The sequence below is a fragment of the Methanonatronarchaeum thermophilum genome (assembly GCF_002153915.1).
Lineage (GTDB): Archaea > Halobacteriota > Methanonatronarchaeia > Methanonatronarchaeales > Methanonatronarchaeaceae > Methanonatronarchaeum > Methanonatronarchaeum thermophilum.
The window spans coordinates 1-57126 of the sequence record NZ_MRZU01000002.1 but is presented as its reverse complement, the minus strand read 5'-3'; the positions used below and the strand labels follow the sequence as shown (position 1 = coordinate 57126).

General features: G+C 37.1%; 65 protein-coding genes (1 of these 65 only partly in view). 35 read left to right on the top strand and 30 right to left on the bottom strand.

The window, feature by feature from the left end:
* On the top strand, positions 1-12 hold the 3' end of the coding sequence (locus AMET1_RS00330) for an AIR synthase family protein (protein ID WP_086636499.1). The gene continues 966 nt to the left of window position 1, outside the view; the window shows 12 of its 978 coding nt (coding positions 967-978); its start codon lies off the left edge, out of view; the stop codon is at positions 10-12.
* 49 nt (positions 13-61) lie between these two features.
* On the opposite strand, the gene larA is transcribed toward AMET1_RS00330, so the two are convergent.
* Positions 62-1294 (bottom strand): nickel-dependent lactate racemase, encoded by a 1233-nt coding sequence (gene larA / locus AMET1_RS00325; RefSeq protein ID WP_161490684.1) that lies wholly within the window; start codon positions 1292-1294, stop codon positions 62-64.
* A gap of 77 nt (positions 1295-1371) precedes the next feature.
* Here larA and AMET1_RS00320 point away from each other — a divergent pair, with 77 nt between their 5' ends.
* Positions 1372-2136 (top strand): S49 family peptidase, encoded by a 765-nt coding sequence (locus AMET1_RS00320; protein WP_086636497.1) that lies wholly within the window; start codon positions 1372-1374, stop codon positions 2134-2136.
* Positions 2137-2332: 196 nt separating this feature from the next.
* Here the strand turns inward: AMET1_RS00320 and AMET1_RS00315 are convergent, their stop codons facing one another.
* Genes AMET1_RS00315 through AMET1_RS00305 form a run of 3 tightly spaced genes read right to left on the bottom strand, consistent with a single transcriptional unit; the run spans position 2333 to position 3559 of the window.
* The gene (locus tag AMET1_RS00315) at positions 2333-2836 is read right to left on the bottom strand and encodes a DUF2240 family protein (RefSeq protein WP_086636496.1); all 504 of its coding nucleotides are present in this window, start codon (positions 2834-2836) and stop codon (positions 2333-2335) included.
* Positions 2833-3162: a hypothetical protein gene (locus tag AMET1_RS00310; protein WP_086636495.1), complete on the bottom strand. Its 330-nt coding sequence runs from the start codon at positions 3160-3162 to the stop codon at positions 2833-2835. The genes AMET1_RS00315 and AMET1_RS00310 overlap by 4 nt, the downstream gene beginning before the upstream one ends.
* Positions 3163-3181: 19 nt before the next feature.
* Positions 3182-3559 (bottom strand): cell division protein SepF, encoded by a 378-nt coding sequence (locus AMET1_RS00305; protein ID WP_086636494.1) that lies wholly within the window; start codon positions 3557-3559, stop codon positions 3182-3184.
* Positions 3560-3990: 431 nt separating this feature from the next.
* Between AMET1_RS00305 and AMET1_RS00300 the strand changes: the two genes are divergently transcribed.
* The 4 genes from AMET1_RS00300 (at position 3991) to AMET1_RS00285 (ending at position 8158) form a co-directional block, all read left to right on the top strand.
* Positions 3991-5034 (top strand): phosphoribosylaminoimidazolesuccinocarboxamide synthase, encoded by a 1044-nt coding sequence (locus tag AMET1_RS00300; RefSeq protein WP_086636644.1) that lies wholly within the window; start codon positions 3991-3993, stop codon positions 5032-5034.
* Between the two features lie 16 nt (positions 5035-5050).
* Complete coding sequence (locus AMET1_RS00295; RefSeq protein ID WP_086636493.1) at positions 5051-6145, top strand: formate--phosphoribosylaminoimidazolecarboxamide ligase family protein; 1095 nt, start codon at positions 5051-5053, stop codon at positions 6143-6145.
* A gap of 7 nt (positions 6146-6152) precedes the next feature.
* Positions 6153-7229 (top strand): formate--phosphoribosylaminoimidazolecarboxamide ligase, encoded by a 1077-nt coding sequence (locus AMET1_RS00290; protein ID WP_086636492.1) that lies wholly within the window; start codon positions 6153-6155, stop codon positions 7227-7229.
* A gap of 227 nt (positions 7230-7456) precedes the next feature.
* Positions 7457-8158: a protein-L-isoaspartate O-methyltransferase gene (locus AMET1_RS00285; protein WP_201721214.1), complete on the top strand. Its 702-nt coding sequence runs from the start codon at positions 7457-7459 to the stop codon at positions 8156-8158.
* Between the two features lie 240 nt (positions 8159-8398).
* On the opposite strand, the gene AMET1_RS00280 is transcribed toward AMET1_RS00285, so the two are convergent.
* Positions 8399-9592, bottom strand: a complete 1194-nt coding sequence (locus AMET1_RS00280) for a hypothetical protein (protein ID WP_143406775.1) — start codon at positions 9590-9592, stop codon at positions 8399-8401.
* 332 nt (positions 9593-9924) lie between these two features.
* Between AMET1_RS00280 and AMET1_RS00275 the strand changes: the two genes are divergently transcribed.
* The 3 genes from AMET1_RS00275 to dnaJ are packed head-to-tail and all read left to right on the top strand — an operon-like array spanning position 9925 to position 13504.
* The gene (locus AMET1_RS00275) at positions 9925-10479 is read left to right on the top strand and encodes a nucleotide exchange factor GrpE (protein WP_086636489.1); all 555 of its coding nucleotides are present in this window, start codon (positions 9925-9927) and stop codon (positions 10477-10479) included.
* Entirely contained in the window at positions 10469-12343 is a 1875-nt protein-coding gene (gene dnaK, locus AMET1_RS00270) for a molecular chaperone DnaK (RefSeq protein WP_201721213.1), read from the top strand. The genes AMET1_RS00275 and dnaK overlap by 11 nt, the downstream gene beginning before the upstream one ends.
* A gap of 60 nt (positions 12344-12403) precedes the next feature.
* Entirely contained in the window at positions 12404-13504 is a 1101-nt protein-coding gene (gene dnaJ / locus AMET1_RS00265) for a molecular chaperone DnaJ (RefSeq protein ID WP_143406774.1), read from the top strand.
* A gap of 130 nt (positions 13505-13634) precedes the next feature.
* Here the strand turns inward: dnaJ and AMET1_RS00260 are convergent, their stop codons facing one another.
* The 15 genes from AMET1_RS00260 to AMET1_RS00190 form a co-directional block, all read right to left on the bottom strand.
* Positions 13635-14219 (bottom strand): HemK2/MTQ2 family protein methyltransferase, encoded by a 585-nt coding sequence (locus AMET1_RS00260; protein ID WP_086636486.1) that lies wholly within the window; start codon positions 14217-14219, stop codon positions 13635-13637.
* Positions 14220-14228: 9 nt separating this feature from the next.
* Entirely contained in the window at positions 14229-15059 is an 831-nt protein-coding gene (gene rsmA / locus AMET1_RS00255) for a 16S rRNA (adenine(1518)-N(6)/adenine(1519)-N(6))-dimethyltransferase RsmA (RefSeq protein ID WP_086636485.1), read from the bottom strand.
* A 19-nt stretch (positions 15060-15078) separates the two neighbouring features.
* The gene (locus tag AMET1_RS00250; RefSeq protein WP_086636484.1) at positions 15079-15651 is read right to left on the bottom strand and encodes a DUF655 domain-containing protein; all 573 of its coding nucleotides are present in this window, start codon (positions 15649-15651) and stop codon (positions 15079-15081) included.
* Between the two features lie 76 nt (positions 15652-15727).
* A complete protein-coding gene (locus AMET1_RS00245; RefSeq protein WP_086636483.1) occupies positions 15728-16075 on the bottom strand; it encodes an RNA polymerase Rpb4 family protein in 348 nt (115 codons plus the stop codon).
* Positions 16076-16080: 5 nt separating this feature from the next.
* Entirely contained in the window at positions 16081-16377 is a 297-nt protein-coding gene (locus AMET1_RS00240; RefSeq protein ID WP_086636482.1) for a 50S ribosomal protein L21e, read from the bottom strand.
* Between the two features lie 102 nt (positions 16378-16479).
* The gene (locus tag AMET1_RS00235; protein ID WP_086636481.1) at positions 16480-17829 is read right to left on the bottom strand and encodes a tRNA pseudouridine(54/55) synthase Pus10; all 1350 of its coding nucleotides are present in this window, start codon (positions 17827-17829) and stop codon (positions 16480-16482) included.
* A gap of 1 nt (position 17830) precedes the next feature.
* A complete protein-coding gene (locus tag AMET1_RS00230) occupies positions 17831-19144 on the bottom strand; it encodes a signal recognition particle protein Srp54 (protein WP_086636643.1) in 1314 nt (437 codons plus the stop codon).
* Positions 19145-19149: 5 nt separating this feature from the next.
* Positions 19150-20181, bottom strand: a complete 1032-nt coding sequence (gene ftsY, locus AMET1_RS00225) for a signal recognition particle-docking protein FtsY (RefSeq protein ID WP_086636480.1) — start codon at positions 20179-20181, stop codon at positions 19150-19152.
* A gap of 97 nt (positions 20182-20278) precedes the next feature.
* Positions 20279-20458 (bottom strand): 50S ribosomal protein L18Ae, encoded by a 180-nt coding sequence (gene rpl18a / locus AMET1_RS00220; protein ID WP_201721212.1) that lies wholly within the window; start codon positions 20456-20458, stop codon positions 20279-20281.
* A 21-nt stretch (positions 20459-20479) separates the two neighbouring features.
* On the bottom strand, positions 20480-21142 hold the full coding sequence (locus AMET1_RS00215; protein WP_086636479.1) for a translation initiation factor IF-6: 663 nt from the start codon (positions 21140-21142) through the stop codon (positions 20480-20482).
* A 27-nt stretch (positions 21143-21169) separates the two neighbouring features.
* A complete protein-coding gene (locus tag AMET1_RS00210) occupies positions 21170-21427 on the bottom strand; it encodes a 50S ribosomal protein L31e (protein ID WP_086636478.1) in 258 nt (85 codons plus the stop codon).
* A 13-nt stretch (positions 21428-21440) separates the two neighbouring features.
* Positions 21441-21593, bottom strand: a complete 153-nt coding sequence (locus tag AMET1_RS00205; RefSeq protein WP_086636477.1) for a 50S ribosomal protein L39e — start codon at positions 21591-21593, stop codon at positions 21441-21443.
* Between the two features lie 11 nt (positions 21594-21604).
* On the bottom strand, positions 21605-21937 hold the full coding sequence (locus tag AMET1_RS00200) for a DNA-binding protein (protein WP_086636476.1): 333 nt from the start codon (positions 21935-21937) through the stop codon (positions 21605-21607).
* Positions 21938-21979: 42 nt separating this feature from the next.
* Positions 21980-22429, bottom strand: coding sequence for a 30S ribosomal protein S19e (locus AMET1_RS00195; RefSeq protein WP_086636475.1), 450 nt, complete (start codon positions 22427-22429; stop codon positions 21980-21982).
* Positions 22430-22715: 286 nt separating this feature from the next.
* Complete coding sequence (locus AMET1_RS00190) at positions 22716-23360, bottom strand: histidinol phosphate phosphatase domain-containing protein (protein ID WP_086636474.1); 645 nt, start codon at positions 23358-23360, stop codon at positions 22716-22718.
* Positions 23361-23519: 159 nt separating this feature from the next.
* On the opposite strand from AMET1_RS00190, the gene AMET1_RS00185 reads away from it, so the two are divergent.
* The 9 genes from AMET1_RS00185 to AMET1_RS00145 all read left to right on the top strand — a co-directional run bounded on the left by AMET1_RS00185 (position 23520) and on the right by AMET1_RS00145 (position 31327).
* Positions 23520-24500 (top strand): methyltransferase domain-containing protein, encoded by a 981-nt coding sequence (locus tag AMET1_RS00185; RefSeq protein WP_086636473.1) that lies wholly within the window; start codon positions 23520-23522, stop codon positions 24498-24500.
* Between the two features lie 2 nt (positions 24501-24502).
* A complete protein-coding gene (locus AMET1_RS00180; RefSeq protein WP_086636472.1) occupies positions 24503-24784 on the top strand; it encodes an ACT domain-containing protein in 282 nt (93 codons plus the stop codon).
* A gap of 6 nt (positions 24785-24790) precedes the next feature.
* Positions 24791-26155: a PFL family protein gene (locus tag AMET1_RS00175; protein ID WP_086636471.1), complete on the top strand. Its 1365-nt coding sequence runs from the start codon at positions 24791-24793 to the stop codon at positions 26153-26155.
* A 26-nt stretch (positions 26156-26181) separates the two neighbouring features.
* A complete protein-coding gene (rnz, locus tag AMET1_RS00170) occupies positions 26182-27132 on the top strand; it encodes a ribonuclease Z (protein ID WP_086636470.1) in 951 nt (316 codons plus the stop codon).
* Positions 27133-27325: 193 nt separating this feature from the next.
* Positions 27326-27703, top strand: a complete 378-nt coding sequence (locus AMET1_RS00165) for a DUF555 domain-containing protein (protein ID WP_086636469.1) — start codon at positions 27326-27328, stop codon at positions 27701-27703.
* Between the two features lie 6 nt (positions 27704-27709).
* Positions 27710-28606, top strand: a complete 897-nt coding sequence (locus AMET1_RS00160) for a carbohydrate kinase family protein (protein ID WP_086636468.1) — start codon at positions 27710-27712, stop codon at positions 28604-28606.
* Positions 28603-29289 carry a diphthine--ammonia ligase gene (locus tag AMET1_RS00155; protein WP_161490682.1) on the top strand — a complete coding sequence of 229 codons (687 nt, stop codon included), beginning with the start codon at positions 28603-28605 and terminating at the stop codon, positions 29287-29289. Before AMET1_RS00160 ends, AMET1_RS00155 begins: the two co-directional genes overlap by 4 nt.
* 350 nt (positions 29290-29639) lie before the next feature.
* The gene (locus AMET1_RS00150; protein ID WP_086636466.1) at positions 29640-30008 is read left to right on the top strand and encodes a desulfoferrodoxin family protein; all 369 of its coding nucleotides are present in this window, start codon (positions 29640-29642) and stop codon (positions 30006-30008) included.
* A 116-nt stretch (positions 30009-30124) separates the two neighbouring features.
* Entirely contained in the window at positions 30125-31327 is a 1203-nt protein-coding gene (locus AMET1_RS00145; RefSeq protein WP_086636465.1) for an Nre family DNA repair protein, read from the top strand.
* Between the two features lie 199 nt (positions 31328-31526).
* Here AMET1_RS00145 and AMET1_RS00140 read toward each other — a convergent pair whose 3' ends face one another.
* Both AMET1_RS00140 and AMET1_RS00135 read right to left on the bottom strand, forming a co-directional pair.
* Positions 31527-31772, bottom strand: coding sequence for a DUF357 domain-containing protein (locus tag AMET1_RS00140; protein WP_086636464.1), 246 nt, complete (start codon positions 31770-31772; stop codon positions 31527-31529).
* Positions 31769-32605: a ribose-phosphate diphosphokinase gene (locus AMET1_RS00135; protein ID WP_086636463.1), complete on the bottom strand. Its 837-nt coding sequence runs from the start codon at positions 32603-32605 to the stop codon at positions 31769-31771. Before AMET1_RS00135 ends, AMET1_RS00140 begins: the two co-directional genes overlap by 4 nt.
* A gap of 436 nt (positions 32606-33041) precedes the next feature.
* Between AMET1_RS00135 and AMET1_RS00130 the strand changes: the two genes are divergently transcribed.
* The 5 genes from AMET1_RS00130 to AMET1_RS00110 all read left to right on the top strand — a co-directional run bounded on the left by AMET1_RS00130 (position 33042) and on the right by AMET1_RS00110 (position 37020).
* Positions 33042-33938 carry a hypothetical protein gene (locus AMET1_RS00130; RefSeq protein ID WP_086636462.1) on the top strand — a complete coding sequence of 299 codons (897 nt, stop codon included), beginning with the start codon at positions 33042-33044 and terminating at the stop codon, positions 33936-33938.
* Positions 33935-34570 carry a GltB/FmdC/FwdC-like GXGXG domain-containing protein gene (locus tag AMET1_RS00125; protein ID WP_086636461.1) on the top strand — a complete coding sequence of 212 codons (636 nt, stop codon included), beginning with the start codon at positions 33935-33937 and terminating at the stop codon, positions 34568-34570. The genes AMET1_RS00130 and AMET1_RS00125 overlap by 4 nt, the downstream gene beginning before the upstream one ends.
* Positions 34571-35971: a glutamate synthase-related protein gene (locus tag AMET1_RS00120; RefSeq protein ID WP_086636460.1), complete on the top strand. Its 1401-nt coding sequence runs from the start codon at positions 34571-34573 to the stop codon at positions 35969-35971.
* Between the two features lie 194 nt (positions 35972-36165).
* Complete coding sequence (locus AMET1_RS00115; RefSeq protein WP_086636459.1) at positions 36166-36561, top strand: FxsA family protein; 396 nt, start codon at positions 36166-36168, stop codon at positions 36559-36561.
* A gap of 75 nt (positions 36562-36636) precedes the next feature.
* The gene (locus AMET1_RS00110; RefSeq protein WP_086636458.1) at positions 36637-37020 is read left to right on the top strand and encodes a PLDc N-terminal domain-containing protein; all 384 of its coding nucleotides are present in this window, start codon (positions 36637-36639) and stop codon (positions 37018-37020) included.
* Positions 37021-37149: 129 nt separating this feature from the next.
* On the opposite strand, the gene AMET1_RS00105 is transcribed toward AMET1_RS00110, so the two are convergent.
* Complete coding sequence (locus tag AMET1_RS00105; protein WP_086636457.1) at positions 37150-37980, bottom strand: deoxyribonuclease IV; 831 nt, start codon at positions 37978-37980, stop codon at positions 37150-37152.
* A gap of 204 nt (positions 37981-38184) precedes the next feature.
* On the opposite strand from AMET1_RS00105, the gene AMET1_RS00100 reads away from it, so the two are divergent.
* Positions 38185-40101, top strand: a complete 1917-nt coding sequence (locus tag AMET1_RS00100; RefSeq protein ID WP_086636456.1) for a methyl-accepting chemotaxis protein — start codon at positions 38185-38187, stop codon at positions 40099-40101.
* A gap of 14 nt (positions 40102-40115) precedes the next feature.
* Positions 40116-40544 carry a chemotaxis protein CheW gene (locus AMET1_RS00095; RefSeq protein WP_086636455.1) on the top strand — a complete coding sequence of 143 codons (429 nt, stop codon included), beginning with the start codon at positions 40116-40118 and terminating at the stop codon, positions 40542-40544.
* A 110-nt stretch (positions 40545-40654) separates the two neighbouring features.
* On the opposite strand, the gene AMET1_RS00090 is transcribed toward AMET1_RS00095, so the two are convergent.
* Entirely contained in the window at positions 40655-41563 is a 909-nt protein-coding gene (locus AMET1_RS00090) for an NAD(P)/FAD-dependent oxidoreductase (protein WP_086636454.1), read from the bottom strand.
* A 137-nt stretch (positions 41564-41700) separates the two neighbouring features.
* Complete coding sequence (gene hisH / locus AMET1_RS00085) at positions 41701-42312, bottom strand: imidazole glycerol phosphate synthase subunit HisH (RefSeq protein ID WP_086636642.1); 612 nt, start codon at positions 42310-42312, stop codon at positions 41701-41703.
* A gap of 204 nt (positions 42313-42516) precedes the next feature.
* Here hisH and AMET1_RS00080 point away from each other — a divergent pair, with 204 nt between their 5' ends.
* Entirely contained in the window at positions 42517-43710 is a 1194-nt protein-coding gene (locus AMET1_RS00080) for an ORC1-type DNA replication protein (RefSeq protein ID WP_086636453.1), read from the top strand.
* Between the two features lie 67 nt (positions 43711-43777).
* Here AMET1_RS00080 and AMET1_RS00075 read toward each other — a convergent pair whose 3' ends face one another.
* The 3 genes from AMET1_RS00075 to AMET1_RS00065 all read right to left on the bottom strand — a co-directional run bounded on the left by AMET1_RS00075 (position 43778) and on the right by AMET1_RS00065 (position 45615).
* On the bottom strand, positions 43778-44392 hold the full coding sequence (locus tag AMET1_RS00075) for an ABC transporter permease (protein WP_236629418.1): 615 nt from the start codon (positions 44390-44392) through the stop codon (positions 43778-43780).
* 392 nt (positions 44393-44784) lie between these two features.
* On the bottom strand, positions 44785-44976 hold the full coding sequence (locus tag AMET1_RS00070; protein WP_086636451.1) for a hypothetical protein: 192 nt from the start codon (positions 44974-44976) through the stop codon (positions 44785-44787).
* A 183-nt stretch (positions 44977-45159) separates the two neighbouring features.
* The gene (locus AMET1_RS00065; protein WP_143406773.1) at positions 45160-45615 is read right to left on the bottom strand and encodes a hypothetical protein; all 456 of its coding nucleotides are present in this window, start codon (positions 45613-45615) and stop codon (positions 45160-45162) included.
* 283 nt (positions 45616-45898) lie between these two features.
* Between AMET1_RS00065 and AMET1_RS00060 the strand changes: the two genes are divergently transcribed.
* The 6 genes from AMET1_RS00060 (at position 45899) to AMET1_RS00035 (ending at position 50512) form a co-directional block, all read left to right on the top strand.
* Positions 45899-46501, top strand: a complete 603-nt coding sequence (locus AMET1_RS00060; RefSeq protein WP_086636449.1) for a DUF4013 domain-containing protein — start codon at positions 45899-45901, stop codon at positions 46499-46501.
* A 393-nt stretch (positions 46502-46894) separates the two neighbouring features.
* Positions 46895-47806: a tyrosine-type recombinase/integrase gene (locus AMET1_RS00055; RefSeq protein ID WP_143406772.1), complete on the top strand. Its 912-nt coding sequence runs from the start codon at positions 46895-46897 to the stop codon at positions 47804-47806.
* Positions 47807-48221: 415 nt separating this feature from the next.
* Entirely contained in the window at positions 48222-48707 is a 486-nt protein-coding gene (locus tag AMET1_RS00050) for a hypothetical protein (protein WP_086636447.1), read from the top strand.
* Positions 48708-48719: 12 nt separating this feature from the next.
* Positions 48720-49658 carry a hypothetical protein gene (locus tag AMET1_RS00045; protein WP_086636446.1) on the top strand — a complete coding sequence of 313 codons (939 nt, stop codon included), beginning with the start codon at positions 48720-48722 and terminating at the stop codon, positions 49656-49658.
* A gap of 163 nt (positions 49659-49821) precedes the next feature.
* Entirely contained in the window at positions 49822-50082 is a 261-nt protein-coding gene (locus tag AMET1_RS00040; RefSeq protein WP_086636445.1) for a hypothetical protein, read from the top strand.
* A 247-nt stretch (positions 50083-50329) separates the two neighbouring features.
* Positions 50330-50512 carry a hypothetical protein gene (locus AMET1_RS00035; protein WP_086636444.1) on the top strand — a complete coding sequence of 61 codons (183 nt, stop codon included), beginning with the start codon at positions 50330-50332 and terminating at the stop codon, positions 50510-50512.
* Positions 50513-51123: 611 nt separating this feature from the next.
* On the opposite strand, the gene AMET1_RS00030 is transcribed toward AMET1_RS00035, so the two are convergent.
* Positions 51124-51483: a DUF4870 domain-containing protein gene (locus tag AMET1_RS00030; protein ID WP_086636443.1), complete on the bottom strand. Its 360-nt coding sequence runs from the start codon at positions 51481-51483 to the stop codon at positions 51124-51126.
* A gap of 26 nt (positions 51484-51509) precedes the next feature.
* A complete protein-coding gene (locus tag AMET1_RS00025) occupies positions 51510-52271 on the bottom strand; it encodes a hypothetical protein (protein WP_086636442.1) in 762 nt (253 codons plus the stop codon).
* A 99-nt stretch (positions 52272-52370) separates the two neighbouring features.
* On the opposite strand from AMET1_RS00025, the gene AMET1_RS07840 reads away from it, so the two are divergent.
* From AMET1_RS07840 to AMET1_RS00015, 3 genes are all read left to right on the top strand, one after another.
* On the top strand, positions 52371-52532 hold the full coding sequence (locus tag AMET1_RS07840; protein ID WP_161490681.1) for a hypothetical protein: 162 nt from the start codon (positions 52371-52373) through the stop codon (positions 52530-52532).
* 291 nt (positions 52533-52823) lie between these two features.
* Positions 52824-55748 carry an N-6 DNA methylase gene (locus tag AMET1_RS00020; RefSeq protein WP_086636441.1) on the top strand — a complete coding sequence of 975 codons (2925 nt, stop codon included), beginning with the start codon at positions 52824-52826 and terminating at the stop codon, positions 55746-55748.
* A gap of 100 nt (positions 55749-55848) precedes the next feature.
* A complete protein-coding gene (locus AMET1_RS00015; RefSeq protein WP_086636440.1) occupies positions 55849-56313 on the top strand; it encodes a hypothetical protein in 465 nt (154 codons plus the stop codon).
* Positions 56314-57126: the final 813 nt, after the last annotated feature.

Genomic DNA, 57126 nt, shown 5'->3' with positions numbered 1-57126 from the left:
AAACTGATATAAACACAACCAAACCAATAGAGATATCTCAGTTTTGGTTATAAAAATAAAATTACTCATAGTTTTTTAGTTTAGGCACAAATTTCCCACTATTATTTATAACCAGTATATCAGGATCTTTTTCATATCTCTTTTTTATTTTCTTTATCGTTTCTTCTATTCCTGAAGCTGGTTTACAGAAACAGTTTTGTATTACGTTATCTGGCAGTGATGAAACAATATACATCTCGTGTTTTTTTAGAAACTCTAGTAGGCTGTATGTTTTATGGCTACCCAGTGTATAATTTTCTTCTATCTCTTTCATTATTTTTTCGGGATTACCAGATTTTTTCAACCTCTTATAGAATTCAGATGGACCAACTCCCTCACTACATTTACTCACCAAAATTAGAACCCCATTCTCTTTCAACAAACTACGTCCATGTTCAAATCCTTTGAGAGATTGGTATAGGTTTTTATTCAATGGTTCACCAACCTTGGATATAACAACATCGAATTTATCTCTACGATCCATCTCCAATGAATAAAGAGCCTCAGCAGTATCTAAGACACCGTGAAACGAACCCATTACAGTACCAGACTTTAAATCAAAAATACGTTCCCCATCACTAACAACATTTATACCTAAAAAAACCGGCTTCAACTGATCGATAACCATCTGACATCCCTCCACCATATCTAGATGTACAGGATTATCGTCTAAATGCAATACTTTAGCCTTACTTGACAATGCATGTTCATGATTTCTCTCAATTGTTTTATAGTGAGCAACGCCAGGAATAATCGATTTTCTACCACCAGTATATCCAGCAAAATAATGAGGCTCAACAGAGTTTATACATATAACGCCATCGAAATCCGATAAAAAACTATCGATTTTAATAGGTGTACCGCGAGAGGTAACACCAACATCAACATAACTATCATCCTGCGCCCTATGAACAAAAGTCCTATCTTCTAAACCTGAAATACCCCCGACAATTGAATCTAGCTCCCTATCGGTAGGTGGAGAATGACTTCCTGTAGCAACCAAACCACTAAAACAAACAGAACCACCTAACCCAGACAAATCAACATAACTATCAAGACACTCTAAAACTTTTTTGGTAGGAGTATCCCGCTTCAAATCATTCAATATAACCAAAACACTATCTAAATCACTTAAAAAACCATTAACAGACCGATAACCATCAACACAACAATCTAAACGAGAAATCAAACAAGATTCACTAAGAACATCCAACCCAAAATCTGGAGAAACCACCACATCAGAATCAAATTTCATAAACAATATAAATAACATACACAGATAGAATACATTTACCATTGTCTTGATGTAGCTCGAAGAACATCTAAATTTAGGTGTCTACTATTTTCAAAGGAATCAAAAATAAGTTATCTAGAAACCGACTAGCTATAATACCTATCGAAGGCCCAATCGTAGGAGATAGTTCAAGCGGCGGTTTCTCATCACTATTCAAATCACCAATTGCTGAAGCAGAAGAATATATCGACAAAGTAATGGAAAATGACCGTTACAAAGCAGTAATATTCCAAATAAACTCACCCGGAGGATCACCATACAAAAGCAAAGAAATAAGCGACAAAATCCAAAAGATGGATAAACCCACAATAGCATGCATCGGAGAACTAGGGGCATCTGGAGCATACTGGATAGCATCTGCATGCGACCGCGTATACGCCGACAAACTATCAACAGTAGGAGGTATAGGAACACTCTCAATAAGACCCGACTTCTCAGAACTACTCAAAAAAATAGGAATAGAAATCGACGTAGAATCAAAAGGAAAATACAAACAATTCGGAATGCCATTCGCCGAACCAACAGAAGAGGAAAAAGAAGTCCGAGAAAAAGTCCTAAACAACATAAACAACATGTTCACCGAACACGTCAAACAAAACAGAAAAATAAACGACGACGGAGACGTATTCGAAGGCAAAGTATACCTCGGAGAAGAAGCACTAGAAGTAGGCCTAATCGACCAAATCGCAGGAATAGAAAAAGCAATAGAAACAACCAAAAAAGAAACAAACAAAGACCTAACCATAATAGACTACAACAAAAAAATAGGAAAAGGCCCATCAATAAAAAACCTATTCAAATAACAAAACAAAACAAAACAAAACTGTATAGAAACTATGGGTGTGGTTTGAATTACTAGGTAGGTTTTTAAAGTATTGTATTTAAAAATGGATATACTAAGGTTTCTATGGATATCGAGGTTGAATAAATAGGTCAGAGTTGTAAGGCTTTCCTGATTTATTTTTTTTGTTTTTCGGTTAGGCTTGTTTTTCGGGTTTTTTAAGTTTTTAGTGTTTTTCTTAGTGTTTTTTCTGTTTGTTCGTCTATGTTTATTCCTTTTTTTCTGGCGAGAATGAGTGTGGCTGTTTCTTTGTCTATTAATCCTTTCATTTCTTTTTGGATTTTTTGTATTTCTTTTTGGGTTTGTTTTTTGGGTAGGTTTAGTTTTTTGTGGAAGTCGTTGTTTTTTTGTTTTTGGTTTTTTGGTTTTTGTTGTGTGTGTTGTATTTGCTTGATTTTTTGTATTGTTTTTTGGTTTGGTGTGTAGTCTAGTGTTAGTTCGATTTGGTTTAGGTCGTAGTTTGCTTTGACTGTTTCTTCGTTTTCTATTAGTAGGTTGTTTTTTATTGCGGTTTCCATTATTTGTTTGGCTTCGTCTGTTTTGAACCAGTTTAGGTCTATTGATAGTGTGAAGATGAATCGGTTTTTTTCTAGTTCTTTTTTTCCTTTGCGTTTGAATGGGTTGGCTGTTATGTATTTTAGTTCTTTTATAGTGTTTTTCATTCTTTTTCTCCGACTGTGGTTTTACCGGTTGGGTCGTCGATGATTACTTTGATTTCTTTGTTTCCGTTTTTGATTTTTTCTATTTCTTTAAGTAGTTTGGTTTTTTTGTTGTTTTCTTCGACGTATGTGTTTAGGACGTTTTCTATTTGTGTGATTATGTCTATTACTTGGTTTATTGGTTCGCTTTTTGCTGGTCCGGGGGTTATCTCCACTCCTAGTTCGGGTATTTTTAGTGTTGCGTTTGGGGAGCGGTCAACCTCTATATAGAGGTCTTTTTTGGAAGAGACCTCTATTTCTATGAGGTCGTTGTTTTTGTTTTGTGACATTATTTATCGTTTTGTGGTGTTACCGGAAGTCTCCACCACCTATTATTCTTCTGTCTATTTTAACTCCTGCGGGAGTTGCTATTACCATTTTTTCTCCGATTCCAGCGATGTCTCCTCCGACATCTTTTGTTGAGTACTGTATTTCTGTTACTATTCTTTCACGCATTTTTTCGTCGTTCATTATTGCGGATATATCGATTACTACTATATTGCCTGAGTATATCTGTTCTTTAACCAGTGTGGCGTCTTCCATCTCTCTTACTTCTGCGACTTTTATTGATGGACCTTCGTCTTCGACGTCTTGTTCATAATCGATGTTCTCGAGGTCTACATAGTTCTCGAAACCTTTGTAGCGGGTTTTAGTTCCAAATATACTGTCTAAGAAACCATTGGACATTAGGTTGCCTCCAAATATAATTTTACAGCCGTTTTACCTTCAAACTATTTAAATTGTATAGGTTTTTATGTTTAGTGCTGGATGGTATCCATGCTCTAAATATTTTCAAACCACCGTTGTATCGATTTCTGCCTTAAAATGGTGGGTAGGTTTACTACTTTCCTTTTTTTGGCTTACGAATATTATTTTTTCGCTATCGATTTTGGTTGGATATATTCAGTTTTTGAACGGCATTACCATATCTCTCTATAGGTATTTATTTATTTTTTTGTTATTCGGTATTTTTTTTGGTTTTAGGTGGTTTGGGAGAAACTCTATTCATTTGTTGTTTTATTTAGTTGTGTTGGGTGTTTGTGGAGATATTTAGCTAAAGTATTTTGAGGCCTCAAAATTAAAGATTATTCTGAAATAATTTAATGGAGATAATTGGTATGGGTAGTGTAAAAGATCTTGAGGTTTTAGAGAAGCCAACTAAAAACGAGATGGGGATTGGTAGATTTCATTTTTCAGATAGGTATTCTGTTTTTGATTGGGGTGAGATGCCTGATTTGATTGAGTCTAAAGGCGCAGCTCTTTGCATTATGGGTGCTTTTTGTTTTGAAAGGCTTGAGGAGGTTGGTGTTGAAACACATTACCGTGGTTTGGTTCGTGATGGCGAAACTTTTGGGCTTGAAGAGATTGATGAACCAACCGATGTTATGGAGGTTGATTTGACTCGAGTTGTTGAGCCTGGATATGTGGATGGTTATGACTACTCTGTGTATCAAGAGTTTGCTGAAAATGGTGAGGGCAACTTCTTGATCCCTCTTGAGGTTATATATAGGAATGGACTTCCAGAAGGATCCAGTGTTTTCAGGCGTTTTGACCGTGGTGATATAACTCCAGGTGATTTTGGTTTGGAAGAGATTCCTGAACCAGGAAGTGACTTGGATAGTCCGTTGTTCGATGTTTCAACTAAACTTGAAGAAAGAGATCGATATATAAGTTGGGATATAGCTCGTGAGATAGCTGGTTTGAGTAAAGAAGAACTAACTGAGATAAGAGATATTTTAGGTACGGTTAATGAAGTTATAACTAAGGCTGCTGAAGATGCTGGGTTCAAGAACGAGGATGGTAAGATAGAGCTTGCTTTTGACCCTGAAAGGGAACCGATGGTTGTTGATGTTGTTGGAACGCTTGATGAATGTAGGTTCACTTATGATGGGGTTCAAGTGAGTAAGCAAGTGGTTAGAGATTATTATAGGGATACCGAGTGGCATCAGGTTGTTAAGGAAGCTAAAAAAACAGCTAAAGAACAAGGGATCCGTGATTGGAGGGAACATGCAGAGGAACCACCTTCTATTGACCCTGAACTAAAGGATATAACCATAAACCTATATAAATCCGCTGCAAACGAGTTCATAGGTAGGGAGTTATTTGATTCCCCATCCCTTGAAACTGTGATAGGGCGCTATAAAACATATGTGGATAATTGATTAGGAGAATTAGAAAATGGATAGAAACAGGATTAATGATATAGTTTCCAGTTATAGTGATGACATAACGATAGGGGTTCTTGGATCCCATTCAGCTTTAGAGATTGGGCATGGAGCCAAGCAAGAAGGATACAAAACGCTTGTAGTTTGTGAGAAAGGACGTGAGAAAACATATACCGATCATTACTCCAACCTCTTTGATGAGGTTTTAGTGCTTGATAACTTTCAAGATATGGTCAATGAAGAGAACCAGGAGTTCATGAGGGAAAACAACACGATATTCGTTCCAAACAGGTCTTTCAGCGTTTACGTGGGATATGATAATATAGAAGAAGAACTTGAGATCCCTTTACTTGGAAGCAGAAACCTGCTTAGAACAGAAGAAAGAGATATTGAAGGAAACCAATACGATTTATTGGACGCTGCAGGAATAACAAAACCCAAAATGTTCGATTCACCAAGCGATATAGACAGAACGGTCATAGTTAAAGTTCCAGAGAAAACAAGATCTATCGAAAGGGCTTTTTTCTACGCAAACACACCAGAAGAATACCACGAAAAAGCAAATGACCGAATAGAAAAAGGAATAATAGACGCAGACGCCCTAGAAGACGCAACAATAGAAGAATATGTAAAAGGCGCTAAATTCAATGCAAACTACTTTTGGTCACCAATTAAAGAAGAACTAGACCTCTTAGGTTTCGACAGAAGAATCCAAACAGATTTAGATGGAGTACTAGACCTACCTGCCGATGAACAACTTGAATTAGGAGCATCACCACAAAACGTAGAGATCGGCCATATGGGCGCAACAATGAGAGAATCACAAATCGAGATGATATTCGAAGAAGGAATAAAATTCGTAGAAGCATGTGAAAAAGAATACCCACCAGGAATAATAGGTCTGTTCGCCCTACAAGGCGCAGTAACAAAAGAACTAGAGTTCTACGTATTCGACGTAAGCCCAAGAATACCAGGATGTCCATGTGTCGAACCAACATCCCCATACATGAAATACAAATACATGAAAGACGTTGGACCCGGCCGTAGAGTAGCGATGGAAATCGAAACAGCCATCGAAAAAGACGAAATCGAAAAAATAACAACGTGATCCTAAAATGACCAACAAAGACATCCTACAAACAATCGAACAATACGACCAAGAAAACCTAACAATAGGAACCATAGGCTCCCACTCAGCCCTAAACATACTGAAAGGAGCCAAGGAACAAGGATTCAACACACTATGCATCTGCCAAAAAGACAGAAAAATAACATACGAAAGATTCGACGTCGCCGACGAAATAATGGTTGTAGACGAATACGCCGACATGCTATCAAAAACAAACCAAACAAAACTCCGACAAAAAAACACAATACTGATACCACACGGCTCATTCAATGCATACCTCGGAAACAAAGTATTCGACATAAACGTACCCATATTCGGAAACAGAGAACTCCTATCATGGGAAACAGACCGTGAAAAACAACACAAATGGCTAAAAGACTCAGAAATAAAACTCCCAAAAGTAATCGACAAACCCAGCCAAATCGATAACACGGTGATAGCTAAATTCCCTGGAGCAAAAGGAGGAAAAGGCTATTTCATAGCCAACACAGAAGAATCATTCAACCAAAAACTACAGGAAATGAAAGAAAAAGGCCATATAACAGAAAAAGACATAAAAAACGTCCACATCCAAGAATACATAATCGGAGTAAACGCCTACCCACAATACTTCAGATCAATTGTAAACCAAGAAGTAGAAATGATAGGGATGGACCGAAGATACGAATCAACAGTTGACAGCATCGGCAAAATACCCGCAAAAGAACAACTAGAAATCGAATTAGACCCCACATACACAGTAGTTGGAAACATCCCAGTAACAGCTCGAGAATCACTGATACCCGAAATACTACGGATGGGAGACCGCGTCGTAGAAACCTCAAACGAAATAGCAAAACCAGGAATAATAGGGCCCTTCTGCCTAGAAACCGTTTTCACCGAAAACCTCGACATATACACATTCGAAATTTCAGCAAGAATCGTAGCCGGAAGCAACGTCGGAATCGGAACCTCCCCATACGCATACCTAAAATACAACGAAAACATGTACATGGGTAAAAGAATCGCCAAAGAAATAAAAGAAGCAAACCAACAAAACCTACTAAACAAAATCACATCCTAACCTAAAAACCACCCAAAAACCGGGGCACCCCCCAACCAACCCCACTTTATCTCAACAAAACACAAAACAAAGAAATAAACCCACAAAAACCAGTTCTACAGATAAGCAGGGAGAGCTCGTTAGGGCTTAACCATGGGGTGCTGCATAAAATATTCTGCCTTTTTTTCCTCAAAACCCATTTATATCTATAAAAAAAGATTGGTTATGTGGTGTTAAGAGGTTTGGATTTGAATCGTTTTCTAGATAAAATATTCAAGTTACGTTCTGGAGGAAGTGAGATGAGCATGGAGGAGAGGCGGGAGAAACTGGTTGAAAGGCTTGTTGAAAAAGGCCATATCACGGATGAAAAGGTTATACGGGCATTAAAAACTGTGCCTAGACATGAGTTTGTTCCAAAAGATAGAAAGAGAAGTTCTTACAATGACCGGCCGCTACCTATCGGTGAAGGCCAGACCATTAGCGCTCCTCACATGGTTGGTATTTTGGTTGAAAAGTTAGATTTAAATGGTGACGAACTTGTTCTTGAAATAGGTGGTGGTAGTGGTTATAATGCCGCCGTAGTCGCTGAATTACTTGAAGATGGTAGGGTTATATCGATTGAGCGGATAGATGAACTTGCGGATAAAGCTAGGGAAAACCTTGAAAAAACCGGTTATATTGACAAGGTATCCTTGGTGGTTGGGGATGGTTCTAAAGGATATGGTGAGGAAGCTCCATACGACCGGATATTTCTAACTGCAGGAGCTCCAGCCTTGCCAAAACCGTTGGTGGAACAGTTGAAGGATGGTGGGATCATCGTAGCCCCTGTAGGAGATATGAGGTCACAGATATTGGTTGTAGGTAAAAAAAGAGGAAATGAGTTGATACAAGAAGAATGGGGTAGATGTGCGTTCGTACCTTTGATTGGAAAACATGGCTTTAAGCAATAACTCTCGCCGTATTAACTTATTATTACTTTTTTTATCTAAGTGGCCGAGAAGACAACTTACTAACAAGCATAGCAAGTTAGGTGGAGGTGTTCACTGAGCATTTGAGAGGTTTCTATCACTATTTTTTGTTTGGAGGTTTCATATAGATAGCTATGGAGAGTTAGTTTTGGGCTTGATCTAGAAGTAGTCCGCTGGAAACTTCTTTTTTTGTAAAAATAAAGAATTTAGGGGGGTTGATGGTTATTTTATTTTATCCTTTTCTTCTATTTTTTTCATTACGTCTACGGCTTGTTTTTTAAGTTCTTTCATTCTCTCTCGATACTCTTCGTCAGAAATCTCTTCATTTCGATGTTCTTTATCGAGTTTATCCATTTTAGAGAAGATTTCTTCTTTTTCTTGTTCTAGAATTCCTTTTTCACCATCGGTTTTACCGGTGGTTTTTGAGTTGTTTATCTTACTGGTTAAAACATCTCTTTTCCAGTAAACAACCATTGAAGTTAGGATGACTCCAAAAACAACTAGGTATACCCATAAACCGATTTCACTATCTTCTTGAAGGTCTACCATAACTGTGTCACCTATCGATACAGCTCCGTATTCTTCGCTTGCTCCAGCTATTAATGCGTTGTATTGGGTTTCACCCATATCAACTGGTTGTTCTGATTCAAGTAGGTTTGTTCGTTCACCGAAATTTATTGTGTCAGGTTCAGTTAGTATGGCTAATAGTTGTGTTTCGTATAGTATCTCTTTTTCAAATTGATATTCATCGATATCTACATCAAGGTTGTATTCCACAAAGAATTGGGATGATTCACCCGGCTTGATTGTTTCAGTTTGGTTGAGTTCAAGTCCTTCGTCGGTGGTTTTCATCTCTGGATGTGTCATCAATATTTCGGCTTGCTGTGGTATATCGAGTAGTAATGTTCCGTTGAATGTTTTGTCCCCTACGTTGACGAACTGTATTATTTCACCGATATTGAGTCCGCCTTCATCTGGTTTTTCAATCACTACTAAATGGCCTTGACCAGCTATTATTAGGTCGTCTGTTTTGTCTGTTGAGTTGTGAACTGTGAGGTTTTCTGTTGTTTTTGTTTCGTTATCGAATTCGATCATGTTTGATGAATATGTGATGTTGTCGTGTTGACTGGATATTTGGTAGAACCTGCTTGTGTTCAGGTCTTCAAAATTGTATTCACCGAGTTCGTTGGTTGTTGTGTTGTATGTGTCTACTTCGTTAAGTTCATCATTTTGTTTATATTCGTGTAGTGTTACATCTATATTAGGTATTGATGTGTTTTCATGTTCTTGGTCTAGGTATACTGAACCATTTATAGTGCCTAGTTCGTTGTCTGTGGTTTCAGCGATGGCTGTACCGGCACCGATTGTTAGTATCATGAGAAATAGAATTCCGATTATAAAAAGAGGTTTTTTCATTGTTGGTTCCATTGAATTATTTTTATGGTGTTTTCAGGTTTGTTCTAGGTATTTGTTTGCTTGGTATTCACATTAAATTTACCATATTTAAAAAATAACTTTGAGTTTAAATTAAGTATCCAAAAAGTTAAAGAGGATATAGGATGTAGGTTGTTGAGGGAGAAACAACTCTATATTGTATTTTGTTGTGTGTTTTAACTGCAGGAAATAACGCTGTTGTGTGAGGTTCTAAGATGAATTCGATAGCGTTTGCTTTAGGGAAATGCTGTAGCTTGTATTAAGGTAGTTAATTGATTGATTTTGTTGTTTAGTTTTTGATTGGAGGTATATTTATGGATGAATCTAGGTCACTTGATGAGATGGATAGGGAGGAGTTATGTAATTTGTTGAGGGAGAAAGAAGAGCGTGTGGAGGAGTTGGAAAGCCTTGTTAAAAGGATTAAAGCCGATTTTGAGAACTATAAAAAGAGAACCGATAATAAGATAGAGAATGAGGTTTTTAAAGCTGAAATAGATTTTGCAAAAGATCTTCTAGATGCGGTTGATTCATTTAAAGTTGCTTTAGAGATAGGGGAAGTTAGGGATGACGGTTTTTATGAGGGAGTTAAAAATACGTATAGTTTGTTGATCGATTCATTAAAGGAACGTGGGTTAAAAGAGATTGAATCGGAAAACTTTGATCCGAACCTCCATCAAGCTGTAGATCGTGTTGAAACAGATGAATATAATGATGGTGAGGTTGTTGATGTCCTACAGGAAGGATATATATATCAAGAACAGGTTTTGAGACCCAGCCTTGTTAGGGTTGCATTCAATCCTAATGGAGATGAATCAAGTTTAGAAAGTTCTGAAGATACTGAAGTTAATGGAGATGATTATGATGAGTGAAGGTAATGAAAAGATACTTGGAATAGATTTAGGTACAACTAACTCCGCTATGGCCATCGTTGAAGGTGGTGACGCCGATATAATCGAAAACGCCGAAGGAGACCGAACTACCCCATCTATCGTTGGATTTAAAGATGGAGAACGGCTTATAGGTAAGCCAGCTAAGAACCAGATAGTTATGAATCCAGAGAACACAGTGAAATCTATTAAACGCCATATGGGTGAGGAGTACACAGTCGAGCTTGAAGATAAAGAATATACTCCTCAAGAAATATCAGCTATGATTCTACAGAAAATAAAGATGGATGCCGAAGACTATCTCGGCCAGGAGATAAACAAAGCGGTTATAACGGTTCCAGCATACTTTACAGATGCCCAGAGACAAGCGACTAAGGATGCTGGTGAGATAGCTGGTTTCGAAGTAGAGAGAATAATAAACGAACCGACAGCAGCTTCACTTGCATACGGCCTTGGTGATTCGGAAGAAAAAACAATCGCGGTATACGATTTCGGTGGAGGTACATTCGACCTATCGATACTGGAGCTCGATGATGGTATTTTTGAAGTACTCGCTACCTCAGGGGACAACCACCTTGGTGGTGACGACTTCGATGAGAGAGTTATAGATTGGATAGCAGATAAATTTATGGATGAACATGGCGTTGATTTGAGGGAAGAACCACAGGCTTTGCAGAGAATAAAAGAAGCAGCTGAAGAAGCTAAAAAAGAACTTTCAAACAAAAAAAGAACCCAGATAAACATTCCATTTGTTTACCAAGATGAAGATGGAGCGAAAAACATAGATTACAAGATAACAAGAGCAAAATTCGAAGAACTCGTCGAAGACCTCGTTGACAAAACCATAAAACTAACAAAGCAAGGCATAAGTGATGCAGGAATGGATAAAAACGACATAGATGACATACTGTTGGTGGGTGGTTCTACAAGAGTTCCATTAGTCAGGGAAAAAATAAAAAACTATTTTGGAAAGGACCCAAGCAAAAAAATAAATCCAGACGAAGTGGTTGCTTTAGGCGCCGCCATACAAGGTGGTTCACTCGCAGGAGAAGTAGATGACCTCCTCCTACTAGATGTAACACCACTCTCCCTCGGTATAGAGACAAAAGGCGGAGTTTTCACCAAACTAATAGAGAAAAACACTACAATACCGACCGAAGAATCAAAGACATTTACAACCGCTGTTGACAACCAAACCTCAGTAACAGTACACGTTCTTCAAGGCGAAAGAGCAATGGCAAAAGACAACAAATCACTTGGCCAGTTCGTCCTCGATGGAATCCCACCAGCAAAAGCTGGAGTTCCACAAATCGACGTTACATTCGAAATAGATGCAAATGGAATACTACAGGTCTCAGCAAAAGACAAAGGAACAGGAAAAGAACAATCGATAACAATACAAGACCAAGCCAGATTGGACGAAGATGAAATAGAGAGAATGAAAGAAGAAGCTGAAGAATACAAAGAAGAAGACGAAAAGAAAAAAGAAAAAATCGAAGCAATAAACCAGGCCGAACAATTGATCAGAGGAACCAAAAAAGTACTGGACGAAAATGAAGAACTCGTCGATGAAGACATTCGGAAAGACATCAATGAACGAATCGAAGACCTAGAAAAAGAAATCGGTAAAGACGACCCCGAACTCCAGGAAATAGAAAAACTAACTGAAAAGTTAGTGGAAGCATCACAAAAAATAGGTCAAAAAGCCTACGACCAGAATGCAGCCGCAGGCGCTGCTGGAGGAGCCGCAGCCGGACATGCCGCAGGACAACAACAAACACAAACAGGCAGTGAATACGTCGATGTTGACTACGAAGAAGTAGACAGTGACGATGGAGAAAAATAATCTCCATCAAAAAACCTCTTTTTTTAGTTATCCAACTAGAGAACTCAACGGTTGATAAGAATGGCAGAAGACTACTACAAAATATTAGGCGTCGACAAAGAAGCAAGTCAAAAAGAAATAAAAAAAGCATATAGACGAAAAGCCAAAAAATACCATCCCGACTCAGGATCAGAAGAATCAGACGAAGAAAAATTTAAAAAAATAAACGAAGCCTACCAAGTATTAAGTGACCAAGAAAAAAGACAAAAATACGATAGGTTCGGTAAATCCGGAATCAACGGAGACTTCAGACAAAGAGCTAGAACACAAGGATTCGACGACATATTCAGCTCATTCTTCGGAGACATATTCAACAACTCAGATAGAAGAAAAAGAAACCTCGATATAGCAAAAAAAATAAAAATATCTTTAGAAGACGCATACAATGGAACAGAAAAAACCATATCAATCCGGAGACTCAGCAAATGCAAAGAATGTAACGGAAAAGGCTCAAAAGACCCAGACTCTATACAAACATGCAATGAATGCCGTGGAACCGGTGAAACAAGACGCGTTCGGGAAGGAATGTTTGGACGCCAAATCGTTGTAACCGAATGTCCAGAATGCGAAGGCGCAGGCCAAATAATAAACAACCCTTGCACCCAATGTTCAGGAGAAGGCCGACACTACATCAACGACGAAGTATCAATAAACATCCCGAAAGGCGTAAACACCGGACAGAAATTAAAAATAGATGGAAAAGGTCACAAAGACAATAACACAGGCCAAATAGGACACCTAATAATCATCGTCGAAGTAAAAGAAGACGAAATATTCGAAAGAAGAGATGAAAACCTCTTCTACACTCTAAAAATGGGTTTTCCCGATGCCGCATTAGGAAGCAAAGCAAAGATCCCCACACTAAACGGAGATGTACAACTTGATATACCCTCCGGAACACAAAACGGAGATGTATTCAGACTAAAAGGAAAAGGAATGCCAAGACTTCAAAGAAGAGGATACGGAGACCTATACATCAAAGCAGTGGTTGAAACACCCACCGACCTAACAGAACGAGAAAAAGAGATACTCCAAGAACTACGACAATACGAAGGAAAACACAAAGAACCAGACAAAGGATTCTTCCAAACTGTTAAAGACAACATAAAAGACGCTTTATAAACCTAACAATAAACTAACCTGACTCTACCTGGCTCTAACTATATTAGATTATTTTAGAGTATATTGGATTAAGTTGGATGTTTAAACTCTTTAAATATATCTAAAAAGTAGGTTGGTGGTTGGTTTTGGTTTAAGAGTTTTGGGTTAGTTGGATTATTTCGAGGGTTTCGAAGAATATTTCTTTTTTGTTTATTGTTTTGGTTTTGAATCCTTGTTTTTTTGCTTTGTTTTTTATTTTTTTGGGGTTGGTTATTGAGGATGTTAGTAGTAGGATTGAACCGTTTTTTGTTAGGTGGTTTTTGGATTGTGTTATGAATTTGTTTATTGTTTTTCTACCGGTTTTGCCTCCGTTCCAGGCTTTTTCTATTTCACTGTTTTTGAGTTCGGGTTTTTCGATTGGTATGTATGGTGGGTTGAATGTTATTAGGTCGTATTTGGTTTGTTTTATTTGGCTGAATAGATCGCTTTGTTTTATTTCTATGTTTTTTATGTTTTTGAGGTTTTTTTGTGCTGATTTAATTGCGTGTGGGTTTATGTCTATGGCTGTTACTTTGTTTGTTTTTTTGGATAGGTGGTAGGCTATTATACCGGTTCCTGTACCCATATCTAGTGCGTGGTTCCATCTCTTTTTTTGTTTGTTTATTGTGTCAACCATGAGTAGGGAGTCGTCTGATGGTGGGTATGTGTGTTTGTTGTATTTGTTTTTGAATGTCATTTTATCTGGTTATTGTTTTTTTGTTTTTTGTATTTCTGTGTATAGTTTGTTTGAGCAATCTGCGATCTGGCTGGGTGTTAGTTTTTCTGGTCTTTTTTCGGTGGTTTTGTCTAGTTTTTTTATTGTTTGTTTGAGTGTTTTTTTGGTTGGTTTTGGGTTTAGCATGTGTCTTGTGTTTTTCATTGCGTTTTTTAGTTTTTTTCTTCTTTGGCTGAATATTGCTTTTGTGAAGTCTAGGAAGAATTCTTGGTTTTTGGGGGTGTATTTTGGGTTTTTTGGTGTTAGTTTGACTAGTGCTGACATTACTTTTGGTTGTGGATAAAAAGCGGTTTGTGGTATTTTTTCGAGGATTTCTGCGTTTGAGTATAGGTCTACTCCGACTGTGAGTCTTCCGTATTCTTTGGTTCCTGGTTTGGCCGTCATTCTTTCTGCGAACTCTTTTTGGTACATCAGGATTGCCTTTTTGAATGGTTTTTTCAGTATTTTGAATGTTATTTCTGATGATATTTGGTATGGTAGGTTTGCTACTACTTTGTCGGTTTCTCCATAGTCAGTTTGGATTGCGTCGCCTTGAATTAATGTTATTTTTTCTCCAAAACGTTTTTTTAGTATTTTGTGTAGTTTTGGGTCTTTTTCTATGACTGTGATTTTGCCGGGGGTTTTGATTAGTTCTTGGGTTAATGTACCTACTCCGCCTCCGATTTCAAGTATTTTTTCATCTGGCTGTATGTCTGCGTGTTTTACCTGTCGCTGGGCGATTTTGTTGTTGATTAGAAAGTTTTGGCCCAAGTTTTTTTTGGGCCGTATGTTGTGTTTTTTTAGGATTTTTTTGGTGTCCATTTGATTGGTTGGGTTGTGTTTAGTTGTCTTTAACGAACAACCTGTATTTGAGGTTTTTGTCTTTGATTTCTTGTGTTATTCTTTTGGCGATTATTCTTTCGGGGTGGTGTATTCCGTTTACTCTTTCTGATAGGTCTTCGAATGATTCGAATTTGCCTGCGGCTTCTTTATCGTCTAGTATTTTCCACATTAATTTCTTTCCGATGCCGGGGAAGAGTTCTAGTGTGTGTTGTCGGGTTGTTATTGGTTGTGCGTTGTTGAATGCGTTTATGTATTTTTCTTCTTTTTCTTTAACTATCTCTTCAATTATGTATGGTAGTTCTGTTTGGGCGTTTCTTGTGAGTTCTTTGAAGTTGATTCTTTTTTTTACGTAATCTGCTTTTTCTCTTTCTCCAGGACCTATGTAGATTTTGTCGTATTGGCTTACGGTTTGCCCTTCTTTTGGAACGATTTCTAGTAGTGTGAAATGTTCTTCACCAACGCCCTGGATTATTGGTTCTTTTTTGTATGCTGGCCTGTCATCTTCGACATGTCCTCTTGGTAGGAAATCCAGGACCCAGATATAATCTTCTCTTTTTTTATTTTTCTTCATTCCGTTTTCTTCCCCATAAAATGCATTTTTTATGTTAGGTTTTGTTTGTTTAATAACTCTTTATATAGGTCTGTTGTTAACGGTATTTATTTATTATCTCTTGTATCTGTTCTATTACTTCTGTGTCTAATGCGAATCTTTCTTTTGCGTATATGGCTCGTATCTGTTTTTTTTCTTTTGGCATTAGGTCTGTGAGTTTGACTGCTAGTTCTGGTGTTACTTTTTCGTGTTCAAGTAGTTCTTTTCTGAGTTTTTTTGCTTGTTCTGGGTTTGTTTTCGAGAATTTCTGTACGTGGTCGAAGGATCTTCTTTGTGCGTAACCGATTCTTTTTTCGTCTTCTTTTCGTTGGGTTATTTCGTTTGTTAGTATCTCGCTTACTTCTGATATGGTTATAGGGTTGTCTTTAAGCACCTCTTTAACCAAATCTATCACCCTTGCTGTGGTTTGAGGTGTTCTGGTCGTATTGTTAGTTGTTTTTTGTCATTGTTGTCGGTTACTTCTACTACGTAGGATCGGCCTCTTTTTTCTGTTATTCGACCTGTTTTACCGTGGAATCGGGGGTGTGGCATTCCTTTTTGGATGCTTGGGTCTATTATTATGTGTACTCTATCGTCTTTTTTGAACTCTCTAATTGATCGGGTTACTGGTATTGCTCCTTTTTCTCGTTCTTTTTTAGCTAGTTTTTTTCTTGTTCCTTGTCTGAATCCTTTTGATTTTTGTGGCATATTAATCACCTTTTAAGTTATTTAATTTTTTACAATTATATTAATTGTTTTTTGAAATAGAATTTTTTAAATGTGTTTTGGGGGTTTTTCTTGTTTTTAGGTTTAGTTTTTGTAATGTACGTTTATTACGTCTAGTTCTAGGCATTTTATATCTTTTTTGAGCAGTTCGGCTAGACTTGGTGTTGTTTTTCCTTTGTCTCCACTGATTATTTCTTTTACGTAGGCTCCGGCTTCTGTTTTTATTTTTATTATGTAGTGTTCGTTTGTTTGTTCTAGTAGTTCTGTTTCGAGTATTTTGCGTTTTCTGGTTTTTTCGGGTCTTCTGGATATTCTTCGTGGTGTTTCTTGTTCTATTGTCTGTCCTTCTAGTTGTTTTAGTGCTTTTTTTAGTTGTTGTTTTGTTATTTTGTTGCCTTTGGGTTTTGCGTTTATTTTTGCTCTGTATGATTTGGGTGCTCTTGCCTCTTTTATCTCTTTTATTTTGTTCCTGTTTGTTGGCTGGATTTTTTTGACCTCTATTTTGTCTCCGTGTTTTTGGTTTATTGTTTCCATGATTTCTTTGTGGTTTATCTCTCTTTTTTTGGGGTTTTTTATCTCCATTACGAAGGGTCTTCCGTTGCCGAGCATTTTTACGTCGACGTCTTCTCTTCCTGCGCCATGGAATATGGCTTCGGTTCCTTTGGTTTGTTTTAGTATGGGTTTTGCTATTGTTTTTTCTATTGATTTTTCGTATAAACTGCCTTCTCCATCGCAACGCATACATCCTTCGCCTCTGCAGACTGGACAGTACCATTCTGTTTGTGGGATCCCTCTGACGTGTTTTCTGTATCTACCGTAGATGAATATTGGGTTGTTGTTTATTTCAATTGTGTTGTCTTTTAGGTGTATTATGGCTACGATGTCTGGTGTTTTGAACTCTACTTCTGCGTCTACTTTTTGTTCGAATTTTTTTCCGATCTCTCTGTTTATCTCTGATTTAAGGGATTCTGCGTAGTCTGCCCCATATTCAGCCCAGATTGTTTCTTCTTTTTGTATTAGTTCTGGAGTTAGTTTTGTTCCGACTAGGAATGTATTGAACTCGATGTCGCTGGTTTTTTCAAGTATCTGGTCTACAGTTGTATCGAGGTCGTCGAATAGGTTGTTGCATAACCAACATTTTTGTTTTTTCGGTTTGTGGTTGAGTCCACGTCTTTCTAGTGTTTTTTTACTTAAATTACTGTTTAAACTGGTTTTTTCGAGTATTGTGGGGTTTTCGTCTTCCATTAGTGTTAGGTCGCCGTGCATCAAGAGGTAGTTTCTTAGGATCTGTCCTCTTGTTTTGTTGTCTGTGCCGCTGAGTAGTAATCCGTATTGTCTTCCTAGACAGTGGTTGCATAGGTTTTTGTCTGTCAGTATCTGTAGGGCTTTTTTTGCCGGCCGACTTAGTTTTTCTGTTTGTTTGTTGTTTTTCATGTTATCTACCGAATTTCTTCATCATTTTGTTCATTGGAAGTCTTTTGCCTCGCATGTTTTTCATTAGTTTCTTCATCATTTTGTGGTATTTCAGTAGTTCGTTTACTTCTTCTCTTGAGGTTCCTGATCCTCTTGCTATTCGTTTTACTCTGGAGCTACCGATTACCTGTGGTTTTTCGAGTTCTTCGTCTGTCATTGAGTCCATTATGATTCTGAATTTCTCCATTTTTTCTTTTGTTATGTCGAGTGCGTCGTCGGGTAGTTTTTGTGGGCCTGTTGGCAGCATGCTCATTATCTGTTTTAGTGGACCTAGTTTTGTTATTGATTCGAGTTGTTGGTATACGTCTTTGAGTGTTAGGTCGCCTTTCATCATGGATTCCATGTCCATGTCTTCGGGGTCGAGTCGTTCTTCGGCTCTGTGCATCAGTTTTTGTATGTCTCCCATTCCTAGTAGGCGGGATATGAAGCTGTCTGGATCGAACTCCTCAAATTCTTCGTATTTTTCTCCGGAACCTATGAAAGCTATTTTTGTGTCTGTTTCTGATACGGCGGTTAATGCGCCTCCACCTTTTGCTGTTCCGTCTAGTTTTGTTATTATGACTCCGTCTATTCCTATTGCGTCGTTGAATGCGTTTGCTTGTTTTTTAACTCCTTTACCTATTGAGGCGTCTATAACGAGGTAGGTGCGGTCTGCGCCAACTGTTTCCTCGATTTCTTCCATCTCTGTTATTAGGTCTGATTCTAGGGAGTGGCGTCCTGCTGTGTCCACTATACGGACTTCGGTTTTGTTCAGTTCTTTTAATCCATTTTTGACAACTGAAACTGCATCTTCAGATTCTTGTTCTCCATAAAAAAGACAGTTGACTTCTCCACAGAGTTTTTTTAACTGGCTGTAGGCACCTGGTCGGTGTGTATCTGCGCATATGACACCTGTTTTCAGGCCTTTGTTTTTAAAGTAGTATGCTAGTTTTGCGGCTGTGGTTGTTTTACCAGATCCTTGAAGCCCTACCAACATTATGTCTTGTTCTTCGACTGGAATCTCTGTTCCTTTACCTACTATGTTGACGAGTTCGTCATAAACTATGTTTATTATGTGCTCTCTTGCACTAGCTCCCTTAGGTGGTTTTTCATCAAGCGCTCTCTTTTTTATTCGGTCTGTGAGCGCTTTAACCATCCTTACGTCAACATCGGATTTTAGTAGGGCTCTCTGTATCTCTTTGTTTAGTTCTTTTACGTCTTTTTCACTTATTCTGCCCTTACCAACTATGTTTCTTATGCTCTTTTTTAGGGAGCCACCAAGGTTATCTAAGACCAATATTATCACCCAACAATCTCGTCAACGAACCATTCTGGATCGAACTTTTTTAAGTCATCGTAATTTTGTCCTGTCCCAACAAATATTATTGGATTGTTTGTTGCGTATGAAACTGATATTGCTGCTCCACCACTTACGTCTGCATCGATTTTTGTTAGTATTGAGGCATCGATATCTATCGCTTCATTGAACTCTCTGGATCTTTCAACTGCATCGCTTCCGGCAACTGCTTCATCGACGAATAAAACGAGGTCTGGATCTACAACTCTTTTTATCTTTTTTATTTGGTCCATTAGGTTTACGTCTGTGTGCATTCGACCGGCTGTATCTCCAAGCACTATGTCGTATTCGTTTGCTTTAGCGAACTCTACGGCATCGTATATAACGGCTGCGGGATCGGATCCTTCTTGGTGTTTTATTACTTTTAGATTGAGTTTTTCGCCGTGTTTTGTTATCTGCTCCATTGCTCCGGCTCTGAATGTATCTCCGTTTGCTAATACTGTTTTATAGTCTGTGTCACGTAGCCATTTAGCCATTTTAGCTATGGTTGTTGTTTTACCTACACCGTTTGTACCTACGAATATTATTACGATGGGTTTTTCTTTTTCTTCGATATAGGTTTTGAATTGGAACGGGCTTTCAAATATACTTAGGATTGAGTTTCTAAGGCTTTCGTTAACTATTTCCCCTACGTCTTCTCTCCATTTTATTTCTCTGCCTACAAGGTCTTCTTTCACGTCTTCACCGATTTTTTCGGCTACATCGAAGGCTACATCGTTTTCTATTAGATCAAATTTAAAGTCGGATATGGCGTCTTCTATGTCTTTTTCATCAAGTATTACCTTTCTTTCTTTTATGAATTTCTTTGCCTTCGTCGTTAGTGACGTTTTTTTACCTTTTTCGGTTTTTTCTTTTATCTCTTCTTGGTCTAGTTTTTCTGGGATTTCTTCTGGCCTGTTTTCTTCTTTTTTGATCCCAGTTTTCTCTTCGACCTTGTTTTTAAGAGAGTTAACTCCATCCTTTAGTTTTTTAAACATAATGTTCCTCAAAATGGGTGTGTTAGCCGGTGGTTTTCACGGCTATTTAGGTTATTAAAAAAAGTTTTTTTGCCAACCTTCCCGGTTGGTTTCTGGTTCAGTTTTCTGGTTCAATTTCTGTTATCTGGATTTTACGGCGTTTAACTCTGTGTTTACTTCCCATTATTGAGTAGATTTTTTCTCTAGCTATGTCTTCGTTTTCTGCATCCACTGTTTTCTGGAACTTCTGGTTTTTGTTTGACCCCATATCAAAATATCCGTTTACTTTAAACTTCATTTATATCACCTTTTTTTATTGTTAGAATAATGCTTCTTCTATTCTTCCCAGTTCTGGACCGGTTGTTTTGTTACCGGTTAGAAATCCATTGTTGTTTGCAACTACGCCTGAACCAACCATTGGCATTCCATATCCGAAAGTACCGACTTCGGCGTTTAGTTTGAATTTTTCTGATATTTCTTTGAGTTCTTTTTCACTGACCATTGGGTGTAGTAGTATTCCGTTGTTGGTTACAACTCCTGCGGCTCCTACATTTTTTATTCCTGATATAGATGTTTTTATTACTTCGATTCCTAGAACGTTTTTTATTATTTCTAGATATTTGTTGTCTAGTTCTGGATGCACCAGTGCGTGACTGTCATTAGCCAATACGAGGTTTCCAGATGTGTTCATCCCTTCGGATAGTATTCCTACGTCAAGCCCGGTTTTATCTTTGAGTTTGTCGATTTCTTTTTTTCCAGCTATATCTGATACTAATATTCCGTTTTCGTTGATTTCAGATAGACAGCCTACTAAAACGCTGTCTCCAATGGTTATATCGATTGTTTCTACATCTAGTGTTTTTTCTATAGCTTTTTTGACTTTTTCTTTCACTCCAGTTGGAACTAACGCGTATTCGTTCGATGCACTACAGTAAACACCAACCATCTGACTCCCAAATACTTCCAGTCTCTCGAAAAGCATGTTAATTTAAGTTATATTTTATTTTATTTATTGTTCGGCGAGCTCTGCCTCGACGATGCCGTCTTCGAATCTTCTGGCGAGTATTCTAATGTTTGATGGTGGGTTTCGGATTCCTCTTTTCCAGATTTCTTCGTTAAGTGAACTATCGATGTATATCTGGTCGATATCTGTGTCAAGGTGTTTTGATAGTTTTTCCCTTATCTCGTTCATTGCTTTAGAGGCTCTTTTTTCTTTTGAAAATCTCTTTATTTTTTTAAGTGGTATTTTAACAACTTTTTCTTCCAACTTTCAACACCTCTCACTCGTCTGTGTCATCTCTTCTCCAGCTACGTCTTTTTGGGTGGTTTGTTACATCTCTGTTTGTTTTCATCATCACCCATGCTGGAACTCTACTGTTCTGTCTTGTTTTTTTCGCGAGTCTCTTTTTCTTAGCTTTATTTTTTCTACCCATACTGAATCACCTTATTTTCTTCGGATATTAATGTCTTTATTTTTATCCTGCTGTGCTTTTTTAAGAATCTCTTTGAGTTGGTTGTCATCGATTTTACCCTGAATCCTACCACTTTGAGCGATCATTATCAATTGCTGTTGTATAGAGTCAGTGAACTCAGGTTTAACCATACTAAGGTTTTTAAGGCGCTGTCTTGCTTCAGGAGTCATTATCTGACGCAAAATCTGTTTTTTACGGTTCTCAATCTCCTGTTCTTGTTCTTCAGAAACGCCATCTTGACCACCTCTTTCCTGCATTTCCTGCAACTTCTTTTCACGTAGTTTTTTGAGTTCTTCTTCATCCATCGGTTTACACCCCCAGTATTAATATCACTAGTGTATCTATAATCAATACTTCTTAAGAACTTCCTTTTCCTCTTCCAAACTACTCTTTATCTCTCGAGCAGTTTTATCAAGGAAGCTTCTACCCTCATTAGTGACTTGCCTACCATCAGTGGATTTCTGGACAAAACCAGCATCCTCAAGCTGTTGTAGTGAATTTCTAATAATAGATCCAGAGCCCTTCCTGAAATGTTCAGGAGAACTACCTCTATTGGATCTACCGCCGTAATACTTTCTTAGTTTTCCGACACCAATAGGGCCTTTTAGATACACTTTCCTTAAGAGAGCTGCTGACCTTATGTACCACCAGTTGTCCTGGGACGGAGGCCTCTCCTTAGATACACCTGTTTTAACAAAGTCAGCCCACTCTGGAGGCTCAACCTCTTCAACATCTTCCAACTTCTCTGCAACCTCTTCTATTAATTCATTCGGTGGAACATCATATACTGTAGCCATATATATACCTCATGTGATTCATAATTGTGATTAGAATCGAATTCAAATCTAAAAAAACGCTAACTTATCTAACCTATTATTAACAACTAATTTCAGGTTTCAAGCTTATAATATTTATGCGGGACGTGACTCCTCAACAAAACAAAAAACCTATATCCAAACCAACTGAGCTAATTCGACTCGATTCGATTCAATTCAATTTCATTTAATTTAATCTAATTAGGTTTGAAGTGATTTTATTTTGGTGTTTGTTGTTTTAGTTTTTTTGTTTTGTTTGTTTTGTTTGTTATTTTGTTTTTTTAAGTATTTTTTTTGGGTTTTTATTGATGATTTTTTCGATTTGTTTTTCTGGTAATCCAGCTCCTAAACCTACTTTTTTTGCTTTTTTTGGTGTTAGTAGGTCTTTGAGTTGATGGCTATCGGAGTTTATTATTAGTGGGGCGTTGTGTTGTGTTGCTTTTTTTGCTACGTGGCCGTTTGTATAGCAGTGACCGCATCTGCTTGTTATTTCGAGATATACGTTTTTTTCTCTTGCTTTAATTGCCATTTCATCTGTGATGTATCCAGGGTGGGCTAAGATATCTATCTGTTCCGATTCGATGGCAGCTATGTTTGTTCCTTTAGGTACGGGTTCAACTGGACTTTCTCCATGCATAACTATTATTTCAGCTCCGTGGTTTCTGGCTTTTTTTGCGAGTTTATTGATTTTTTGGGGTGGTGTGAATGTTAGTTCAGCTCCAACTATAAATTCTGGTGTATCGATTTCTTTTTTTAGTTTTTTTAGTTTCTCTATGACGTTTAGGTTGGAGAAATCGATGTGGTCGGTTATAGCTATTGCGTCGAAACCGTTAACTCGATATCGTTCGGCTATTTCCGCTGGAAGTAGTTCGCCATCGCTGTATATTGAGTGGATATGGAAATCTGAGATCATATTAAAACATATATAATACAGATATCAATAAAACCTAATCGTATTTTTATCTAGTTTTATTTATGTAATCTCGATTTTAGTTTGTGTTTCATTGTTGTGCTGTTTTTTTATCCATTTGTTTTTTGTTGTTCTGTGTCTTAGTTTGTTAAGGAGTTTGGAATGGATATTGATGAGGGTCTTGTTTTTGAGTTGTCTGGGGAGCATCCGGAGTTGCCTTTTGGTGAAGTGGTTAGTGTTCTTGAGGCGCTTGATGTTGATTTTAGGGTTTGTAGGCGTTTTGGTAGGGTTTTAGTTGTTGAGGTTGACGGGGTGGATGTTGACTATCTTGGTGGTAGGCTTTCAATGTCTCATAGGGTTTGTGATTTTGTTTCTTTTGCTAGGGATTTAAGTGGTTTGTTGGAGGTTTCAAGTGGTTTGGTTCCGGAGGGTTCTTTTTGTGTTAGAGCGGTTGGAGTTGGTGGTGGTATAGATGTTGAGAGGCGTGTTGGTGGTGTTATTGATGGTGTTGTGGATCTTGAGGACCCTGATGTTGTGTACAGGGTTTTTATTGTGGATGGGGGTTATGTTCTTGGTGAGGAGCTTTTTGATGTTGATCGGGGTGGGTTTGATGGTTGGAAGCCGACTGTTCGTCCGTATTTTAGTCCTATTGCGATTAATCCCCGTATAGCTCGGTTGATGGTTAATTTGAGTAGGGTTGGTCGGGGTGAGGTTTTGTTGGATCCTTTTGTAGGTACTGGTAGTTTTTTGATCGAGGGTGGTTTGGTGGATGCATCTCCGGTTGGTGTTGATGTTGATAGGGATATGTTGTTGGGTTGTAGAAGTAATTTAGAGTTTGTTGGTTTGGATTTGGATTTGGTTCAAGCGGATGCATTAAACCTACCTTTTGGTGATGGTGTTGTTGATGGTGTTGTTGCAGATCCTCCTTATGGACGTTCTTCGCGGGTTGATGCGGTGTCGCTTGAATCTCTTATAGGTAGTTCTGTTGATGAGATGTTTAGGGTTTTGAAGAAAGGAGGTTATTTGGTTTTGATACTGCCTGAAGGGATTGATTATATAGGGCGTGCAGATGAAATTGAGAGTTATAGTCTTAGAGTTCATAGATCGCTTACAAGAGTTATAAGGATATTTAGGAGGAGTTAATTATGAATGAAGAAGATGTGGTTGTAATAACTGTTGAAGGTTCAGATCATCCGGGTATTGTAGCTGGGATTACACAGGCATTGGCTGATGTAGATGCAAACATACTAGATATATCTCAAACGGTTGTACGTGAAGTATTTACCATGTTGCTTTTTGCAGACCTTAAGAATTCAGATATAGAGTTTAACGAACTTAAAGAGAGATTGAATCAGGTTGGAGATGAACAAGGAGTTCGTATAACTGTTCAGTCAGAAGAGATTTTTACACAGATGCATAGGGTGTGATCTAGTTTGATCAGTTCTGAAGAGATATTTGAAACAATAGATATGGTTGCTATCGAAAACCTGGATATCAGAACCGTTACATTAGGAATCAATATCGCTGGTTGTAGTTCAAGCAACCCTAAAAAACTTGCAGAAAACGTTGAAGAAAAGATAATTGAAAAGGGGGAGAGGTTATCTGAGGCTGCTGACCGGATAGAAAGCCGTTATGGAATACCAATTGTTAATAGACGTATTTCAGTTTCACCTGTTGGGGAGATGATAGCTCCAGCATTAAAGAACGACGATGAGGTTGGAGTTGAAGTTGCTTTAGCAATGGATAATGCTGCGAAAGAGATAGGAGTCGACTTTATAGGTGGTTATTCAGCTTTAGTAGACAGAGGTATGACGAAAGCATCAAACTGTCTATTAAATACTATACCAAAAGCACTGTCTCAAACTGAGAGAGTATGTTCATCTGTAGAGGTTGCAAGCACTAGATCAGGCATAAATATGGATGCGGTGAAGAAATCTGGGGAGATAGTAAAAGAAACTGCAGAGAAAACAAGTGAAGATGGAGGTCTTGGCTGCGCAAAACTCGGTTTTTTTGCAAACGCACCTCCAGACAACCCATTTATGCCTGGAGCTATGCATGGACCTGGAAATGAAGAGTCCTCCATAAGTGTTGCAATTTCAGGTCCAGGGGTAGTACGTTCTGTTGTTGAAACAACAGACGGGGATTTCAGTGAACTCTCTGAGGCAATCAAAAAAACCTCATTCAAAATGACTAGAGCCGGTGAATTGGTGGGGCGTAAAGTAGCCGAACAACTAGATGTAAAATTCAATATAGTCGACCTATCCCTAGCACCCACACCAGCAGAAGGAGACTCAGTAGCAATGATCTTAGAGAAAATGGGAATAGAAGGATGTGGTGCTCCTGGAAGCACAGCAGCACTTGCATTATTAACAGACGCTGTCAAAAAAGGAGGAATGATGGCAACACCAAATGTAGGTGGATTAAGCGGGAGCTTCATCCCAGTAACTGAAGACTCAAGGATGGCCCGAGCTGTAGAACAAGGATCGATGAACATAGAAAAACTGGAGGCAATGTCAAGTGTATGCAGCGTAGGCCTCGATATGGTTCCAATACCCGGAGACACTTCACCAGAAACCATCAGCGCAATAATAGCAGACGAATGCGCTATCGGAATGATGAACAACAAAACAACCGGAATAAGATTGATACCGGTACCAGGAAAGAAATCAGGTGATACAGTATCTTTTGGAGGTTTGTTAGGGGAATCAACAATAATGTCCGTATCAAAATACAAATCAACCAAATTCTCACAACGTGGAGGACGTATACCAGCACCGATACACAGCCTCAAAAACTAAAATAAAAAATTATTTCTTAGATTAGAATGCCATTAGACGTAATATTCCTTGGAACCGCTGGAGCAACACCTACAGTTGAAAGAAACCCACCAGCAGTAATGATTAAAAGAGAAGACGAGATGATGTTGTTCGATTGTGGAGAAGGAACCCAGAGACAGATGATGAAAGCGCGGACAGGAATGTTCCTAGACAGAATATATATAACACATTTCCATGCTGACCATTTCCTCGGAATACCAGGGATGATACAGACATTAGCATTCCAAGGAAGAGAAAAACCACTTGAGATCGTAGGGCCTGAAGGAACCGAGAACCTAATAAAAGCAATGGCCGCTTTAGGAGCGAACACACCCAGTTTCAACATAAATCTAAAGGAAGTGGTTCCAGGCCAAACAATTGACTACGGTGACTATAAAATCAATGTAATCAAGGCAGACCATGGAAGGAAGATACAGTCATTAGCATACGTACTGCAAGAAAAAGAAAGGCCTGGAAGATTCAATAGAGAGAAAGCAATCGATTTAGGTGTTCAACCCGGACCCGATTTCGGGAAACTTCAGAAAGGCCAGACAGTCAATGTAGAAGACAGAACTATAAAACCAGAGATGGTTTTAGGACCTCCTAGAAGGGGACGTAAAATAGTGTACACTGGAGACACCAGACCAAATGAAAAAATCAGGTCTGCAAGCAAAAAAGCAGACCTGTTGATACATGACGGTACATTCACTTCGAAAGATAAAACTAGAGCAATAGAAACAAAACACACAACGGCGATAGAAGCTGCATCGATCGCTAAAAAAGCAGATGTAGAGATGTTAGCACTAACCCACTTGAGCTCTAGATACTCTAAAAACTACCTACCTCTTCTGAAGGAAGCTAAAAGGATATTTCAAAACACAATCGTGCCCAGAGACCTAACAGAACTAAGGATACCGTTTCCAGAGAAAAACAGAGACATCGAGGTTAAAGGGCTTTAAAACGATATGTGCTCTAAAAAACCGGTATTAATCAGTTTTGTATGTTTAAAGATAACCGATTATACTGAAATGACAGCTGTATAACCCCTCTAGTAAGAAACAGATATTTGTTGAACAAACTCTAATCGATTTTACAGTGAAACTGTTTGTATAGTTTTTTGATTTAACGTAGGTAATTGGTGATGTGATAGTTATGAATAATTATTATGTGACGCTTGAGGCTGCTTGGTCTGTGAAAGATGTAGAGTCAGTAGAAGATGCGATGAGTGTGGCGATTAGTGAAGCTGGAAATAAATTGAATAAATCAGGTTTGGGTTATGTTGAAATAGATATAGGCTCCACATTATGTCCAGCCTGTGGACAACCATTCGAAAGCGTGTATATAGCGGCAGACACCGCTTTAGTTGGACTTATTTTCGGAATGAAGGTTTTCAACGCGGAAAACCAAGAACACGCCATTAGGATAGCTAAAAGCAGTATTGGAAATGTCCTTACCGAGACACCATTAGAAGAAATCGAAGTCGAAGAGATTGAAGAAGAGGAGGCCGAGAAGGAAGGTAAGGAGGCTTGAACTTACTTGATTCTATCTGTAGGTCATACAGCGATAGACCATATATTCAGGGTTCCCCACTTCCCAGAACCCGATTCCTCAATATACATAGAGGACTACAAACGGCTATATGGAGGTGGAGCTGCAAACGTAGCTGCAAACATAGCAAGCCTTGGAATGGAGTCCTCACTACTAAGCCTTGTAGGAAAAGATTTCAAAGAATATGGATATAAAAAACACCTACAGGACTTAGGGGTGGACACCGAACACATGAAGGTGTTTGACGAAAAAACAAGCAATGCATTCGTATACACCGATAAAAACGATAGGCAAATAACTTTTTTTTATTGGGGGGCTTCGGACAAATTCCCAAAACAAAAAATACCAGAAAACATAGAAAAATACGATATAGTACATCTAGCACCATCCGACCCAACTTACAACAAAAAAATCGCAGAAAAAGCCAGATGCCTCTCTTTCGACCCAGGACAAGACCTACCAGTATACGATTCAAAAGACCTGAAAACAATACTACAAAACACAGACATACTTTTCAGCAACATACACGAAATCGATAGAATACAAAACAAAACCGGATACACATTCAATGAAATAAAAAACTACGTAAAAACCGTAGTAGTTACAAACGAAGACAAAGGCAGCAAGATATACAACAAAGATACAATAGAGATACCTCCAGTAACCGTGGACACCGTAGATCCTACCGGAGCCGGCGACGCATACCGCGCAGGCTTCCTAACAGCAATCCAAAAAGGATACGACCTTGAAACAACAGGAAAAATAGCGTCAACAGTAGCATCCTTCACAGTCGAAAAAACCGGATGCCAAACAAACCTACCAACCTGGCAACAGACAATCAAAAGATACAAAAAAACATTCAAAGAAACACCCAACAAAAAATGAAAGCCATATCCCTGTTCTCAGGCGGAAAAGACTCCGTCATAGCCCTATACAAAACACAGAAACAACACCAGATACAATGCCTAGTGTCGGTACACCCAGAAAACACCGAATCCTACATGTATCACTACCAAAACCCAGAGATAACCAAACTACAAGCAAAAGCCCTTCAAAAACCATTAAAATGGATTGAAACCCCAGCAATAAAAGAACAAGAAGTAAACGACCTAAAACAAGGCCTAAAACAACTAAAAAAAGAAATCAAATACAAAGCAGTAATAAACGGAGCCATAAAAAGCAATTACCAGAAAACCCGAATAGAAAAAGTATGCAACGAACTAGAACTACAACCAATAACACCACTATGGCACATCAAACCAACCGAACTACTAAACTACATAACCAAAAACGAATTCAAAGTAATAATAACAAAAGTCTCAGCCGGAGGCTTAACAAAAAAACATCTAGGCAGAGAAATAAACCCACAACTAATCCAAGAACTCAAACAAATACAAAAAAAATACAGAATAAACCTCGTAGGCGAAGGAGGAGAATACGAAACCCTAGTACTCGACGCACCCAACTACAAACAAAAAATAAAACTAATCGAAACAACCAAAAAATACAACAAAAAACAACAAAAAGGCCATCTAGAAATAAAAAAAGCAAAACTCACACAAAAATAACCAAAACAAAAACACAAAACCCAGAGAAAAAAACAAATATTTAAATCAAGTCGATGACACAACCTATACAACCACATCAACCACCTGTTCCTAACAACCAATACCAACATCAACATTAAGGTATCAATCTTTTTTTCATAAACAAATAAATAGCAATAACGAGATAGTCTAGAAATAGAAAAGGTAAGAAAAATCTCTCCAAACCTCACATAGATTGACTAAATAAATGGCTAACGACATAAAATAGGGTTTAACTTTTGTGAGAGATTGAGAGATTAAATAGTAAATTTCTCTTCCTTTAGGGAGAGAAGGATCTCAAGTATGCCTAAACATAATTATGGTGGTTTTTAATGGAAGGTAGTCTATTAGATGGAGTAAACAAACCTGAAACCCAGGAAGTTGAAGACATGACAGTTTTAGAGAAAAAACATTCGGTAGTAATCGAGGCACCCAACAAAATTGGAAAAGAAAAAAAATTTAAAGTAGTTGTTAAAGTAGGAGAACACATGGAACATCCAAATGAACCAGGACATTTCTTCGAATGGATAGAACTATACGCAGACGATACTTTTCTATCAAGAATACACCTGACACCTGAAAAAACCCACCACAAACTCATAACTGAGATAAAACTAAATGAACCAACCAAACTAGTAGGTAGGGCCAGATGCAACATACACGGAGTTTGGGAAGGGGAGAAACAGATAAAAATCGAATAAATTTAACCAAGATACATCAGGGCTAACACAAAAACAGGTAATAGAGATTTATTTTTCTAAAAGCGGTAAGTATAGGTGTTAGAGTTGTTTTTATTTAGCTGGGTTTTTTAAATAAGATGACAGTTCCAAGGTGTGTTAGGTGTAAGGGCTCTAAAAACCTGTGTGGAGAAAATTGTCGGTACCTATCCAACATAGGTTTAATTCAGGATCGTGAGATAGGTAATGAGGTTCATGGTATGAGTCCTCCAGCTGTTTTTGTCGGTAGGCACAACTATCCGAAGGTTAATTTAGGGCCAATGGTTCCAATTGAGGATAAGGAGGTATATCCTGACACGGAGTTGATGTACGGAGAGAGTCTTGAAGACCTTATTGCTATGAGGTCGAGTCTCGTTAGGTCGGGTTTTTCTTCAAATGTGTCTGTAGGTAGTTGGAGCAGTAGGTTGATTGATTTAACTCAAGAAATCGCTATGTCCACTTCTCCAGTAGACACCGAGGTCGAGTTTCGTAAGCCACCTAGATTCGAGGTTAAACTTGATGCATACACCCAGCCATCAGGACCTTATGGTGAGATAAGGAAGGCGATGATAACTGAAAATCCATCTATACCACGTGATGTAGATTACATTGTGGGTGATAGAGATGCTAAAACTACGACAGCATTGGAAGAACTTTACAAAAGAGGTATTTCTGTAAGCCAGTCGATTCGGTTGTTGTCATCCGGTTTATTAGGTCAGGAAAAAGAAAGAAAACTGGTTCCAACAAGATGGAGCATTACAGCAACAGACTCAAACCTATCTGAACTACTCTTAGACCGAATCAAATACTATCAACAGATAAATCAGGTATACGCGGGCTATTCAGAATACCTTGGAAATCGATGCGCAATCATATTTATACCAGCAAACTGGCAGTTTGAGCTCGTAGAGTGTTATATGAAGGGAAGTTTATGGTCAGGTGGCCAAGCCACATACATCTCTGAGATGGAAGACTATAATGGACGTACCAAATATGCGGATAAAACAGCTGGAGCATACTACGCAACCAAGTTAGCTGTTGCTGAAAAACTTGAACAGATGAATAGACAGGCTAAAATAATCGCGGTACGTGAGATTGGAGACGAATATTTCATACCATTAGGTGTTTGGGTAGTCAGAGAGACGATGCGGGACGCCACAAAAAACCTACAAAAATTTGATACACTACAACAAGCCTTGAACTGGACAAAAAATAAATTCATGTTTTCTGGTAGATGGATGGATAAAAGCCAGTTATTAGAGAAACATAGAAAACAGAGAAGGCTGACAGATTACATCGAGTGAACTGCTTCGGGATCGAGCCCCAAGGCACTCTCCCTCGCAATCTTTAGAAACAAAATCTCCATCAAACAAGAATTTTTTTTGGGTTTCAACCATTACAGGAAAATGCGTGGTGAAAACCTCGTTCTTCAGAGCGGAAGGGATGTCAATTAAAAAGAGTTAGACCTAAAGAAAGGTCCAACCCACAGAGTGATGTATTTTTTTATTCTTTTTTTTCTATATATCCGTACTGTTCTCCGATTTCAAGCCAAGCCCAACCCCATATAACGCATTCAAAAGCCCTTACATAATCTTTTTCCTCTATAAAATGGTTAGAATCTTGTAGGTATGCGTTTATATTAGTTATAAATCGCTTACCTTCGTCTTTAGCTGCTTTCGATGAATTTAGGCGTTTTTTAAGCCGTGATTGCCATTTATCTGTTTCTTCTATTAACTGTTGTTCAGTCATTTTATTGACCTGGCTATAACGGGGGCTACAGTCACCTTTGAAACGCTTTTTTCAATTGTGTCTGTACAGATGATATCGGTGCAGCCGGCTGAATATAGTTTTTGTAGTGCATTTCCAGCGAGAACAGGGTGTGTAGCGCTTACGTATATATCTTGAGCTCCTTGATCTTTCAGCATACCGATTGCCTGCGACATAGTTCCTCCTGTAGCTATTATGTCATCAACAATCAATACGTTACGTCCATCTATATCCATTTTTTTAGGTTTTATCTCAACCTCTTCACCTGATTTCCTGGTTTTAAGAAGATAGTCGTGTTCCCAACCACGTATTTCAGCAACGCTACGAGCCCTACCTATAGCTCCTTCATCGGGTGCTACAACTACTGGGTTATCTAGGGCTAGTTCTCCAGCCATGTGGTCAAAAGCCATTAGGTTGGTGAATTCACAATCAAAGTAATCCCCAACCATCTCGTTGTGTATATCAACTGTAATCACACGATTGGATTCCTGGCTTATCGGTTTGGCTATTGCTCTAGCACTAACCGGTTCACCCTCTTCAAAACGACGGTCCTGTCTTGAATAACCCATGTATGGAATAACTGTAGTCGTGTTTGATGAACCAACTGCATCTAATAATAAAAGTAGATTGACAAACTCAATATCGGAAGTAATGCTCTGAACCACAACAACCTCTTCATCAAGACCATCCAATAACTTCAAATACTGTTCTCCATCAGGAAACGTCTTATAACTAACTTTAATTAAATCGATATCCAGTTCATCTGCTATACGTGACCCAAGATGTTGACTAGCTCTACCACAAACAACTTTCATACTAATCGGGCTTGACCAAACAATAGGTAGGACAGCCCTCTCACCTCCTCAATTAAATAAAACAAATAATAATTTATAATGTTCGGATATATAGAAACAGCCATTCTATCTCCACTTTAAATACTGTTGAATATACTGTATATATTTTAAAAGGGGTTTAGGTAGATTTGTTGGAAGACTTTATTTTTGAAACAAATTTCAAGGCCGATGTTAATTCTGTTGATTTTGACAAAACAGGTACTTTAACATAAGATTTTTTTTTAGAGATAAATCCCTGTTTATCTAAAAAACCTATTGGTTATTTATATCGATTTTGAATGTTCTTAAAAAGTATGTATAGGTATGTTCCATTCTGCTTTGTTATCACAAAAGATAATATCATTTATTAAACGTTAATAAATAGGCTTTTAAACAATTACGCCTAATATGCAGTGTTATGTGTGGAATTGCAGGGATTTATTCCAATAATCAAATAGATGTGGGTAATGTTTTAATTAAAATGCTCAACGCCCTTCAACACAGAGGACCTGATTCAGCAGGTATCGCTGTCTATGGAGGTCGAAAAAAAGAAGAAGACACACACTATATACTGGTGGAATCAAATGAAAACTCCATAGGTAAAGTGGAATCAATTCTAGGTAAATCACTATCAAAAGAATTTATGAAGTCAAGCAACACCCCAATATATTCAGGGACACTAAAAACTGATTTTAGATCGCTTAAAAACAAAATAAACAAAATAAAAACAATTGATAATTCTAATGTAATCAGCGCAGGCTCTCTATATATCCTAAAAGATGTAGGGCCTGTGAAAAACCTTAAAAAAACAGTAGATAACCTAGATACTTGGGGGACACATGGAATCGGTCATGTGAGGTTTTCCACTGAAAGTGTCGTAGATAGATACCATGCCCATCCGTTCCAAAGCTACATAACAAAAGACATATCTGTAGTTCATAACGGCCAGATAACAAACTATGAAAACATAAAAACAACACTTGAAAACAAAGGACATGAATTCAATACAACCAACGACACAGAATGCATAGTCCATTATGTTTCAGACAAACTCAATGAAGGCTATAGTTTAAACGAAGCCTTAGAAATGTCTATAGAAGACATGGACGGCCCATACTCATACATAATATCCACAGAAAACGAGTTAGGCATAGCAAAAGACCCATTAGGTCTACGGCCAGGAGTGATTGGAGAAAAAAATGAAGTAACAGCGTTCGCATCAGAAGAACAAGCTATACACATAGCTTTAGGTGACGCTGAAATAGAATACCTAAAACCTGGAGAACACAGAACAATAGGATGTGGCTCAAAATGACCAATAAAACCCTCAACAGCATGAAACTCAGTGTTAGAGAAATAAACAACCAAATAAAAAACACAGACAACGATATAACCCTAAAAAACCCAAATTCAAAACATTTTATAGCTGCAGGACTAACAAAAAACAAAAAAATAACAATAGATGGAAGCGCTGGCTATTTCCTCGGAACAATGCTTGAAAAAGCAGAGATAAAAGTAAATGGAAACGCAGGAAACCAAACCGGAGACAACATGCATTCAGGCAAAATAACAATCAAAGGCAGTGTTGGAGACGGAGCTGGACAAGGAATGTACGGCGGCAAACTAATAATAAATGGAAACGCCGGATCCAGAACAGGCAGCATAATGAAAAACGGAGAGATATTAATAAAAGGAAACAGCGACTTCATGACAGGACTCTACATGATGGGTGGAAAGATAACCGTACTAGGAGACCTCGGAGATAAAACAGGAGAATCAATGATCGGTGGCGAAATATACTGTCAAGGAGAAATAGAAAGCCTCGGCAAAAACGCAGTTCAAACCAAACCAAACCAAAAAGACATAGACTACCTCAAAAAAACACTTAAAAACCAATACACAGAGAAAGACCATTCATTCAAAAAAATAATCCCAGGAGACAGATAAATGAAAAATAAACCAGAGATAATGATAAACCCCCAACTATGCATAAACTGCAAACAATGCATAAAAAAATGTCCAGAAAAAGCCCTAACACAAGGAAAAAACAAACCAAAAACCCATCCAGAAAAATGCATAAAATGTAAAGAATGCATAGAAACATGCAGTCAAAACGCAATCAAAATAAAAACAAACCAAACAACCAACCACAACATAACACAAATACGTAAAAAAACAAAGACAGACCACTGCCTCATCAGAGGTGGAAAAGCAAAAACACGACACCCAACATTCAACGACATAACAATACTCCCCGCCCAAATATCCAGACCCCCAATAGACAAATACAGAGAAGAATGCAACACCAAAGTAACAATAGGAAACCGATACGCAGAACAACCACTAAAACTAGACATACCAATAATCTTACCAGCCATGAGCTACGGCGCAATCAGCATCGAAACAAAAATAGCCTTCGCAATAGCAGCAAACAACACAGGAACCGCAACAAACACCGGTGAAGGCGGAATGCACCCCAAAGAAAGAAAAACAGCAAACAAACTAATAAGCCAATACGCCTCCGGAAGATTCGGAGTTTCATCCAACTACCTAAAAAACTCCGAAGCAATAGAAATAAAAATCGGACAAGGAGCCAAAGCCGGAATGGGCGGACACCTATCAAGCGACAAAATAACACCAGAAATAGCAAAAATAAGAGGAATACCAGAAAACTCAGATGCATTAAGTCCCTCAAGACACATAGACATCGTCGGACCCGAAGACCTAAAAATGAAAATAGAACAACTAAGAGAAATAGTAGACCACCAAAAACCAATCATAGTAAAATTCAGTGCCGGAAGAGTCAAAGAAGACGTAGCAATAGCCGCAAAAGCCGGAGCAGACGCAATAGCAATAGACGGAATGCAAGCAGGAACAGGAGCAGGCCCCGAAATAGTAATAGAACACGCCGGAATACCAACACTACCAGCAATAGCAGAAGCAGCAACCGCACTAAAACAAAACGGATACAAACAAAAAGTCTCACTAATAGCAGGTGGCGGCATAACAAACGGAGCAGACATAACAAAAGCACTAGCACTCGGAGCCGACGCATGCTACATAGGAACCGCCGCAATGATAGCAATAGGCTGCAACCAATGCAACAACTGCCACACAGGAAAATGCCCAAAAGGAATAACAACCCAAAACCCAAAAACCAGAAAAAAACTAAACCCAAAAACAGCAGGTGAAAAACTCACAAACTACCTAAACACAATAACAGACGAAGTAATAGCACTAACTCAACAAGCAGGAAACACAGACATAAACAAACTAGAAAAAAATACACTAAGAGCACTAACAACCGAAGCCGCACAAATCACCGGCCTAAAAACCCCAGGCCCATAAAAAACACCAAAAAACACAAAAAACCCCAACAAAAAATATACCAAACAACAAAACAAACCATACAAAAACCAACAGATAATTGACTAAAAATAGATAAGGATACACCAAAGATAACTGAAACTCTGTATCAAAAACCACAAATTTAATCTAAATCGACTACAAAACATCAAAGCCAACATACATACAGTGAAAAAATGCTCTTAAAAATAATAGCAATATTTGTTACAGTTCCCCTACTCGACCTACTAGTACTACTACAAGTAGCAAGTTATATCGGGACCTTAGAAACAATAGCAATAGTAATACTAACTGGTATACTTGGTGGAAGCCTAGCTAAAATGCAGGGATTGAAAACCCTACAGAAATTCAGAGAAAAAACAATGCTAGGAGAAACACCATCCAACCCAATAATGGATGGATTAATGATACTATTAGGGGCGGGATTACTCCTAACACCAGGGTTCTTAACAGACATTGCTGGGTTCCTACTGCTCATACCAATAACAAGACCGATACTGAAGAAAGCAATATCAAAGTACGTGAACAAAAAAACCAAACAAGGGTACATACACATAGAAAAATATCCCTAACCAAATCCCCCCATATAAACAAAACAAATCAAAAAAACCGAATAAGTTAAGAACGAAAGAAATATAGAATTATATATGTTTGAAATATTTTTAATACCTTTTATCCTGATACTAGGCTTTTCCATCCCAATAATTTCATTAATTCTAGCAATATGGGTTGCTTACGACTCAATAACAAAACAACCAAAAATGGAGACTTTAGAAAAAATAATATGGATTCTATTATCCTTTACCATACCAATCATAGTACCGATCCTATACTACCTACTAGTCGTTAAAGAAAAAAAGACAATAATAAAAGAAAAAGAGCCAAACGAATCAGAGGTAATCGAAACAATAGAAAAACTATACAAACTTAAAGAAGAAGGCGCCATTACAGAAGAAGAATACATAGAAAAGAAGAAAAAACTACTAAAAACAATAGAAACAAAAAAAGAGCCAAACGAATCTAATCAATAAAAACAAAAGAAAAAGAACAGAATACTTAGATACAAACTCCAAAATCCTTTCCGGGCCTATAGTTTAATTAAATCTGATTTATTTGGATTTAATTTGAATTTATAGGGTTTTGGTTATTTGGTTTTTTGTTTAGTTTCTTATTTTTTTGACAACCTCTATGTTTTCTTTGTCTCCTCGTGTTTCGTCAACGGGTGTTTCTAGTATAAAGGGGATTTCTCGTAATTTTGGGTGGTTGATTATTCTTTCCATTCCACTAACCCCTATCTCACCTAATCCAATGTGTTCATGATGGTCTTTAGTTGAATTCAATGGGTTTTTTGAGTCGTTAAGGTGTATTAGTTTAATTTTATCAATTCCAACTGTTTCTTCAATGTTTTCTATGGTTTTTTCAAGTCCTTCTTTAGTTGCAAGGTCATATCCTGCGGTATATGCATGGCAGGTGTCCAAAGTTACACCTATGTCTGCGTCAACCCGTTCAATTAACTCCTCTATCTGTTCAAACGTATATCCGACCTTTGTACCACTACCAGATGTATTCTCAATCAATAATTCTGTGTTATCTAGACCCTGTATTTCGTTTATTGAGCTAACTACATTGTTTAATCCCTGTTTTTCTCCAATACCTGTGTGGGCTCCAGGATGTATATTTACATAATCTATTCCAACTTCATTAGATAGCTCGATTTCTTTTTGAGTAGATTCAATAGACCTCTCCCTTAAACCTTCCTTTGGAGTTGCTAGATTAACTAGATAAGAACCATGTATCACCAAAGGCTCGATATCCATCTTATTCGATTTCTCAACAAAAATCTCAGAGTCATCATTACCCGGTAGATTGAACTTCCAACTCCTAGGTGAGTGGGAAAAAATCTGAAAGCAATTGCAATCCAACTCTTTAGCCCTATCAAACGAACGGTATATACCACCAGATATAGATACGTGAACACCAACCCTAAGCATACAGTAACTTTAAACCTCAGAACACATTAAAACCATTTCCAAACTTCAAAACCACCTCTCAACCCCATCACTTAAATATAAGATGCTTCACAAAGTTAGAATATAACAAATACCAGTAATTATATAGCTAGATACCTAGTTCAAAGGGAATCTATTTACTGGTAGGCATGAAAAATCATAGATAGAAAATTTAAGGAGATAGATATGTTAGAAAAGATTCTTTCAATACTTGGTGTCAAAAGTTTCGCCAGCCAATCCGAAGTTAAGTCCGTTCAATCAAAAAGTGATGTAGACGAAAGCAATTATCTAGAAAGTATTCCAAAAACCGTTTTAGCAATTGATAAAGATTTCAACGTCGATTACATAAACCCATCAGGCGCTAAAAAACTAGGGATGGAACCTGAAGAATGCATAGGAAAAAAATGTTACAACCTACTTGAGACAGAACATTGTAACTCAGAAAACTGTGCCCCAAAACGAGCAATGGAATCAGGTGAAGATGTAACAGATGAAAACGTATGGCATCCATCACCAACAAAACAGATTCCAATAAAATACACAGGCGCTCCAGTAAGAAACGATGACGGAGAGATAGTCGGTGCAGTAGAATACGCAGAAAACATAACAGATCGAAAACTAAAAGAAAAAGAAATAAACGCCCTATTCCAAAAAGCACCCGTACCAATGTTCATGGTCGATCCAGACCACAAAATAACACGCTGGAACAACAAGATGGCCGAATACATCGACTGCAGCAAAGAAGAAGCAGTAGGGAAAAAATTCCCGGAGATAAGTGGAGGCCATGAATCCGTTGCAGACAAAGCAATCGAAAAACGCCAAGAAGTAACTGAGGCAAGAGACAACGTAGAAGTTCGAGGAGACCTATACCACGTGATAAGTACAGCAGTACCTATAAAAGACAACGATGGAAACCTAACAGGAGCTGTACAAGTAATCAATGACATAACAGAAACAAAAGAAAAACTAAAAGAACTTAAAGCAATTCAAGAATACTGGAATACGATAAACGATGAATACGAAAGGGTTTTTGAGAAATTTGAGCAGCTCGACATGTCTGTTAGACTAGAAACCCCAGAACCAGAAAAAGACCTAGATATACTTATAGAAGCATTTGAAGCTGACAAATCACTTCACGAGGACATCAATAAAGGTCTAGATGCAATACAGGACGCATTATCTGAAGCAAAAGAAAGCGCAATGAAATTTACAGAAGACAGTGAAAGTATGAGTGCTTCAACAGAGGAACTAGCCAGCTCTATAGACCAAATAAGTGCTTCAGGACAACAAATAGGTAGTGGAATAGACGATCAGGTTGAGAAATCCGAGGTAATGAAAAACAACATATCAAACCTCTCATCATCAATACAAGAAATCACATCAGCCGCCCAACAAATCAACTCCGAAACTGACAACGCAACAAAAATAAGCAAAGAAGGAGTAGAAGCAGCAGAAGGAGCAATAGATAAAATATATCACTTAGACGAAGTAACAGATAAAAACGTTGAAAACATCAGAGAGCTTGAGGAGAAGATGGCTGAGGTCAGCGAGATAACAGACGTAATCTCAAACATAGCCGAACAAACCAACCTACTAGCATTAAACGCAAATATAGAAGCGGCAAGAGCAGGAGAGAAAGGACAAGGATTCGCAGTAGTCGCAAACGAAGTAAAATCACTAGCAGAAGACTCACAAGAATCAGCACAAGAAATAGAAGAAATAATCAGAGAAGTACAAGAATTCACCAACGAAAACGCCAAACTAATAGAAGAAACAAACAAAGAAGTCGAAGAAAGCATAAAAGCAGTTCAAAAAGGAGCAAACAGCCTAGAAGAAATCCAAGAAATGGTAGAAGAAATAAGCCAAGGAATAGACGAAATAGCTGAAGCCACAGAATCACAAGCACACAACACAAGCGAAGTAAGCGAAGTAGCAGAAGAAGCATCAGCACTCAGCCAAGAAATAAGCGCAGCAATACAACAAATCAACAGCAGCGTAGAAGAACAAAACGAAGCAGTACAAGAAATAGCCGAAATAGCACAAGACACACTAGAAAGAGCAGACAGCAATCGAGAAACCCTTGAAGAATTCAAACTAGAATAAAAAAGTGATAAACGATGACCGAAATCGATACACAAGTAATAGAGTTCGAACTAAACAACAAAAGATACTGCGTAGACCTCAACTACGTCGCAGAAATCGTAGACAAAGGCGACCTCACACAGATACCGAACACACCCACCCACATAGAAGGAGTAATGGACCTAAGAGGCGAAACAACCACAATAATAAACCCAAAAATCGTCTTCGACCTAGAAAACGAAAAAAACGGCAAACGAATAATCGTATTCGAAGGTGCCGACCAAGACAGCGACGACAACATAGGATGGATCGTAGACGAAGTACACCAAGTAAGACAGATAACCGAAAAAGAAGTCGACGACCCAATAAAAACAGAAAACGTAAAAGGAGTAATAAAAGAAGACGGAGACTTCGTAATCTGGGTAGAACCACCAGAAACCCAAAACGGAACAAACACAAACTAAAAAAACAAAAATTTTGATCCCCAAAAAACGGGGATCAAAAACAATATCCCCCCCCACCCCCTATATTTTCTTAAAAAAATTAAACTATATCAGATTGGATAAAATTAAATCTAGCCCCAATCTTGGTTACTTTCACCTTTTAAGTCTTCGATTAAATTCAAAGCTGCTTCTGTACCTTCTCCAACTGCTAGTGAAACCTGTCTCTCTCCACCTGTACAGTCACCCGCTGCGTACATATTTGGTAGACCGGTTGAAAGATCATCTTTAGTTTGGATAAACCCATCCTCGATATCTATACCAAGTTTTAATGCGAAATCGAGCGTTCCACTGGTACCGATAGCAATGAATAAGCCATCTAACTCCATTTCTTCATCTCCTACGATAGCTCCTTCAAGCAATTGGTCTCCAAAAACAGTTGTAACTGGATCTGTAATAACTTCAATTCCATTTTCATCCAACCGATCAATCAATCGTTGGTCTGCGTCAACCTCCTTTCCATCGGTTAATAGAGATACATAGTCAGTGTATTCATTCAGTTTAAGGGCTTCTTTAACTCCATAATCCTTTGAACCAAGAACTGCACATTTTTTATCCCTAAACAAAGGTCCATCACAAACTACACAATAACTAACACCCTTACCTTCAAAACTACCTAAATTCTCAACATCTGGTTTTTTCTGTTGAACTCCCGTAGCCAGAACCAAACCATCTCCCTTAAACTCTCCATCTACAGTTTCAACCGTATAGCCATCATCTATAGAGATGGATAAGGCTTCTAAATCAAATATCTCAGTACCAAACTTCTTAGTTTGTTTCCTACCTCTCCCCAATATCTCCGATCCAGAGATTGGGTCAACAAAACCAAAATAATTTTCAATAACCTCTGCTTTATCCAATGTATTATCGCCCTTATCAAAAACAGCTGTGGTTAAATCAGCCCTCGAAGTGTAAATAGAAGCAGTTAAACCCGCCGGACCTCCTCCAATCACTAATACGTCAAACTTCCTTTTTTCATTCATAAATAAACACCAAAACAATTACAACAAAAAACTAAACTAACTTAAATAATCTATGTTCAAACAAATAAATTTACTTTATTTTAGTCGCTAAACTGCCACCATCTTTCTTTCCAAAACAAATAAAAAATCAATTGGAGTTATTTCCTTGATATCTCTAGGAAATTTTTCAAAACTCTTAAGCCTTTTTTTCCAGATTTTTCAGGATGGAATTGGAGACCAACTACATTTCTTTTTGAGATTGCAGCAGGAAAGCTAAAGCTATATTTTGATTCAGCCAATATGTCTTCACTATATTTCAAGTCGGCGTGATAAGAATGTGCAAAATAAAAATACGAACCATTCTCAACACCATTTAATATTTTATGTTCTTTACATGGGAACACCTTGCTCCAACCCATATGAGGCACTTTTAAATCTCCTTCAAAACGAACAACATCTCCTCCAATAACATCTAAACCATTAACACAGTTTTGGCCTTCAAAACTACGTGTCAACAACATTTGCATACCAAGGCATATGCCTAAAACTGGAACATCATCCTCAATTAGTTGGTATAAAACAGAGTTTAATTCTCTCAATCTTTGGATACCATCTTCAAAAGCACCTACACCTGGAATGACAACAGCTTTAGAACCAACTAAACCACCCACATCACCAACCACCTCAACTTCACCACCAACCTTCTCAAACCCCTTAACAACACTACGTAGGTTTCCTAAACCATAATCAACAATAGAGATATCAGCCATCAACAATATATCATCCTAAACAAATAACAAACTTCTGAAAAACAGAAAAAAAATGTAAAACATAAAAACAAAAGTATTATCCAATGTGAACTTAGTATGGTTAAAAGGAAATATAAACAAGGCAATTCATAAAAACTATACAGTAAAAAATAATCCATCTTAAAACGGTTTTTGTGCCAAGAAGGATCTACTTGGCGATAAAATATGAATGATATAATTAAAGACGAACTCAGCAGGCCTACGGTATTCAAAAAAGAAAAACCACTTTATTTTGACTACGTACCTGAAAACCTGCCTGAAAGGGAAGAAGAACTTAGGTATCTAGTTAGGCTCTTTAGAGACGTTATAGAAGAAAGAGTGGGGTCATCTCAAAGCGCCTTAATCACAGGTAAAGTAGGGACTGGAAAAACAGTAATGGCTAAAAAATTTGGCGAAATGCTAGAAAAACGCCGCGGATTCAATTATGTACACGTAAACTGCAGAAAACACAACACCGGTTCCCTTGCATTAATTAAGGTACTTAGAAACTATGACAAACGGTTCCCGGAACGTGGATACAGTGTCGAAGAGATGTTAAGAGCACTATTCAACATGCTAGAAATCAGAGATAAATACCTAGTCATAGCTATGGATGAAATAGACTTCCTCATAAAAAAAAGCGGTCCCGATATACTATACAACCTATCACGCATGTCCGATGACTCATTAGGCGACTACGAAAACCGAATATCAGTGATATACATAGCAAGAGATCCAAACTTCAGAGAAGAACTAGACCAAAGCACCCAAAGCACATTAAGAGGAAACATAATAAACCTAAACGAATACAACCAAAAAGAACTCACAACAATCTTAAATCAAAGGATAAAACTCGCATTCAACCCAAACACAGTAACAACTGAAACAATAGAACTAATATCGGACATAGCAAGCGAATGGGGAAATGCCAGATTCGCGATAGAACTACTATGGAAAGCAGGTAAAAAAGCAGACTCAGAAGGAGACGAAACAGTCGTACCAGAACACGTAAGATGGGCCAAAGCAGAAATACACCCCTACATGAGAAAAGAACTATTCAACGATATGAACAAAAACCACCTAATGGTATTACTCTCAATAGCACAACTACTACAAAACAGCAACAAAGCATACGTAACCACAGGTGAAGTAGAAGAAAACTACAAAATAATATGTGAAGGACACAACATCAAACCCCGAAGATACACCCAGTTCTGGCACTACATACAAGAACTAAACAACATGGGAGTAATCGACACATCACTAAGCGGAAAAGGAAAAAGAGGTCGAACAACCCAGATATCACTACCCGACATACCCGCAAACATGCTAAAACAAGAAATAGAAAAACACATAAACACAATCCTAAAACATGAATAAAAACCTAAAAAAACGCGTTAATAACAACTGAAGTTAAAAAAACTATTTTTAATACTAAAACCTGGTTTTAATTGATTTCCATTCTATTGAAAACTAAGACTGCGAGCAATATCGGTAGTATAATCAGTGTTATAATCACGATTAGTGAGTACAGGAATCCCTGTGTACCTGGGTCTGCAGGAATCCCCCCAGCAGCAAATATTGCGGCCTCACCATTTGAGATATACCCTAATATCTCATTTGCATGGTGTGCTAAAGACACATGCTCTATTATCTCAGCTGTCTCCTCAGGCATGTATATAGTCAAGAAATCTATTATTACCCATCCAACTAAAAAGATGAACGAACCTAGAGCAGCGGTAGTTGTGTTTTTTGATATCGTTGAAAATAAGGTTGCTATCGATGAGTATACAAATGAGTATATCATTGTAGCGGCTACGTAACTGAAAAACACATCCCAACCTGACCTACCAATATCTATAATATCAATCCAAATAGCCATTAAAATAACGCTTCCAACCAATAAGGGAATGAAAAGAACGATAAAGGATATATATTTCCCAATTATTATTTTCCATCTTTTAACGGGCCTTGAAACTAATAACTGTAGTGTTTTTTGGGTTTTTTCACCTGCTATAAATCTAGATGCATATAAAACTGATATTATGATTATAGAGAACATCAATAGATCGAAAAAAGACAGTGAACTACCCGCTACCATCTCTCAGCTATGCTTCGAGGTGGAAGGGGTTTCCTGTTTCGATGACGCAACTTGCAGATACATCACAGAACTGAATCTGGTGTTTGTTGTCTGTAGAGGTTGCAGTCTCCGCAGGCGTAACTTCGGTAAGTCCCTTACCTAAAATATTCTGTGCTGCGTTGTANGTAACTCCTATTCATAGTCATACTCCATAAGGCAACTTCCTCAACAACTTTTTTTATTGGTTCAGGTGATCCATCCCCAACCTAACTCCACATTCGTTCCATGAGGAAAAGAACTTCACACCCCAAATAAGTTTTAAATCCCCTCCTAACCAGATGTCTTGCTTAAGAGATATAGAGGGGATTGCTTGATTATTTTTTACCTTGTTGCTCTATAGCTTTTTCAGCCATCTCGGCCTGTTTACCCATCATCTCTATTGCTTCAGGAAGGGAATCGACTCCTTTCTCAATAATCTCCATCAATCGCTCACTAATATCGATATCGATATCTACATCTTGGTTTATACTGACTTTTATTTTCCCAGTTTTAGATTCTTCATTCATAAATTACACCTAATTATTTTAATTAAGTATATGGTTACATTGTAGAAATAGATTATCGATATCTTATTAACCTTTTAAGTTATCTTTATCTATCAAAAAATGGTTTTAAAAAATGTATATTACGGAAACTGAAGATGAATAAAAAAAGGGAGGTGGTGGGTTAGGGATGTTTCCTAACCGTTTTTATTCAACAATTACTGTGAGTGGTGTTGTTTGGTATTCGACAATATTGTTATCAACTATCTGGAACACTATCTCGGTCTCTCCTTCTTCTTCACCATTTACGTGTACATGGTCTCCATGGTTATCTATTGATACGATACCTGCATCCTCAGCATCCTGTCCATATGCAGCACGAAGTTCATAGTCATCGGACAAATCAATTTCGTCACCATCTACATCTTCTATAAATGCACCAAGTGAGTAGCTATCACCTAACTCTATCTCTAGTGGATCACCATGCCAGTGGTCTATATGATGGTCAAGTATGACCTCTTCGTCTGCCCCTCTATCCAGTATGTCAAATGTCTCTACCTCTATGTTCCATACAGTTTCATGTTCAGTTTCATCCATGCATCCTGTTACGGATACAGCCATTAGCAGTACCATTGCTATGGCAAGTAGATGCGTCTTCTTCATAATTCAAATACACCTGATTATTTTAAATTTAATTTGTAATAAATAAGTTTTTCGCATTTGTATTCAAAAAATAACACAAAAACAAAAAATAACATAACATACGGCTAAAAAACCACAAAACTAAAAAAAGAAACAGGATATCCAATCCAAAAACAATATAAAATAAACAATAATCAAAAAATTAAAAAAAGTTATATAGTAGTTAAAAATAATTCAAAAATCCTCAATCAAAAATAAAACAACTGAAAAATTTTTTTAATATTTCGAATTATAAACCGTTTGTATGTTTATTGATGCATTAAAGTATCCGTTAAGGAGTGAAAATACCCTTATAACCCTAACAATAGGTTCTCTACTACTATTAGCCTCAATATTTATACTACCAGTGTTTATTTTAGTAGGATTTCTGACCAGAACTGTAAAAAATACATCCTGTGGAAATAAAGTAACCCGTTTTAGAGACTATAAAAGTCTATTTGTAAGAGGATTAAAGTTTTCAGGCGTGATTATAACGTATCTTCTGTTTTTTGTGTTTCTTATGTTTTTAATGGCCTTATCAGCAGAGGTGCACCGTATTGCAGGTTTAATGATATTCTGGATATTAATAGTTCCTGCATACTTTGGTTTAATGTATTTATCACCCTCCATACTCTATCATTTCAGCAAAAAAGGGATGATAAAGGATGCGTTTCAAATTAAAAAAATATTAAGAACAGCTTACAGCCTTAAATACCTAAAGATTGCAGTATTAGTCTTGATAGTAATACCTTTACTATTCGGTGTCTTACAGGCTTCATTAGCTGTAACGATAATAGGATGGATATTGGTTCCTGCAATAATCATATATGAATTAATAGTTTATGGGAGACTAGTAGGTCAAATGTAACATTCTCCTAAATGTATGAAGGTGCGGGTTTTCTTCAGTGGTATTAGAAGGTTCTGGACTCATTGAGTTTTCGCCTCCAATTCATTTCCAGTTTGGGATATGTCATCTGTAGCCCCCGCCCCGTCATATCTTGACAGGACGTATCTGGGTCATGGAGTTGGCGCTGTGTTGGGATATAACCTTCACAGCGATTTTGACTGATGAAATAAACTCGACGTCAAGTTGATCATCACACGTAGAACATCTGATTCTTTAAAAGCTATTGTTATACGGTCTTTCAACCTGAATGGGTTTTGAAAGATAAAAAAAGATTTTTTGTGTTTATTTGATTTATGCGTATAAATAGGTTGGAGTTTTCTATTTACAATTTATTAAAAAATAAGAAGTTTTTATGTGTTTAGTGCGGGGGGCGAGATTCGAACTCGCGAACCCCTGCGGGACAGGATCTTAAGTCCTGACCAAAGAAGGATTGAAATCGAAAAAAACCGTTTTATTTTCTCTGAATCCGATATACAAGAGTTTTTAAATAGGCTAAAGGCTTCAGGAAGAAGTGACCTAAGAATACAAGAGTTAAAGAATGGTCTAAAACGATTTGGGGAAACTGTCAACTGGGATTGTAAACTAACTGACATAACCGAATACATCGATAATAGAAGAAAAGAAGTATCTAATGTAACTTTAACTAAAGACATACAGATGATTAAACAGTTTCTAAAAGACCAGAACATAGAATGGGGCAAGAAAATAAAGAGACCAACCATAGAGAGGAAGAAACCGAAAATCGTGAATAAAGAAGACATAATCCAACTAATCAATAAACTAAAAGAGGTAGATGTTGAACAAAAATACTTCTATAGAGCAAAAACAGCAATAATACTATCAGCTGTCTCAGGAATGAGACCATGGGAAATCTACAGGTTAAACTGGGAAGACATAGACCTGGAGAACCGAATAATCAACCTACCTGCCAAGAAAACAAAAACAAGAGAAGAAAGAACAGTCATATTCAACAAAGAAGCACAAACCCACCTAAAAAACCATAAAAAGAACTTCCCAAACCAAGCATTCAACAAAAAAACAATCTACACCCTAACCAACAAAATAAACCCAAAACCAGAAACCAAACTCAAACACTGCAGAAAATACTTCAGCCAACAATGGGACAGACAAGGACTCCCAACATCAATAAAAGAAATGCTAATGGGACACTTCGGAACCATAGACCTAACCAACTACAACAACCAAACCCCAGAAAACCTCAAAAAAATATACGACAAAGCAAACCTCAAAATAACAGAACAATAGAAAACAAAAAACACCACCAGAAAAACCAAAGAAATTGATAACCCACACCAAAAGAACAACCAAGAAAAACAAAAGGAACAAAGAGAAAGAAAGAGAAGGAAGAAAAACTAGTATATATACAATAATAACTATAGGGTAATACTAGAACAGTATCCCTAATAGACACCCTTGATTTTTTCTAGATAATATCTACAACTATCCTAGATAATATCTATAAATAACAAATTTAATTTTATACTATTTTTTTAAATTTTTTAGTCTATATTTATTTTTATAAGTCTTTTTTTTACTATCAAAGCTTTTTAAATTCTTTTTTTAATTTATTATAACTAACTTTAAAAACGAAAGCTTTATATATCTGTAAAACTAATGTTACTATGTGATAAAGAAAACAAAATAATATATATGTGATATTATGCCAACTATTAGAATCTCTGAAAGAACGAAAAAAGCTATCGGTGAATTAGGAAGCACCTTCGAAACCCCCGATGATGTCATCAAAAGACTAATAGAAGAATCAGGACACTCCAATTTATTAGGAGAAGAAAAATCGGATGATAAATTCGAAAATATACCGGTAGATAATGAGAAATTCATCGAGTTAATAAAACAAATAGAATTTCTAGATAATGAAGTAGAGTTTAAAGTTGATGAAACCATGGTTAGCTTCTACCACCCAGAAATTAAAAGAGGAAATGGTTTAGCTTGGATAGGGTATCCAAAAGCTAATAAAGTAACAGTTCGCCTAAAAAAAATCCAATTCCCAGAAGAGGTTGACTATGAAAATAGAATAGAAGAAGATGGATGGAGCAACGCCTACAAAAGAATTAAAATCAGATTGAATAACCAAGACATAGAGTATCTACTAAATTTAATCAAATATGCTCTTAAAAATAAGTGAGTTGATTCATAAATGAGTACAGAATTTTTTGAATTAGTATTAAATAAAAAAAATAGAAGAAGGAATAGGTATGAGGAAGAAATAAAGAAAGAGTTAATAATATTTTACCCTCACATAGAAGGAACAAAGGAGCCAAAAGGTGAACCAAAGCCAACTTGGAATAATGTCTATAAACACTTAGAAAATAAATACCCAGATATATCCGAAAGTCAAATTAAGGGTTATAAATACAAATTAAACCTACCAAAGGATCCAAAGAAAATAAATGAGAAGCTCAAGGAACACGACAAAGTAAAAAAGGTTATAAAAATCAGAGGGGTCTATTATAAAGGTAATAAATGTAACATGGATGAGAATGTTTTTCTTCCTTTGGTTGTTTTAGAGGAACCTGTTTCTGATTCTTTAGAGGATGTTGATTATTCTTGTTCTTTTGAAATTAGGTTGCAACTGTTGGAAAACATAAGGGAACCTGATTTGTTACATGCTATCTATAAACGAGTGGACGATGAACAAGAGGAAGATGAAATCAAAGGTTTAAGGGGTGAAAGAGTTGTTTCTTCATCCTTGATAGATGCGGAAGAAGATGGGATTATAGATGAATTTTTATTTACAGGATCTATCCATGATGGCGAGAATCTTGATTTTTCATTTAATTTCAATAAAAACTCTTCAGAGGGTTACATAGAAGTGAAAAACTGGAATGTTGAAGGGTGGGGAAGTAATTTAGCCCAGAGACATGTTGAGAATCAAATTAATAGTAGGTTTCGTGATGACATGGATTATAAGATAGTTATTACATTTGGGGTTCCGGAAAAAGATATAGAGGATTGGCTTGATGAAGACATACACCACATAAACTGTGGTGAATTTATTGATAGTGAGAAAACACTCCAGAAGAACCTAAGAAAATATTCAGAAACCATCAAAGATAAACTCTCACAAATAATCTAGAAAATTAACCATTAAATACAACCAAAGGCTAAAAAACACATCATAAACCAAATTTACAGCATTAATAATGTGAACTTTTCTAAAACCCAAATAAACAGATCCAAGATATACAGAAAGTTCACCAGCTCACCAACATCTTAAAAAAATAAATGGAGGTGATAATATGTCTTTAAGTGATGCTAGCTTTATAGAACAAGAGATGGGAACGATAGAAGGCGTTAAATTCTATGCCAATCAATATCTGATACAAACCCCAATAAACCCCATATGCCAAGAATGTAAAGAGGAAATAGAAGCAAAAACCGTATACTTAGTAATAGGGGAAAAGAGCCCCAAAAAATCATATCACCTTGAATGCTTCCCCGGACCAACAGAAGAAATATTGGAACACCTAAGCCCCGCATTCATATTAGCAGAACTATAAACAACAAACCAAACTACACCTAAAACCACCCACCCCCCTTCTTCTCCCCCTTCTTCTCCCCCTCTTCTCTCCCCTCTCTAAACATCTCTGAAACCCAGGAAAACCTAAAAGAAAAAAGCGGAACTTCAAACAACCCAACAAAAAACAAAAATTTGATGGGTAAATCTAGATAAAAAAAACCTAATTCACAATAATTTCGAAAAAATTAATAAAAACAAAAAGTAAATCAAATTAAGGAGGGAAGAGTATGAGTTTTGCCGGAATACCTTTTGAAGAAGAAGCAATAGAAGCCATAGTATTACTCATTGAATCCGGTGTAGTAGAAGACCCAGAAGTACTAATCGAATTCCTCGAGTCAAAAGGAGTAGAACTGCCTGAAGCCGCTAAAGACGCATTAACTGATGCACCAGCCAACAACGGAAACGGTTAAAAAATACTTAAAACAATCCTAACAAAAACCTAAAAAAACAACTTTATAAAAGCCAATATCTACTAAAACAGAGCCAGAAGCTCCCCCACAAAAAAACCCCACAACCAAAAACCAGAAGGGGGAGCCAACACCAAAAATGTTCACTTAGTACCTATCCTATCCCTTAATAAATATAATTCAATACCCAGATTTTTAGGTATCTTTTTAGCAATCGTTAATCTTTTCAGATCTACTGGCTTTAGTTTCTATCAATATCTTAAAATCTAGTTTCAGCTCATCTCCTTCAGGTTTTTTAAATAAACTATATGTCTTTACAGCTAAAAAACAAACCAAAGATCCCAACAAAATCTAAAATAAAATAGAAAGAAAAAAACAAAACCACAAAAAACCCTAAAAAACTCTAAAGTTAAACTTTCACCCCTCTTCTTCTCCCCTCTAAACACCTCTAAAACCCATAAAACATTCATAAAAAGTCAAAAAACCAACTGAGAAAAAACTAACCAGAGACTCAAAATTAAAAAATATTTTTGGTTAAGGGGTTTATTCTCCCCCTCAACCATTTTCATTCTACTATCTTGTGTCAGCGTTAGATTGGGAAACGGTCGTCCTACTTACAGTAGTTTTTCTGCTAGTCCTGCTGCCACCGGTATCCTGGTTTTGTTTCCTTTGTAGGCTGTGAACATCAGGTATAGCCATAAAGCTAGGGCTAATAGCCATACAACTATGCCTACCAACCATAACACTAAAGTTATGATTCCTAGTCCAACCAACCCTAACACCGTTGATATTACACTAAATAAGATCGCTAGAACGAAGAGTCCACCGAAAATCACTGTGGATTGTGCTGCGTGATACCTGACAAACTGACTGTCCTTCTCCATAAACAACAAGATCACACCTGTAACAAACCCCAATAGGTAGGCAAGGGCTCCAGCAATGTTTTCATCCAAACCAATACTAGTCTCACCCATAACTCAATCAACACCTACAACCATGTTTATACGTCCCCATATTTAATGTCTATTTCACTGTATCCTTCGTACTCATCGCTTGGTGTGATGGTTATTCCTAGTTCAATGGGTTCATCAACTGCATAAATGAAATACTCACCGTTTTCTGAAACAGTTGTTTGAATGTCCCAGCCATAGTCTGGTAGTTCACCTTCGTACCAATCGGATATTGTTTCAGCATCTTCTTCTGCCAAGTAATCTAGGTCAGCTGCTAAGTATTCCTCATCATTCACCGTCCATTCACCCGTCCAATGATAGGTTAAAACAGCACCAGGATATCTGGGCACATCCTCTAGATCTTCACCATCCACATCCTGAGTAGGGGGTTGATCATTATCATTGTCATTGTTGACGTCATTGTCATTGTTGACGTCATTTTCTTCAAGTGGACCTGTTATTACTGTTGCTAGTGTCTGGCCGTTCTGGACAGTGGAGTGTATACCCATGAATTCATTGTCTCTTTCGAGTCCTACTCCTATGTCATAGCCGGGGACAGTTACTTCCCATTCTGCCATTACTTCCCAACCAGCATCTTCAGCTGCTTCTTGAAGTTCCTCTGTAACTGCTTCCGCATCTTCAGTATCAACAAGATACTGTGTTACTGTATATTCACCAACCTCTCCTTCAAACTCTTTATCGTATTCGCCGGGAACCTCTATATCACCAGGACCCTCACCGTTAACACAGCCAGCAACAGCCAAAGTAGCTATCAACAAAACGATAGTTGCCAAAAGTATTTTTCTATTCATATCCTTCCTCCATCCCAAGTAAAAACAGCCTGAAAGCCATCTCTACCTGGATTTATCAACCTTACACTAGAAAATTTAATACTTTAAAATATAAACCCTATGAAAAAACAAGCGACACCCCACCTAATTACCGCAATAAACACAGAGGAAACAACAAGAAACCTAGATAACAGCAAACTAAACGATGCAAATCCAGAAGAACCCTTGGAAGAAAGGGGAAAAAGTATAAGTAATGAATTCAAATCACCAAATCCAAAGTAATCTCAGAACAAAGATATCCATCCAACAGAAATCAAAACTTAAGACACCCTAACTCCCCCAACACCAAACAAACACCACAACCAAAACCATAAACCTAAACTCACTCCCCCTCCTTCTCCCCTCTCTAAACATCTCTAAAACCCAGAAAAAACTCCAAATCAGATTCTAAATATGATAAAATTAAATTGTTTGTAGGATTGGTTATTTGTATTAACAGATAAATAATTTTAAAGTACTTAATGAAATTTAATGATATATAGAATTTTAAATTGTTTATTTGGTGGGTAATCTTTGAGTTCTGAAGCCGAGATACATTTTGAATTACAAAGGCATATACAAAATGCGATAGACCAGCATAATCAATTCAATGGAATGAAGTTTGAGAATTCAGTACCTGAATTGAACGTTAATGGTGGTTATGCAGATATTGTTGTATTTACTGAAAGAAAAGAGCCCTTCTTAGTTATTGAAGCTAAAAGACCAGATTCCGGGGATGGAAACCGTAATTTAGATCCTTATTCTCCTAAAGTAATTGAGCAAGCAGCAAATTATGCTTTTAAGATAGGAGCTGAATATTTTGCTACATACAATGGTAGACAGTTAGTTTTATTTCAAACGTTTGAGAGAGGAAAAAACCTGTTAGATAGAAGAAGCAAAGCTTACGAAGTTAAAAACATCAGAAAATTTGCATCTGAATTTTTAAAACAACTTGCTGCATTAAGTCAAGAAGAAGAAAAATGGGAGCCAAAAAGAGAAAAAATTATAAAAAGACTTAAAACTTTCCATAAGAGGTTGTTAAATGAACTTAAATCTTCATTAAAATTCAAATTAGATAAAAATCAAGGTTTTCAGAACAGATTTGTAGACTGGGTAGAAGAACAAGGCTGGGATATCCCAGAAAATGAAGCTAAAGAAAGGTATACACAGCAATCTGCATACTTATTAATGAACAAACTTCTTTTCTATAAAATTCTTGAAGACACGAGCCACGATATGCCTGATTTGAAGCTAGAAGAACTAGTGAAACCAGACATAAGACGGAAAGCTTTTGATAAAATTATAAAGAAAGTTGATTTTGAAGCTGTTTACGAACACGAACCAATTTTTGACGAACTACATTTAACAGAAAGAGCAAAAATAGAAGTTAAAGAATTCCTTGAAGAATTAGAAACCTATGATTTAGATAAATTTAAGCATGATACCATAGGACACATATACGAGGAAATAATCCCCCCAAGTGAAAGACACGCATTAGGTCAGTACTATACTCCTCCCACTATAACTGAATTAATCACTAAACTAACGATAAAGAACCCAACGGATGAGATTTTAGACCCAGCATGTGGAAGTGGAACCTTTATAATCAATGCTTACAATCGCCTTAAAAATCTGAAAAAAGAAAACTATTATCCTGTAACCCATCAAGGAATTTTAAACCAATTATATGGAATAGACATAAATAGGTTTCCAGCTCACCTTACTGCATTAAATTTAGCTTTACAAAACCTTTCAACAGAAACAAGAGAAGTAAATGTAGAAGTAGAAGACTTTTTCAATGTTCAAAAAAGTGACGGACAGGTAAGAATAGTCCATGAAAGAGCTAGTATACGGGGATCCGAGGAAACCCATCAACCAAAAATACCTAACAAAGTCGATGCAGTAATAGGAAACCCACCATATATCAGACAAGAAAAGATTCCAGACAAAGAAAGGGTAAGAGAACACTTGAAAGACTTAGGTTATGAAAAATTTAATGAAAGATCTGACATATATAGCTATTTCTTCACACATTCCTTTCAATTCCTCAAAAATGGGGGGAGAATGGGCTTCATAACTTCAGACAAATGGCTAACTGTAGGATACGGGGAAGACCTACAAGATTTCTTCTTAGACAACTTCAAAATAAAAGCAATAATAAGTTTTAGCAAAAAAGTCTTTGAAGATCCATTAGTACCCACCTGCATAACAATACTAGAAAAATCAAAAGACAAAACAAATTCTAATATTGTAAAATTCCTACGAATAAAAGAACCAATGGAAATCAACGAAATTATCGATAAAATTGAGACAACATATGAATCCAATATACTCCACGAAAAACAAAAATACAGACTTTTAACAAAAAAACAAAAAGAATTAAGAGGCACAGAGAAATGGAATAGATTTCTATTCGCACCCCCTATATACTGGAAATTACTGAACCATGAAAAAATAACTACACTAGAAGAAATAGCTGAAGTAAGAAGGGGCATAACTTCTGGTGCAAATAAGTTTTTCTATTTAACTGAAGAGGAAGCAGAGGAATGGGGGATAGATTCTAGATTTCTCACTCCATTGGCTAAATCTATCAAGCAAGTAGATTCAGTTTTATTTACAAAAGATGATACTGACAGGCTAGTGATAGACCTAAATGATTTTGTTGAAGAAAAGTTTAAAGATATAGATTCTTCAAGAATTCAGGGAATAGAGTTAGATGAGGAAAAACTGCCCCCGAAAGCTGATTTAAAAGAGATTAGCTCTGAAGAAGAGTATATTCTTCATAAACTAGATGAAGAAGGTTATGAAAACATTTTTGGATATATCGTTTTTTCAATGTGGGAAAAGGATTGGGGTCGTTACAACCCTCCACACAAAAGACCAACCTGCCTCCAATACAGAAAACAAAATAAATGCTGGTTCAATCTAGGAGAACTTAGAAAACCGGATATAATGTTCCCAGCAGGTTGTAGAAAAAGATTATTTGCATGTTTAAATGAAGGATTAGTAGTAGATAAAAGAGCATATGAAATTAATTCTAGCTTTAGGGAAGTCCTAGCTGGTATTTTAAATTCTTCTTTAATTAGATTTTTTAGAGAACTTCATGGAAGATGGAATGCAGGCTTGAACGAGATGGCCGTTTACGAAACAGAAGATCTTCCAATTCTTGACCCTAGAAAAATTAAGAAGGAGGAAGCAAAAAATATAAGGAACGAGATATTAATTCTCTCTAAAAAAGATAGAATAAAGAGTAAGGAGCTTGATTCAGTTGTTTTAAAACCTTTTGATTTAAATGATATAAATAAAAAGATATATAACTATTCTAAAACCTTATCTAAAGCTAGGAGAGAAGGAACTGATGTCGGGGAACTTGTTTCAGATTTAGAAGATGGAATAGAGTTGGAAGGTGCTGAAATAATAGGGGAAGATAAAAGCCAAAAAGAACTTGGTGATTTTTGATTTTCCAAGTTAAATAATCGTTGTATTTCTCGGCTTTCCCTCGTTTATTGTAAAAAATCTTTATAAAGTTTTAAAAATTAATTGATTTCGGTGTATTTTGATGTCTTCTTCTGATGGTGAGCTTGAAAAATCTGAAAAAGAAATTTTAAAGTTATTAACAGCATGGAAAGAATTACAAGATGATCTTATAGAGCTACGTCAAGAAGCAATTAAAACTAAACCTAAAATATGGAGCTTAAGAAAATCTAGAAAGCAGTTAAATAGGCTACAAAATAAACATTCTAAATTGTCAAAAGATATAGAACTAGTTCTAAAGTCCGGCCATACAATATCCGAATTTGAAAAATCAAATAGGTTCAATGGAAACCTAAGTACAAAAGAAGTAATAGGTAAGTCTGTAGGGAAATTCAGACCCGTATTGGAAAAAAATAGAAATCAAATATCAGAAAGAGACGTAACTGTAGAACGAATAATCTCAAATAGACGGAGAGATATAATAAATCAAACTGCACTTGTTATCTCCCTAATAGCTATAATATTGTCCACTACTGCAATCATAATCTAAGAAAATATTTACGATATTAGATAATTACTTTTCTTCTCAAAAAACCAGAAACAATCCAAGAAATTCCACACTAACTAAAAAATACAATAAAGAGGGTGAGTTTACAGTAAACCAACAAAAACCCAGAGACCCCAGCAATTGTATAGAAAACAAGGGAGAAGAAAACCATAGTATAAGGAAAGAGGGGATAGTATTCCTTTTCTATAGATTACTAGAGGATGGATCCCTGTTTTTAATGTTAAGCCATTCTTAATAGACTTTTATAGTTTAGCATTGGAGGGGCCAGTGCATCCCCTTTTCTGTGTTTGTTGTTGTTTGTTTTGTTTAGGAGTGGAGGGGGTGGTTATAATATCTGGCCGTTATATACATGGGGTAAGCATTGCCTATGTGGTTTAATGAGGTTTTTCTCTGTTTCATTCGGCCAGAAGGGTGTACCTTTTTTAGGAGATCTTCATTAGACCAGACCAATAAAAACCCTTAAAACTTCTTCGTAAAAATAGTATTAAGACTTATTACTAAGAGCTTTCTATTCAAGATAAGAGAATTACAATCAGTCCTGGATTTAATATAACCGTTTATTTCTAGATGTTTTAGCTCCATCAGAGGTGACAGTGTAAGAAAGACAGGAATATGGAAAACGCCATACAACTAAGACATGTGTAAGGCAAATGCCTAAGAAGAAAACAACCATTAGAATAGATGAAGAAATACACCAATGGGCAAAAGAATACGGCTTCAACCTCTCCAAATTCCTAGAAAACCAACTCGTTATAGCTAGAAACAGATTAGAACCCTCAATCCAAAATAAACCCC

What these genes read in the sequence shown, in the direction of transcription:
- AMET1_RS00275 (WP_086636489.1), top strand. Translation starts at nt 9,925, where the DNA reads ATGGATGAATCTAGGTCACTTGATGAGATGGATAGGGAGGAGTTATGT.
- AMET1_RS00290 (WP_086636492.1), top strand. Translation starts at nt 6,153, where the DNA reads ATGACCAACAAAGACATCCTACAAACAATCGAACAATACGACCAAGAA.
- AMET1_RS00035 (WP_086636444.1), top strand. Translation starts at nt 50,330, where the DNA reads ATGAGTTTTGCCGGAATACCTTTTGAAGAAGAAGCAATAGAAGCCATA.
- AMET1_RS00185 (WP_086636473.1), top strand. Translation starts at nt 23,520, where the DNA reads ATGGATATTGATGAGGGTCTTGTTTTTGAGTTGTCTGGGGAGCATCCG.
- AMET1_RS00155 (WP_161490682.1), top strand. Translation starts at nt 28,603, where the DNA reads ATGAAAGCCATATCCCTGTTCTCAGGCGGAAAAGACTCCGTCATAGCC.
- AMET1_RS00025 (WP_086636442.1), bottom strand. Translation starts at nt 52,271, where the DNA reads ATGAATAGAAAAATACTTTTGGCAACTATCGTTTTGTTGATAGCTACT.
- AMET1_RS00195 (WP_086636475.1), bottom strand. Translation starts at nt 22,429, where the DNA reads ATGGCTACAGTATATGATGTTCCACCGAATGAATTAATAGAAGAGGTT.
- AMET1_RS00115 (WP_086636459.1), top strand. Translation starts at nt 36,166, where the DNA reads ATGCTCTTAAAAATAATAGCAATATTTGTTACAGTTCCCCTACTCGAC.
- rsmA (WP_086636485.1), bottom strand. Translation starts at nt 15,059, where the DNA reads ATGGACACCAAAAAAATCCTAAAAAAACACAACATACGGCCCAAAAAA.
- larA (WP_161490684.1), bottom strand. Translation starts at nt 1,294, where the DNA reads ATGAAATTTGATTCTGATGTGGTGGTTTCTCCAGATTTTGGGTTGGAT.
- AMET1_RS00190 (WP_086636474.1), bottom strand. Translation starts at nt 23,360, where the DNA reads ATGATCTCAGATTTCCATATCCACTCAATATACAGCGATGGCGAACTA.
- AMET1_RS00070 (WP_086636451.1), bottom strand. Translation starts at nt 44,976, where the DNA reads ATGAATGAAGAATCTAAAACTGGGAAAATAAAAGTCAGTATAAACCAA.
- AMET1_RS00060 (WP_086636449.1), top strand. Translation starts at nt 45,899, where the DNA reads ATGTTTATTGATGCATTAAAGTATCCGTTAAGGAGTGAAAATACCCTT.
- dnaJ (WP_143406774.1), top strand. Translation starts at nt 12,404, where the DNA reads ATGGCAGAAGACTACTACAAAATATTAGGCGTCGACAAAGAAGCAAGT.
- AMET1_RS00205 (WP_086636477.1), bottom strand. Translation starts at nt 21,593, where the DNA reads ATGGGTAGAAAAAATAAAGCTAAGAAAAAGAGACTCGCGAAAAAAACA.
- AMET1_RS00120 (WP_086636460.1), top strand. Translation starts at nt 34,571, where the DNA reads ATGAAAAATAAACCAGAGATAATGATAAACCCCCAACTATGCATAAAC.
- AMET1_RS00125 (WP_086636461.1), top strand. Translation starts at nt 33,935, where the DNA reads ATGACCAATAAAACCCTCAACAGCATGAAACTCAGTGTTAGAGAAATA.
- hisH (WP_086636642.1), bottom strand. Translation starts at nt 42,312, where the DNA reads ATGGCTGATATCTCTATTGTTGATTATGGTTTAGGAAACCTACGTAGT.
- AMET1_RS00180 (WP_086636472.1), top strand. Translation starts at nt 24,503, where the DNA reads ATGAATGAAGAAGATGTGGTTGTAATAACTGTTGAAGGTTCAGATCAT.
- AMET1_RS00105 (WP_086636457.1), bottom strand. Translation starts at nt 37,980, where the DNA reads ATGCTTAGGGTTGGTGTTCACGTATCTATATCTGGTGGTATATACCGT.
- AMET1_RS00030 (WP_086636443.1), bottom strand. Translation starts at nt 51,483, where the DNA reads ATGGGTGAGACTAGTATTGGTTTGGATGAAAACATTGCTGGAGCCCTT.
- AMET1_RS00095 (WP_086636455.1), top strand. Translation starts at nt 40,116, where the DNA reads ATGACCGAAATCGATACACAAGTAATAGAGTTCGAACTAAACAACAAA.
- AMET1_RS00310 (WP_086636495.1), bottom strand. Translation starts at nt 3,162, where the DNA reads ATGTCACAAAACAAAAACAACGACCTCATAGAAATAGAGGTCTCTTCC.
- AMET1_RS00065 (WP_143406773.1), bottom strand. Translation starts at nt 45,615, where the DNA reads ATGAAGAAGACGCATCTACTTGCCATAGCAATGGTACTGCTAATGGCT.
- dnaK (WP_201721213.1), top strand. Translation starts at nt 10,469, where the DNA reads ATGATGAGTGAAGGTAATGAAAAGATACTTGGAATAGATTTAGGTACA.
- AMET1_RS00300 (WP_086636644.1), top strand. Translation starts at nt 3,991, where the DNA reads ATGGGTAGTGTAAAAGATCTTGAGGTTTTAGAGAAGCCAACTAAAAAC.
- AMET1_RS00280 (WP_143406775.1), bottom strand. Translation starts at nt 9,592, where the DNA reads ATGAAAAAACCTCTTTTTATAATCGGAATTCTATTTCTCATGATACTA.
- AMET1_RS00040 (WP_086636445.1), top strand. Translation starts at nt 49,822, where the DNA reads ATGTCTTTAAGTGATGCTAGCTTTATAGAACAAGAGATGGGAACGATA.
- AMET1_RS00295 (WP_086636493.1), top strand. Translation starts at nt 5,051, where the DNA reads ATGGATAGAAACAGGATTAATGATATAGTTTCCAGTTATAGTGATGAC.
- AMET1_RS00110 (WP_086636458.1), top strand. Translation starts at nt 36,637, where the DNA reads ATGTTTGAAATATTTTTAATACCTTTTATCCTGATACTAGGCTTTTCC.
- AMET1_RS00135 (WP_086636463.1), bottom strand. Translation starts at nt 32,605, where the DNA reads ATGAAAGTTGTTTGTGGTAGAGCTAGTCAACATCTTGGGTCACGTATA.
- AMET1_RS00130 (WP_086636462.1), top strand. Translation starts at nt 33,042, where the DNA reads ATGTGTGGAATTGCAGGGATTTATTCCAATAATCAAATAGATGTGGGT.
- AMET1_RS00090 (WP_086636454.1), bottom strand. Translation starts at nt 41,563, where the DNA reads ATGAATGAAAAAAGGAAGTTTGACGTATTAGTGATTGGAGGAGGTCCG.
- AMET1_RS00140 (WP_086636464.1), bottom strand. Translation starts at nt 31,772, where the DNA reads ATGACTGAACAACAGTTAATAGAAGAAACAGATAAATGGCAATCACGG.
- AMET1_RS00305 (WP_086636494.1), bottom strand. Translation starts at nt 3,559, where the DNA reads ATGTCCAATGGTTTCTTAGACAGTATATTTGGAACTAAAACCCGCTAC.
- ftsY (WP_086636480.1), bottom strand. Translation starts at nt 20,181, where the DNA reads ATGTTTAAAAAACTAAAGGATGGAGTTAACTCTCTTAAAAACAAGGTC.
- AMET1_RS00075 (WP_236629418.1), bottom strand. Translation starts at nt 44,392, where the DNA reads ATGTTCTCTATAATCATAATATCAGTTTTATATGCATCTAGATTTATA.
- AMET1_RS00215 (WP_086636479.1), bottom strand. Translation starts at nt 21,142, where the DNA reads ATGCTTTTCGAGAGACTGGAAGTATTTGGGAGTCAGATGGTTGGTGTT.
- AMET1_RS00145 (WP_086636465.1), top strand. Translation starts at nt 30,125, where the DNA reads ATGACAGTTCCAAGGTGTGTTAGGTGTAAGGGCTCTAAAAACCTGTGT.
- AMET1_RS00315 (WP_086636496.1), bottom strand. Translation starts at nt 2,836, where the DNA reads ATGAAAAACACTATAAAAGAACTAAAATACATAACAGCCAACCCATTC.
- rpl18a (WP_201721212.1), bottom strand. Translation starts at nt 20,458, where the DNA reads ATGAAGTTTAAAGTAAACGGATATTTTGATATGGGGTCAAACAAAAAC.
- AMET1_RS07840 (WP_161490681.1), top strand. Translation starts at nt 52,371, where the DNA reads ATGAAAAAACAAGCGACACCCCACCTAATTACCGCAATAAACACAGAG.
- AMET1_RS00150 (WP_086636466.1), top strand. Translation starts at nt 29,640, where the DNA reads ATGGAAGGTAGTCTATTAGATGGAGTAAACAAACCTGAAACCCAGGAA.
- rnz (WP_086636470.1), top strand. Translation starts at nt 26,182, where the DNA reads ATGCCATTAGACGTAATATTCCTTGGAACCGCTGGAGCAACACCTACA.
- AMET1_RS00260 (WP_086636486.1), bottom strand. Translation starts at nt 14,219, where the DNA reads ATGACATTCAAAAACAAATACAACAAACACACATACCCACCATCAGAC.
- AMET1_RS00100 (WP_086636456.1), top strand. Translation starts at nt 38,185, where the DNA reads ATGTTAGAAAAGATTCTTTCAATACTTGGTGTCAAAAGTTTCGCCAGC.
- AMET1_RS00200 (WP_086636476.1), bottom strand. Translation starts at nt 21,937, where the DNA reads ATGGATGAAGAAGAACTCAAAAAACTACGTGAAAAGAAGTTGCAGGAA.
- AMET1_RS00235 (WP_086636481.1), bottom strand. Translation starts at nt 17,829, where the DNA reads ATGAAAAACAACAAACAAACAGAAAAACTAAGTCGGCCGGCAAAAAAA.
- AMET1_RS00165 (WP_086636469.1), top strand. Translation starts at nt 27,326, where the DNA reads ATGAATAATTATTATGTGACGCTTGAGGCTGCTTGGTCTGTGAAAGAT.
- AMET1_RS00080 (WP_086636453.1), top strand. Translation starts at nt 42,517, where the DNA reads ATGAATGATATAATTAAAGACGAACTCAGCAGGCCTACGGTATTCAAA.
- AMET1_RS00250 (WP_086636484.1), bottom strand. Translation starts at nt 15,651, where the DNA reads ATGAAGAAAAATAAAAAAAGAGAAGATTATATCTGGGTCCTGGATTTC.
- AMET1_RS00240 (WP_086636482.1), bottom strand. Translation starts at nt 16,377, where the DNA reads ATGCCACAAAAATCAAAAGGATTCAGACAAGGAACAAGAAAAAAACTA.
- AMET1_RS00050 (WP_086636447.1), top strand. Translation starts at nt 48,222, where the DNA reads ATGCCAACTATTAGAATCTCTGAAAGAACGAAAAAAGCTATCGGTGAA.
- AMET1_RS00015 (WP_086636440.1), top strand. Translation starts at nt 55,849, where the DNA reads ATGTCTTCTTCTGATGGTGAGCTTGAAAAATCTGAAAAAGAAATTTTA.
- AMET1_RS00045 (WP_086636446.1), top strand. Translation starts at nt 48,720, where the DNA reads ATGAGTACAGAATTTTTTGAATTAGTATTAAATAAAAAAAATAGAAGA.